The sequence below is a fragment of the Dielma fastidiosa genome (assembly GCF_003475485.1).
GTDB lineage: Bacteria > Bacillota_I > Bacilli_A > Erysipelotrichales > Erysipelotrichaceae > Dielma > Dielma fastidiosa.
On record NZ_QRQL01000006.1, the window covers coordinates 115,344 to 172,966 of the forward strand.

A 57,623-nucleotide genomic window follows, 5' to 3' on the forward strand; every position below is an offset into this window, starting at 1 on the left:
AGGAAAATGATGATCTGCAAAGTAAAATTGAAGAAATCAAACTGGTAGATAAGGCTAAATGTATTCTGATTGAACGTTTTCAGTATAGTGAACAAACAGCCCATCGCGCGATTGAAAAAAAGGCGATGGATCGCCGTATGAGCCGCAAAGAAATAGCCAGAATGATAATAAAGAATAGCGAGAGGAGAAAAGAATGAGAAAATATATATTTGTGACAGGCGGTGTCGTATCCGGTTTAGGTAAAGGTATAACCGGTGCGTCATTGGGACGTTTGCTTAAAGCGAGAGGGTATAAGGTAGCTTCGCAAAAGCTTGATCCTTATATTAATGTTGACCCGGGTACAATGAGTCCCTTTCAGCATGGTGAGGTGTATGTGACGGAGGACGGTGCGGAAACCGATCTTGATTTAGGTCATTATGAACGTTTTATCGATGAAAATCTGAATCATTATTCAAATCTGACGACGGGTAAGGTTTATTGGGAAGTATTGAATAAAGAGCGGCGCGGTGAATTTCTTGGTGAGACAGTACAGGTGATCCCGCATATTACCAATGAGATTAAGAGTTTTATTTATCAGGTCGGTGAACAAAGCGACTGCGATGTGGTTATTACAGAGATCGGCGGTACGGTGGGCGATATTGAAAGTCAGCCATTTTTAGAAGCGATTCGTCAGCTGTCAATTGAAGTTGGCCGGGAAAACTGCTGTTTCATTCATGTGACGCTGGTGCCTTATATCGCTGGCAGCAATGAGCTTAAATCAAAGCCGACACAGCATTCTGTCAAGGAACTGCAGTCGTATGGGATTCATCCCAATCTGATTGTCACTCGATCCGACGCGCCGCTGGATAATGATATTAAGCGAAAGATATCTGCATTCTGCAATGTGAAAAGCGACTGTGTCATTGATAATCAGACGATGCCGACCTTGTATGAAGTCCCTTTAATGCTGGAATCAGCAAATTTATCAGAAGTAGTCTGCCGTGAGCTGTCACTGCCAGCGAGAAGTATCGATTTAAAGGAGTGGCGGGCAATGGTCGAAACGATTCATGCCTGTGATAAAACCGTGCGGATTGCCTTAATCGGTAAATATGTAAAGCTGCATGACGCTTATCTGTCTGTAATGGAAGCCCTCAATCATGGCGGTTTTGAAAATGGCGCCAAGGTAGTGATTGACTGGGTAGATTCAGAAGGTATCCATGAAGGCAATGCCGCGGAAGTATTAAAGGATGTGGATGGTATTCTGATTCCCGGCGGTTTTGGCAGCCGCGGCATAGAAGGAAAAATTGCGGCAGCGCATTATGCGAGAGTGAACAATATCCCATATTTAGGCATCTGTTTGGGTATGCAGATCGCGACCATTGAATTTGCCCGCTATCAATTAGGCTTGAAGGATGCCAATTCATATGAATTTGACCCGGAAGCGAAGCATCATGTCATTCATTTTATGGCACATCAAAGCGATGATTTAGCCAAGGGCGGTACGATGCGGCTGGGCGCGTATCCGTGCCTGATCAAAGCTGATACGTTGATGATGGACTGCTACAAGCAGGAACAAATTTCAGAGCGGCACCGCCATCGTTATGAGTTTAATAATGATTATCGTTCTATGTTTGAAGCAGCTGGTATGGTACTCAGCGGTACTTCCTTGGATCAGCAGCTAGTTGAAGCAATTGAAATACCAGCCAATGATTTCTATATCGGAGTTCAGTTTCATCCTGAATTCAAATCAAGACCGAATCACGCCCACCCATTATTTAAAGGCTTCATTAAGCATGCGCTGAAACACCAGCAGAAATAAGAAAAGGATTCCCATTTTGGAAATCCTCAAGCTATGATTTTAAAATCTCTAAATCGGACTTCTCATAGGCATTATGACCGGGAAGTCCTTTTTTATAGCGCCAGCAGCGAATGGCATCTTCAAGCTTTAGCCCCTTGTTATCAGCGAAAAAAGCACGAATATATGTGTTATATTCAAATTGCCGATCAATTGTGGTTGTTGTTTTCTTCTTTGCTTCCAGTATCTGGGCATAGGCAATAACGGCGTCTTGATATGTTTTACCGGCATTGCTTTTCAGCCAATTCTGAAACTGAACATTAAAGCTGAAGCTTTTGTCGATGGCCTGTTTGAAGAAGGCGCGGTGCTGTTCTGAACAGACGATGTTTTCCTCAATCAATGTATCCATCGTCAATACAGATGGACTATTCTTTGACTTTGCGGGTTTGGTTCGAATCAGTTTCTCACCGGTTTCAAGATAATGTGCGATGCGTTCAGTTAATTCATTTTTGCTGCCAGTTGCCTGTAAGCCGCATTCACGGCAGAAGCTGACAAGTTCTTCTTTCAGATAATAATAATTTTTAAATTCAGCGGCTGTCAGTTTGACTGACAAAGTGGGACGTGTTGACATAAGAGACTCCTTTATATTTATATAATTTCTAAGCATGCGCCGCTTCCGACTTCTATAAGGCGCATACTTTTGCTGATTTCAGCTTTGGCATGAAATGAAACACAGTGGCACGGCGCAAGCAAATCAATTTGATTTGATTTTAAATAATCGATGGTTTGAGCCAGCCGTTCATCCACATCAAAGAGGTGAAAGCCGCCGATAACACCAAGGATACGAGATTCATTACTCAGCTGTTTTGCAGTTTCAATAATATTACAGATGCCGCTGTGGGAGCAGCCGGTAATGATGAAAATTCCTTTTGAACTTTGATAGACCAGCGCACTGTCATCAAGCAGTAAATCTGGCACTAGCTTATGATCATGCCATGTCATGCCAATCGGCATCCTTGGTTCAAAGCTGAAATGCTGAGGTATTTCACCTAGATAGGTGATTGATGCATTCAGCTTTATTGGGGTTTTACTCAAAATAAGGGAAGAGCTTGCCTTTAATTCCTGAACACTGAGCGGCGAACCGATATCTAATGAAGCCATGATTTTTTGATTAAAAGTATCCGGATGAGCGATGATTCGCTTATTCGCTAAGAGTTGCCTCTCTTTCAGCCATTGTAAGCCACGCGTATGGTCATTGTGACCATGTGACAGAACAATATCCATCGGCTGTGTTAAATCAATCTGAAGCGAAGCCGCGTTTCTCAGAAATACGTCCGAATAGCCAGTATCAAAGAGGAGTCTTTGATCACCCTCTTCAATATAAAAAGACAGAGCCGGTTCACCCAGATAATATTGATCGATCATTGTATTATTGTCACAGAGTATAGTTAATTTCATGGCAGACCTCGTTTTCATTATTCTAGCATACTTAAATTTATATGCAAGATATCAATTTGTAACAATTTGGCTTTCTGTAAGAAACTATTGCGCAATAAGAATTATGATGATACTTTATAAGAAATGGGGTGAGGTTATGAAAATCAGGATTCTTTTAGTTGAAGATGAGTTACTGCTAATTTACTAAACCGCATTAATTCATGCCATTAATATTGCAATACTAAATGATTTGCAAATAGATACTTAAGAGGATAATGCAATGAAAAAAATGTTTTTATGTTTTACCCTGTTACTCTGCACTATGTCCAACATGAACTATAGAGCAGCAGACAGCTATTCTGAGATAAATGATATTGCAGCTAATGTACAAGCTTCTCATGAAATTGAAGCATTTTTAAATGAACTCGGCATCGATTTGGATGCTTTCTATGATGAAAATATTAACTTAACAGTGGCAGAAGATTCTTATGGCGGCGCTTGGATTGATGAGAATAATGTTGCGCATGTTGCCTTTACAAGGATAATTCCTGAAGTGAATTTACTGACAAAGACTGAATTTGCGAAAGTTATGATTGAAAAGGCTGATTTTTCCTTCGCTGAATTGCTGCAATTGCAAAACTTAATATTTCAACTGGAGATAGACGCGGTTCATTCTATTGCAATTGATGAATCTGGTAATTGTTTGCTGGTAGGCATAGCCAATGATGAATCAAATGCAGAGATATTTGATGCGATTCAAACCGTTAATACAGAAAATGTTAAAATTAAGTTTGAAATTTCGAATGGTTATAAACGATATTAAGGATTAGCAGAGAGGTCATTTGCGGATTTTCGTAAGCTTCCGGTTGTATTTTAATAGTCATTGAAACACGGTTTAGCTGCCGTGTTTTTTCTTTTATATATAAATTGTATGCTGAAACGTGGATAAACTTAGTAATGTCCGATTACTTTAATTCATAATATGGCTCTTAAGTAAAACCGATAAAAAACCTCTTTAATTCTTAAGAAATTCTAAAATTTCTTTTCTTACGAAAATGAAATTTGCTCAGTGTTTAATGTCAGCCGCAAGTGTGCTATAATTAGACGAGTAAAGGAGCGGGTGCTATGAAAGTCTGTCTGTATTTTGAAGGAGAAAAGATGATTTCTACCTCTGGGATCGGCCGTGCCTTGAAGCATCAAAAAGCGGCTCTGGCTTCACAGGGGATTGAATATACCTTGGATCCAGATGATGATTATGACATCCTGCACATTAACACGGTAGGTCCCAGCAGTCTTGGCGTGATTGCTAAAGCTAGGAAAAGGGGATTAAAAGTCATTTATCATGCACATTCAACGGAAGAAGATTTCCGCAATTCGTTTGTATTGAGTAATCAGATTGCGCCGGTATTTAAAAAGCTGCTGATCACATGCTACTCAAAAGCGGATTATATTATTACGCCGACACCGTATTCAAAATCATTATTGGAAGGTTATGAAGGGATCAATGTACCCATTGTGGATATTTCAAATGGTATAGATCTTGACCGCTTTCACTATAATAAAGAGAAGGTGAAGGCTTTTCGTCGTTATTTCTCATTAAAAGATGAGGATAAGGTTGTTATATCAGTAGGCTTGTATTTTGAACGTAAGGGTCTGTTAGATTTTATGGAGGTAGCAAAACAGCTGCCGCAGTATAAATTTATCTGGTTTGGCTATACGCCGCTTTATACAGTGCCTAAGAAGATTCGTGAAGTTATTGAGGAAGATCATCCGCATAATGTGATTCTGCCGGGTTATGTTAAGGGTCCGGTTATTGAAGGCGCTTATGCGGGTGCTGACTGCTTCTTTTTCCCAAGTAAAGAAGAGACAGAGGGAATTGTTGTTTTAGAAGCCTTAGCAAGTTCCCAGCAAGTATTATTAAGAGATATTCCAGTATATGATCCATGGCTGCTTCACGGTGTTAACTGCTACAAAGGCAAAACGGTTGCCGATTTTGTAGATTTAACAGAAAAGATCGTTGAAGGAAAAGTGGACAATCTGACAGAAAATGGCCGGTTTACGGCTGAATCAAGAAGCATTGAATGTATCGGGGAGAAATTGCGAGAGGTTTACGAGAAAGTGTTGGCTCTGTGAGCGGGGTAGTCTATGAAACAAGTATCTAAAAAATATATATTGAATCTGCTGCTTATCCTTTTGCTGACAGGCTTTGCTTTATGGTTTGCATTAAAGGATGATTATGAGCAGGTGCTGGGAGTGTTAAAGAATATTTCCTGGTTCAGTATGATTATTATCATCATTGGCTCATTATTCTATAACGGCATGGTAGGCTGTATCCTGACATCCATTGCCCGTGAGCATAAGCATGATTATAAGCTGAAGGACGGAATCGTCGTTGGCTTTATCGGCAGCTTTTTCAGCGGCATTACACCCAGCGCGTCAGGCGGTCAATTTGGGCAGATCTACGCGTTTAAGAAACAGGGGATTCGGCCCAGTGAAGGCGCAAGTATTCTCTGGCTTGATTTTATTACTTATCAGACAGTTTTAATGTTGTATGCGGCTTTATTGATGATTCTTCGCTTTGGTTATTATTATGCCAATTATTCATTCTTATTTACCTTTATATTTATTGGCTTTTTATTGAATTTCTCGGTCATCGGCCTGCTTTGGACAATGGCTAAATTTCCTAAGCTATATATGAAGCTGAGCGGTACGGTTGTCAGGCTGCTGCATAAGATGCACATTGTAAAGGATGAGGAAAAGACATTGGCCAGTTGGAATGAACAGTTATCGTCTTTCAATATTGAAATAAACCGCAACCGCAATAACAAAAAGCTGATTTTGAAAGTTGCCGGTTATAACGTGATTCGATTAACGATTTATTTTTCACTGCCGTTTTTTATCGGTTTAGTATTAGGCGTACCGGCTAAGGATATGCCGATTATCGATGTGATTGCGTTATCATCCTTTGTGACAATGTCTAATTCATTCTTTCCGGTTCCCGGCGCCAGCGGCGGTACGGAAATGATGTTTGTGCAAATATTCTCTTTATTAATTTCAGCAAAATATGCATCAAGTATTATGATTATCTGGCGATTTGCCACCTATCATCTGATTCTACTGATTGGGGGCACATTGTTTATATTTATCAAACAGCATTCCGCGCACGGGATGCAGACAGAAGAATAGGAGGCGTCTTATATGCGGATAGGATTATTTAGTGACACATATCTGCCGGATATCAATGGGGTAGTATCATCCATTGTTACACTGCAGAAAGAGCTTGAAAAGAATGGACATGAAGTTTTCGTGATTGCCAACCATAAGGGGCTGCTGCATTCAAAACGTGAAGGGAACGTACTGCGGCTGCCGGGCTTTGAATTGAAATGGCTGTATGGCTATATTTTGTCAACACCCTATCATTTCTCAGCGAAGGATGATATTAAGGCGATGAATCTTGATTTAATTCATGTGCACACTGAATTCGGTATCGGTATCTTTGCACGTATTGTAGCAAAGGATCTCGGTATTCCCCTTGTTTGTACTTACCATACAATGTATGAAGATTATACTCATTACATTAATAAGTTTGATATTGAAGGCATTGACAAGGTAGGTAAAAAGGTGACTGCTTCCTTCTCTAAAATGGTTGTCGATACATGTGAAGCAGTTATCGCACCAAGTGAAAAGACACGGGAAGCATTAGTTAAATATGGTGTTACCACACCGATTCATATTATTCCAACCGGTCTTGATTTGGATAAGTTTAACCGGGAACGTATTCCGGCTGAGGATATTCAAAAGCTGCGCGCTCAGTATCATCTAAGTGCTGAGGATAAGGTCATGCTTTACGTTGGCAGAGTAGCTCATGAAAAGAGTATTGATGTTGTAATCCGCGGTTTTGTGAAGGCAGCGAAAAGTAATCCGCATTATAAGCTAATGATTGTAGGCGGCGGCCCTGATCTTGAGGAATTGAAAGATTTGGCTGCTTCATGCGGCATTGCTGATCAGGTGATTTTCACAGATAAGCAGGACCGTGATCTGGTGCCTGTCTTCTATGCAGCGATGGATGGCTTTGTATCCGCGTCATTAAGTGAAACACAGGGGATGACATTTATTGAAGCAGCAGCCAGCGGATTGCCGGTATTTGCCCGTCATGATGATGTATTGGATGATTTATTAGAGGATGGCAAGAGCGGTTATTTCTTTGAAGAAGATACATTTAGTGATAAGGTCATTGAATTCTTCGCGTTGGATAAGGAAACGGTGGAAATGATGAAGCATAATGCCCGCCGTCAAAGCGCGCAGTATGACTGTCATACTTTCTATACCGCTGTGCTTAATGTTTACGAGGAAGCCGTTAATTCCTATCATAAGACATTGGATGTAAAACGAATTAAAACAATGGATGATTGTGTGCTGATTACGCTGCTTGATAATAAAGAGGATGAAATCAAGGTGCTGGTCAGCGTAGAAGATTACTTTGCGTTTGAAATTAAAAAAGATGGAGTTATTCACCAAAGTGTGCTTGAAGAGCTGCAGCTTCGTGAGAAAGTATTAAAAGCATGGCGTTTATGTATCCGTAAAATATCAACCAAGGATCGTACCCGCAAAGAAATGTATGATATATTGGTAGAAGATGGTTCTTTGGATATTAAACAGATTAATGATATGATTGATAAGCTTGAAGATAAGGGCTATGTCAATGATACCTTGTATATGTTTAATCAGATTGAACACAAGCAGCGCTCGCTTGAAGGGAAAGGCAAGATTATTCGTGATCTTGTGAAAAGGGGACTGCCGTATGAAAGTGTTTCTGAAGCATTAGATACCCTTGGCGATGCGACAGAAAAAACAAAAGCCTTCCATTACGCGCAAAAGCTTCAGCTGTCAATCAAGGGACAGTCATTGAAAATGAAAAAACAGAAAATGAAGCAGCGGCTGATTGTTCAGGGATATAGTCCAACACTCGCTGACGAGGTAATCGCACAGATGGATTTTAATGAAGAGGCTGGCGAACAAGCTGCTTTGCTTGAAAAGGCAATCCAGAAAGCATTAAAGACATATTCAAAAAAATATGATGGTCAGGAATTGAAAAATGCGATTTTGCGCTCTTTAATCCGCAAAGGCTTTACATCGGAAGATGTACTGATTGCCATCAATGGAATGGAGATTTTTAAATGAAACATGTAAATGAATTTATCGATGGGGATCACGGTACTTATGTATTATTGATTTCACAGTTAAGCAAAGGTGTTACCGCTAAGGGTTCACCCTATCTTTCATTGACGCTTCAGGATAAGACAGGTGTCATTGAAGGAAAGCTATGGTCAGCCCGCCCGGATCAGCTGGCTAATTATAAGCCGGGAATGATTCTTGAATTTGAAGGCGAGGTTTTGTCACATAATAAACAGCTGCAAATGCGGGTGAATGATTGCCGTGTGCTGGACCGCAGTAAATTTGATATCCGTGATTTTGTGCGTGAGGGAGATATATCACGCGCTGAACTGAAGCGTCAGATTAGCGAAAAGATTGATAGTATTAAAAATCCTAAGCTGCATCTATTAATCAGCAAGGTGATGGAGCATTTTGAAAAGGATTTTTATGCTTATCCGGCGGCGGCTAAAAATCATCATGATTTTGTCGGCGGGCTGGCAACGCATGTATTAGGCATGCTGAGAGTCGCGGATGCGTTATGCGCGATTTATCCGATGCTTGATCGTGATTTGTTGGTCAGCGGGGTAATCGCTCATGATATTGGGAAATGCATCGAATTAAGCGGCCCGGTTATTACTGAATATACAATGCCTGGTAAGTTATTGGGACATATTTCAATTATGCAGACGATTGTGGATGAAACCGCAAAAGCAAATAATATTGAAGGTGAAGAAGTGATTTTGCTTCGGCATATGATCCTTTCTCATCATGGCGAGTATGAGTTTGGCTCACCTGTCCTGCCAATGATTCCAGAGGCAGAGATTCTTCATTATATCGACAATATTGATGCCCGAATGAATTCACTGACTAAGGCGCTGGACGGTGTTGCTGAGGGAGAATTTACACCGCGTATTTTTGCTCTTGAAAACCGTAGCTTCTATAAGGCTAAGAAAACGAAAGAATAATGCTGGGAATGGTTCAAACCATTCCTTTTTCAAATGTTAAATTCAACAGAAATAGAATAGCTCGCATTTTAAATAATCAAAGTGAGAGGTAATAAAATAACAGATAAGTATAATGAATAAGAGAGGTAAACTTGTGGATGGGATAGATAAATTAAATCAGGCTATCGATTATATTGAACAGCATCTAAATGAAGATATTGATTATCAGGTATTGGCTGATATTGCCGGTTGTTCAAGTTATTATTTTCAGAAATTATTTTTATATATGGCACAGCTTTCATTAAGTGAATATATTCGTTTCCGCCGATTATCAATGGCGGCGGTTGACCTTCAGAAAACAAAGTGCAAAGTCATCGATGCCGCATTAACTTATGGCTATGATTCACCCACAGCTTTTAATCGCGCGTTTAAAAGGTTTCACGGTGCCGCTCCTTCTTTGGTTAAACAGGGAAAAGCATCGTTTATCGCCTATCCGCCGATTCGTTTTTCAGTTTTAAAGCAGGGCGGTGATGAGCTGAGTGTGCGCATTGAAAAGAAACCAGCTATTCGCATACTTGGCATTGCCTGTCCGCTGGCTAAAAATTTGGAACAGAATTTTAAGGCAGTTCCTGATCAATGGCAGGCGGCTGTTGCCAATGGCAAACTGATTGAGTTAGTATTGATGAATAATGCCTATCCCAATGCGTTGCTAGGCGTCAGCATTCACCATGGCGAGCAATGGAAATATATGATAGCGTCAGCATCAACCATAAATAAGCATGATTATGAAGAATATTTTATTCAGGCCGGTTCATGGGCAGTGTTTTCTGGGCAGGGAGATAATCATTCATTACAAGCTTTACAACGGCGTGTTTTACTTGAATGGCTGCCGACTTCCGGTTATGAATGTGACGATGCGGCCGATGTTGAGGTTTATTTTAAGGCAGATCCGCATTCGGCAATCTATGAATACTGGCTGCCGATTAAATAGGAGAAAATTATGACAATTTCAAAAACTAAAATGGTAATTGATGCTCCACTGACATGTGTCTGGGAGGTTGTGACTTCGCTTGAAAATTACACTTGGCGCAGTGACATAAGCAAGCTTGAAGTGATCAATGATAAACAATTTGTGGAAATTTCGCAAGAAGGGATTTCTACCTATTTTACGATAACTGTTACAAAGCCATATCAGCAATGGGCGTTCGATATTGAGAATGACAATATGACAGGGCATTGGATCGGCAATTTTACAGACCATGAAACTTACACAGAGGTTGAATTTATTGAAACAGTTACAGCTAAAAAGATACTGATGAAACCTTTTATTAAGATGTATTTAAAAAAGCAGCAGGCCATATACTGTCAGGATTTAAAACAGGCTGTTAAGGATAGAAATTGAAGTTATTATCAGTGAGGAAAAAGCTTCATATATCCTAAAAAGGATTTACGCCTTGGAAAATGTTTGTGTTACATAGAGTTATATAAGGGAAGGTTCTCCATACCCTTATATTCAATCGCTTTAGAAGGATTCTAATTCATTTTCAACAGCTATTACTTAAAATTTGCACCTTAACACACTTTATGTTAAGATGCAAATTTTTATGTTTTGATGATTTAAATCAAAGATTATCCTTCCCGCAAGCTTCCTTAATTCAATCGTTTAGTTACTCTGTAAATCATTGCCAGGCTCTTATATTGAATTTTAATTATTTTAAAAGGGCACAGATTTCATCCATTGCCAGATAATCCTCAATCGTTTTGATCACACCGGGAAAATCAGCGGTATTTGATTGAGTGATAACAATGATGCCTTTTGCTTTTGCTTCATGAGCGCAGCGGATGCCGGTAATAGAGTCTTCAAAAACATAGCAGTCCTGAATATCGCAGCGGATGTTCGCGGCTGCTTTCTTAAACATGGCAATTTTATTTTCATAAGTGTTATCATCATAAACGATTTTCTGCGGGTCAAACCAGCGATCTAATCTAAAAACATCAATAAAGAAATTGATATTGGCAAGTATTGACGCGCTGGCAATATTCATCGGGATATTTAAGTCATGCAGCTTGTTTAAAAAGTCCTCCAAACCATCTACCAGATGATATTGAGTACCGGCTTGCAGAGCAATCTCACGATAGAGGGCTTCCTTTGCTTCAGATAACTTATTTGCTTCTTCAAATGTGACATCAGGTTTGAGATATTCGATGATTTTAACATTAGGTTTACCGTGCATCATCTGCATTTCTTCATCAGTAAATGGCTCTTTGCGCAATGCCTTAGAGAATTCTTTCCATGCCTGTTCATGATAAATGCCGTCAAAGACCATTGTTCCATTAAAATCAAAAATTACTGCTGGTTTCATGACTGTCCCTCTTTTCAGATAAAGCATACCTTTTATTATTATCAATTGCAATCCTTTTTATGACATGTGTACCCCTGTTGAATCATTGTGGTATATAATAGTTACAATAAAATTCTTAAACCTTTATTTCTATTAAAACTTCATGTGATGAATCAAAGCGGCAAATGGATGATAAATGCATTTACTGGCTCTGAATAAATGTTTAAACTAAAGCATGACGCATATTAACAATCTTTATGGCTTGCAAATGCCAAAGTGTGTCATTATAATTTAGACATTGGAGGCGTACTATGAAAATACGTGAAACGATTGAAAAGCAATTAGAAGAAGTTAAAGCAAATCGCCGGTCTCTGCATAAGATTCCTGAAATTGGATTAAATACAGTGAAGACGGCTGCATATCTGCGGGCAAAGGGGATTGAATACGGGGTGGACAGCATTGATGACACATTGATTGAGAATGGTCTTGTGATGCAGATCAAAGCTGCTGTGCCAACCGATAAAGGTATTGGGCTGCGTTCGGATATTGATGCTTTGCCAATGAGGGAAAAGACGGGTGTTTCTTTTCAGAGTGAGCATGAGGGCTGTATGCATGCATGCGGTCATGACGGCCATATGGCGGCAATGCTGGGAACCGTTCAATATTTGTGTGAGCATCGTGATCAGCTGACTCAGAATGTAACGATTGTCTTTCAGCCAGGAGAAGAAAGTCCAGGCGGCGCTAAGCCGATGATCGAGCATGGTCTATTTGATAAATATAAGATTGATTGTATGATTGGCATGCATGTAGTCGGTGATCTTCCGGAAGGGAAAATCGGCTGCCGGCCGGGTCCGATGATGGCCCGCAATGGTGAATTTCAGTTTACCGTTAGAGGCTATGCGGCCCATGGCGCAATGCCGCATGACGGCAAGGATGCAATCGTGGCTGCCTGTTCATTGGTTATGAATCTGCAGACGATTGTTTCAAGAAATGTAAATCCGTTAGACAGCGCCGTTATTACTGTCGGTAAGCTGAATGCCGGCGAGGTGCGTAATGTGATTGCCGATAAAGCTGAAATCATTGGTACGATGCGTTCTTTTTCTGATGCGAATTATGAAATGATGAAACAGCGGATGCATGCAGTTGCTGAGGCAATCGCGCAGATGTTTAATGTTGAGGTTGAGCTTGTGATTGATGATTTCTATGCGGTTGTTAATAATGATGAAAAGCTGACGGCGATGCTGGCAGAGGTTGTAGGCGAAGATTATGTAGAAATCGCACCGCGGATGATTGCCGAGGATTTCTCCTTCTATCAGCAGATCGTACCGGGTCTATTCTATTATACAAGTGTTGGTGATGCGGATCATCCTTACCAGATTCATGACAGCCGGTTTATGTATAGTGAGGAATATTTGCTGAATGCGATTGAAACGAATGTACGGCTGATGGAAAAGCTGGGTGTTTTATGCGGGTAGATTGTCATTGTCATATCCTTTATGGCGTGGATGATGCGTCGAAGCAGTGGCAGGACAGCTTGGCAATGCTTCAGATCGCGGTACAGGACGGCATCGATGTGATCCTTGCTACTTCCCATGTGCATCATAAATTTCCTGAGAATAACAAACAGCGCTTTGATTGCGCGTTAGCTCAGGTACAGCAGCTGGTAAAAGAGTATCAGCTGCCAATTCGTATCGTAAAGGGCGGTGAAATCTTTTTTTCACATCAATGCTCTGATATGATGAATGAAAACCGTCTCATCACTATGGGCAGCAGCCGCTGTCTGTTAACTGAGCTGCCGTGGATTGAAGATGAACAGGATCAGGATGCTGATGTAATTCTTACAGAATTGCTGAACCGCGGCTATATCCCGGTGATCGCGCATCCGGAACGTTATGCTATCGTGCATGAAAATTATGATCGATTGCGGAAATGGAAAGCAATGGGCTGTTATCTGCAGACGAATCGAACGAGTCTATTAGGTTTGGATCGAATGGCAATGGCGAATCAAACCGCTGAAAAAATGCTTGACGACGGTTTAATTGATTTGATTGCCTCGGATGCCCACCGTTCTTTTCCGCCGCGTATCCCAGTTTTATCAGATGTTCATGCGCTGATTGAACAAAAACAAGGGAAAGCAGCAGCCGATCGATTATGCGGTGAGACAGCTTATCAATTATTTCAATTAGATCAAGAATAAGCTTTGTTTAAATGAATTGGAAATTAATGGTAAAACTGATATAATCAGTTTATATTCGGAGGTAGTTTATGAAAAAAATAGCTGCATTGCTTTGCGCCTGTCTGATCCTAGGCGGCTGTTCTTCGCAAAATCCATATGAGAAGGAACTGGACCCTAAAAATCCAATTACCTTAACCTTATGGCATTATTATAATGGTATCCAGAAAACAGCGCTTGATAATATGATTGAAGAGTTTAATAATACAGTTGGTTCAGAGAAGGGAATTGTTGTCGAGGCAAATAATGTAGGCAGTATCCTTGAATTGACCGATAAAGTGAAAGAAGCGGCAGCCGGTAAAGTCGGCGCCTCTGAAATGCCGGAAATATTTACCGCATATGCAGATACCGCTTATGAATTAAATGCGGATGGCTATGTTGCTGACTTAAGTCAGTATCTAAGCGCGGATGAAATCAGCGAGTATGTAGATGGCTATGTGCAGGAAGGCATGTTTGATAACGAATTAAAGATTTTTCCGGCCGCGAAGGCTACGGAATGTCTGCAAATCAATAAAACGGACTGGGATCGTTTCGCAGATGCAGCTGATGTCAGTCTGGATGATTTAAAGACTGTTGAAGGATTAAATGAAGTAGCTGAAAAGTATTATGCATATACTGACGCGCTTACGCCTGATATAAACAATGACGGAAAGCCTTTCTTTGGCCGTGATGCGGTAGCTAATTATTTTATTATCGGCTGCAAGCAATTAGGGATGGAAATCTTTGAGGTGAAAGACGGACAAGTTACACTGAATTTTGATAAGGATGTAATCAGAAAAATCTGGGATAATTATTATGTTCCTTATGTAAAGGGCTATTATCTGGATAAGGGCCGTTTCCGCAGTGATGATGTGAAAACGGGCGATATTATTTCTTTCGTTGGTTCTACAAGCGGCATTCCTTATTTTCCTACACAGGTAATCAAGGATGACAATACAAGTTATGATATCGATGTGATCTTCCAGCCGGTACCGGTATTTGAAGGCGGCAGTAAGGTTGCTGTTCAGCAGGGGGCTGGAATGGTTGTGTCAAAAACCAGTGAAGTCAAGGAGTATGCATCTGTTCTTTTTCTGAAATGGTTTACTGAAACTGAACGAAATATTGATTTTACGATTAATTCAGCTTATCTGCCGGTGAAAAAGGAAGCCAATGATCTTGAAGTAATCCATACATTGATCAAAGAGAATGATATTGATATGGATGATTCAATTTTAGCCGGTCTTGATGTAGCGATTAATACGGTTAATGATTATGAATTATTTACAAGTAAAGCCTTTGATCATGGCACTGAAGCCCGCTCATTGCTGCAGGCCGCTTTGATTGATGATGCTAAAGCAGCCCGCCAGCAGGTGATTGAACTGATTAACTCAGGCTCATCCAGAGATGAAGCGCTAAATCAGCTGATTAATGACCAAATTTTTGATGAATGGTATAGCAGGCTTAAAACGGAGTTAGAAAAGCTGATATAGGAAGGGTGCAGATATGCGGTTGAGAAAGTCGTCAATTACTGACAGAACATTGTTGATGATGATAATAGTCGTACTGATTCAGTCAGTAATTTTTGCTGCGACCTTACTGAATGGTGATATTGTTGAGAAAACGAATCAGAATGCGTTTGATACAATGAATGAAAAGGTAACCAACCGCCGTACCTATTTAGAAAATGACATGATTCAGCGCTGGAGCAATCTTGAATCTAAGTCAGTAATGATGACTGATAAAATCATCGCTTATCTTGATGAGCAGCAGTTAACCATTGATGAATTAGCGAAAAATACTTCAGCCGCAGTGCCGCTGATTGATGCTGTGAGTGAGGATATTATCAGTATCCTGCGAACCAATCAAGTAACCGGCGCATTTTTAATATTGGGCAATGACAGCAGTGACAATGTCCAGACAAATGGTATCTATCTGCGGGATATGGATCCTATCGCTAACCCGAATGATAATTCAGACCTGCTTTGTCTGAGGGCTCCGGCCAGTATCACTGAAGGGTTAAATATCCCTTTAGATATTTATTGGAATCCTCAGTTTCAGTTTAATGAGGAGGATAAGAGTGATATCTTTTATTATCGCGTTTTATCAGTAGCGGCTCAAAATCTGCAGGCAGCGCATAAAGATCTGGGGTATTGGAGTTCGAGCGCCACGGACAGCAATGGTGTTGATGTCATACTGTATACACTGCCGCTCTTAGATCATGATGGCAACGTGCTCGGTATTCTTGGTGTTGATGTATCGCTTGATTATTTAAAGAGTCTGATGCCGTCCAAGGAATTAAACAGCAATGCTTCTTATCTGTTAGCTAAAATTACGAATCAAACTGCTCAATTGGAATATATCGCCGCCAGCGGGCCGCTGTATACGAATATTTTTCATAGTGAACCTACTGTCTCAATTCTTGATAAAACAAATTATATCAACGCGTTTGAATTTGAAACTGAGGAGAATAATCAGGTTTACGGCAATGTGCAATTGCTATCCTTATATAACACAAATTCACCATATGCTGATGATTCATGGGTTTTAGTCGGCTTGATGCGCGGTCAGGATCTGAAATTTTTTACTAATGAATTATATAAATCGTGTCTGCTTGCCAGTCTGCTTTCATTTGCGGTATTATTTGGTGTTATCTTGGTATTAAGCCGTTCATTTACTCATCCGATTCGAAAATTGGCTAAAGAGGTTAAGAATTTTAATCCAAATGAACCAGTGAAACTAAATCCAACGAATATCCTTGAAATCGATAACCTAAGCAGCGCGATTGAAGAGCTGAGCCGTGATGTGGCGGAAACCGCCTCTTCCTTTGGCAGAATTATTTCGATGACCAGCTATCCATTCAGCGCTTTTGAATATTATACCGATCAGGAACGCTTCTTCTGTACTGATCAGCTATTGGCTACGATCGGCATTAGAGATGCCCAGCTGCAGATTAAGAATAAAGAAGATTTGATCTATCTGCTTGAGCTTTTGGATAAGCAATATCCGTCTACTCGTGTTGACAATCAGATTCGTATTTATCGAATTGCTGATGATATTGATCACAAACAGCGCTGGATACGCATGCATATCATGAAAGAAGCCAATCATATTTATGGTGTTGTAGAAAATGTAACCAGTGAAATGCTGGAGCTGCATAAGGCTGAATATGAGCGTGATCATGATGTGCTGACCAGCTTATTAAACCGCCGCGCATATACTGAAAAAATGAATAAGTTATTTAAACAGCATGATCAGCTGAAAGTAGCGGCATTAGTCATGTCTGATTTAGATAATCTGAAATATATTAATGATACATTTGGTCATGACTGCGGTGATGATTATATCCGCTTGATGGCTAATGTGCTGAAATCTTCTTATCCGCCTCAGCATTCTATTATCTCAAGAATTTCCGGTGATGAGTTCTTTGTATTCTTATATGGCTATGATTCAAAAGAAGAAATACAGAAAATACTCGGTGAGTTTGAGAAGAATATGAATGAATGTGTCTGGAAATTACCGGATGGCAGTTTTAGTAAGCTGCGGGCAACCACAGGTGTCGCATGGTATCCGAATGATGCGATAGAGTTAACTTCATTGACGAAGTATGCGGATTTCGCAATGTATCGGATGAAGCATACTCAAAAGGGCAGTTTGTATTTCTTTGATCAGGAGGAATATGAAAATGACGCGTATCTGCTTCAGGCTAAGGAAGATTTGAATAAGCTGATTGATCAGGAAATGGTAGCTTATCAGTTCCAGCCAATCGTTGATGCTCATACAGGTGAGGTCTATGCGTATGAAGCGCTGATGCGTTCTAAATTAGCGGCCTTTATGAACCCTCTTGATATCTTGCGGATTGCCAGAGCGCAGTCGAAGCTTTATTTTATTGAACATCTGACTTTCTTTAAGGCGATGGAGGATTATGTAAGACAACCGGGTTATGAAAAGTATCGGCTGTTTATCAATACGATCGCAAATCAGGTTTTAACGGCAGAGGATATTGCGGAATTCAGCGCTAAATATTCAGATTATCTGCCTAATTTAGTGTTAGAAATCACAGAAGCGGAGAAGCTTGAGGATCGCCCGGCAAAAGAAAAGCGCCGTTTAGTCGATGAATGGCATGCGAAGATCGCGGTTGATGATTATGGAACCGGTTATAATGGTGAATCTGTCTTGCTGCAGGTTGAACCCGACTTTATTAAGATTGACCGTTCAATTGTGCATAATATCAGTTTTGATGAGAATCGGCAGATTCTGCTTCAGAATATTATTTCATACTGCAAAGAAAATCATATTCTGATTATCGCAGAAGGAATTGAGAATGAGTTGGAGATGAAGACGCTGATCAATGCCGGTGTTGATTACATGCAGGGCTTCTATCTGGCTCAGCCTGCTTATGAATTGCAGGATATCAGTGAACAGAAGAAGCGGTTGATTCGTGAATATTATGAAACAAAATAAACCTCTGACGAGGTTTATTTTTGTATATGTACATTGTTTTGCTTATATGATTTATATTTTAAATGATTATTTAATGAATAAATGACAAATTAATGCATACATTATTGGGATGAACATGGCTGGTAAAAAGTTTGCGGCTTTTATTTTGGTAACTTTCAGCATATTTAAACCAATTCCAATCAAAAAAAGGTTACCAACGGTCGATACGGCAGCGATGATGTCAGTGCTGAGCAGCGGCTGAAGCAGGGAGGCGCCAAGTGTGAGGGTTCCCTGATAAATGAAAACAAAGAGAGCGGAAAAGCCAACGCCGATACCCAGTGTCATGCTCATCATGCAGGCACTGATGCCGTCAATGATGCCTTTAGTGATCAGAATTGTATGATTTTGATTGATGCCTGCTTCAAGAGAACCGATGATTGCCATTGAACCGATGCAAAATAATAATGTAGCTTCAATCAAGCCCTGAGCGAATGGTTTATCTTTTGAATGAGTAAACAAGGTCTGCAGCTTTTCCGCAAGCCGTCTGAATTTACCATCGAGGTCAAAGAATTCACCCAGCGCTACCCCGATGATGATGGAGGCGAGAATCAGATAGATCTGATCCAGCTTACTGCTGCCGGCAAAACCCATGGCACAGACTAATAGGCCAAAGGCTTCAAAGATACGCTCACCGATTTTCTGTAATGTTTTTCGATTTAATAAACAGCCAATTAAAGTTCCTGCAAGAATCAGCAGACAGTTGACTGCGGCACCGGTTAATAATGACAGCATGGCACACCCCCTAAACTTATATTTTAATATACGCTTGCCCTTATTAACTGTCAAGGGAACCTTTTTGTGCGGGAATTATGAATTGTGTGTTTTTGTGGTAATCTCACAAGTCTATTGACTTTTTAAATTAGTTAACTATAATAATTGTTAACATAGTTAAATATGTTAGAGGTGGACAATGGAAGAGAATAAATTGCAGAAAGAATTATTTAAGTCAATCATGCGTGTGAATAAAGCGATGGGTAAACGCCATTCTGCTTTAGGTGATTTACCGCAGGGTACTTTTGTGCTGCTTCATACAATCCTTGAAAATGGCCATCAGCTGGAATTCATTACTGATGAAGAAATGATTGGAATGACAGTTTCTGATCTTAGTGAAATTTTGTTGGTTTCACGTCCAGCTATCAGCCGTATGATCAATGAGCTTGAAAGGAAGGGATTCATTCAGCGTGTCAGCACATGCAGCGACCGCCGTCTGGTTTATGTATGCATTGCGCCTTTAGGTAAGGAAGCTTTGCAGGCGGCATGGCATCGAGCTTATGAAGGCTTAAATGCATTGATTGAAAAAATGGGAGAACAAGATATTAAAGAATTGATTCGCATTTTAAATAAACTGCATACCGTGGTTTATGAATTAGCGAATGATGAAAGATTAGAAAGGAATTGATGCTTATGATGAAACTAAAAAAGTTTTATAAGCCATTTTTAGTCAGTATGCTGGCAGCTGTTGTATTGCTGTTTGGTCAGGCAATGTGTGATTTAAAATTACCGGATACAATGTCTGATATTATCAATGTCGGTATTCAGCAGAATGGTATTGAACACGCGTCACCAGATGTAATCAGTGAACAGGGCATGACGCTAATGACATTGTTCATGAGTGAGGATGAAAAGACCTCGGTGCTGGCTGCTTATGATTTTATTGAAAAAGGCAGTGATGAGACGATTGCCAAGTACTATGCGAATGCTGCCGATATGAATGTATATCAAATTAATGAACAAGGAAAAGATGATCGGAATGCGCTGGATGCAGTCTTTGGCAATAGCTCATGGACCTTTATTAATGTGATGAAGCAAGTATCGGCAGAGTCTGCCCAAAGTGGTGTGGCTAATGCTGGTACGGATTTCTCAGTTGCGGATTTAGATTTTAATCAGGTTTATGCGATGCTGCCAATGCTTCAGGCATTGCCTCAGGAAATGATTGATGAACAGCATGCCGCGGCGATGGCATTGCCGGAAACGACGAAAACGCAGACAAGCGCGGTATTTGTGAAGCTGTTTTATGAAGAATTAGGGGCTGACGCTCAGCAGATTCAATTTATGTATATATTGAAAAAAGGCGGCTTGATGCTGTTGGTAACATTGCTTGGTGCGATGGCTACGATTGCTGTAGGCTTATTAGCCAGCCGGATTGCTGCCGGTCTTGGCCGTGATTTGCGTAAGGCCATCTTTGAAAAGGTTGAAAGCTTCTCAAATGCTGAATTTGATAAATATTCAACTTCTTCTTTGATTACTCGTACTACGAATGATATCACTCAGGTACAGACCTTGATTGTAATGGGCATCCGTATGATATTCTATGCCCCAATCATGGGTATCGGCGGTATTGTCATGATTTCTTCAAAGAATCTATCAATGGTATGGATTTTAGCATTATCAGTTGCGGCTCTGCTGTGTCTGATTGGCTTTATCTTTGTGGTAGCAATGCCTAAGTTCAATATCATGCAGAAGCTGCTGGATAAGCTGAATCTCGTTTCTCGTGAGAATCTGACCGGTCAGCTTGTTATTCGTGCTTTTGGTTCTCAAGAGTTTGAAAAAGAACGCTTTGATAAAGCAAATAAGGATTTAACCAAGAACAGCTTATTTGTTCAGCGGGTTATGGCGATGATGATGCCATGTATGAATATCATCATGAACTTTACAACATTGCTGATTGTTTGGGTCGGCGCGCATCAGATTGCTGCCAGTAATATGCAGGTTGGTGATATGATGGCGTTTATGCAATATGGTATCCAGATTATCATGTCATTCTTAATGATCAGTATGATTTTCATTCTGATTCCAAGAGCGACAGTATCAGCAAATCGTATTTATGAAGTATTATCAACCCAGCCTTCAATTGTTGATCCTGAAACAGAAGCAGAATTTAAGCAGGATCAAATGGGTGTTGTTGAGTTTGATAACGTCAGCTTCCACTATGCAGGGGCTGAAAAGGATGTATTGGAGAATGTATCCTTTGTCGCTAAACCGGGACAGACAACCGCATTTATCGGTTCGACAGGTTCAGGAAAATCGACATTAATTAATCTGATTCCGCGTTTCTATGATGTAACTGACGGCTGTATTAAGGTCAATGGTACGGATATCCGTAATATTTCTCAGCATCGTCTGCATGAACAGGTAGGCTATGTACCGCAAAAGGGTGTTTTGCTCTCAGGTACGATTGATTCAAATCTGCGTTATGGACGCCCTGATGCAAGTGATGAGGAAATCAGAGAAGCGGCGGCGGTGGCGCAAGCTACTGATTTTATTGAAAAGAAGGAAGACGGCTTTAATGCATTGATCGCCCAAGGCGGTACAAATGTATCAGGCGGTCAGAAACAGCGTTTATCAATTGCCCGCGCTTTAGCGACAAAGGCACCGATTTTAATCTTTGATGATTCTTTTTCAGCTCTTGATTTTAAAACGGATGCTACATTGCGGGCAGCTTTACACGAGCACACAAGTGACGCGACAGTATTGATTGTGGCTCAGCGTGTATCAACCATCATGCATGCAGATCAGATTTTAGTTCTGGATCATGGTAAGGTAGTCGGCAAAGGTACGCATGAAGAATTGTTGAAGAATTGCCCGACATATTATGAAATCGCGTCTTCACAATTGTCAAAGGAGGAATTGTAATATGGCAAACTCCAGACCTGCAGGTGCAATGGGCGGCAGAGGGCCAATGGGCGGCGGTCATGGTCCGATGCGCGGTACTGTTGTGAAAGCAAAGGATTTTAAAGGTTCAATTAAAAAGCTATTACGCTATTTGAAGCCATATGCGCTTCAGCTGATTGTAGTTGTTATTTTCGCGATTGCTTCTACGGTATTTATGATTTTAGGGCCTAGTATTTTAGGTAATATCACTACATTGATTTATGAAGGCTTAATGAATATTATCGGCGGCACCGGTATGGGCATTGATTTTGATGCGATTCTTAAAATTATTTGTCTGCTGATTGGCTTGTATTTAGCGAGTGCATTGTTTACATTTATTCAAAGCTGGATTATGAGCGGTGTAATCATGAAGCTTGGTTACAGCTTACGAAAAGATATTGAAGATAAGATGCATAAGCTGCCATTAAATTATTATGACACACGAAATTATGGTGAAATTTTAAGTCATATCACCAATGATGTAGATACGCTGGTAAACAGTCTGAATCAGAGTATTACCCAGGTAATCACATCTGTGACAAATGTTGTCGGTATGCTGATTATGATGCTTTTAATCAGCTGGAAGATGTCGGTAATTGCTATTTTGGTACTGCCGCTTTCATTAATCTTGGTATTGTTTGTGGTTAAGCATACACAGAAGTATTTCCGCAGACAGCAGGAATATTTAGGTCATGTAAATGGACATATAGAAGAAATGTATGGCAGCCATTTGATCGTAAAGGCATTTAATGGTGAAGCAGACAGTGTCGCACAGTTCAATGATTTAAATAATCAGCTGTATGATGCTGGCTGGAAAGCTCAGTTTTCAAGCTCACTGATGATGCCAATCATGAATTTTATCAATAATATCGCTTATGTTATCGTTTGTATCATGGGTGGTTATTATGCCTCCATCGGTGTGATTACGGTTGGTAATATTCAATCATTCATTCAGTATATGAAGCAGTCTACTCAGCAGGTACAGCAGGTAGCTAATATCTCGAACGTACTCCAGCAGACAGCGGCGGCAGCTGAGCGTGTGTTTGAATATCTTGAAGAACCAGAAGAAGAGCCGGATACTGAATATCCGGTACCGGTGGATGATATTAAGGGTGAGGTTATTTTTGCTCATGTGCATTTTGGCTATAACCCTGATCAGATTATTATTAATGATTTTACAGCGAAGGTTGAACCAGGGCAGAAAGTCGCAATCGTAGGGCCTACAGGTGCCGGCAAGACGACCATGATTAAATTGCTGATGCGCTTTTATGATGTCACACAGGGAGCTATCTGTATTGATGGCTTAGACTTGAAGCAATTCAGAAGAAATGATCTGCGTTCATTATTCGGCATGGTGCTGCAGGATACATGGCTGTATAATGCATCAATCAAGGATAATATCCGTTATGGTAAGCAGAATGCCAGTGATGAGGAAGTCATTGAGGCGGCAAAAGCGGCACAGGTCGATCACTTTGTTCGTACTTTACCTGATGGCTATGATATGGTTTTAAATGAAGAAGCCAGTAATATTTCACAGGGACAGAAGCAGCTGCTGACCATAGCGCGTGCGATTCTCTGTGATCCAAAGATTTTGATTTTGGATGAAGCTACATCATCAGTTGATACGCGTACTGAAATTTTGATTCAGAAAGCGATGGATAATTTGATGAGAGGCAGAACAAGCTTTATTATTGCTCACCGTCTGTCAACCATTAAGGATGCAGACATGATTCTGTGCATGGATCATGGTGATATTGTGGAGAAAGGAACTCATGAGGAGCTGCTTGCTAAGGGTGGTTTCTATGCGAATCTGTATAATTCACAATTCTCTGATGGTGAGGAAGAGGAATAGATAAGAAAAGCCGGACATGACTGTATGTTCGGCTTTTAATCAAGGTATGTATGAATTTCTTGTGAATCAGTTTCTTCAAGAATAAGCTGTCGCAGCTGATCAATCAAAGCTTCTGATTTATGAGCATGATATTGATCATAGAGCGCAAGTGCTTCTTGACTTGGGTTAAGATAATAGAAGCGGAATACTTTATGAATCCGCCGTGATTTCTCACTTTTTGATATAGTGTTGAATAAACGCATAATAACCTCCTATTGTATAACAAGTCTGACAAGATTAATTAGAACTTATAAATATATTCTAACATAGGTACACTATACTTGTAAATGAAATGAGGATGGCCTATGGAAGATCATGGAAAAATTATCATTAAATTAGATGCTTTATTAAAAGCTTCTGGTTTGAGTAAGAATAAGTTGAGTCATCGTGCTGAAATGCAGCGTTCTCAGATTAATAATTATTGTCAAAATAGGATTACGCGCCTTGATATAGATGTGTTAGCCAGAATATGTAATACGCTTGGCTGCACTTTGAATGATTTGTTGGAGTATATTCCGCCTGAGAATGAAGAAGATAAATAAAAGATACCCGCTGGCAGGCGGGTATTTGTGTTAAATAGAGGCTATTTATCAAATGCAGGGTTATAAGCGTAGTAATTTGTGCAGTCGAGATCATTTCTGACAAATTCAAGAGCTTCACCAAAACGTTGATAGTGTACGATTTCACGCTGACGAAGGAATTCGATTGGTTTGCGTACATCTTCATCTTTAATTAAACGAAGCAGATTTTCATAAGTTGTACGTGCTTTTTGCTCGGCAGCCATGTCTTCATGCAAATCAGTGACAGGATCACCTTTGGATTGGAAATAATGACATACAAAGGCATCTCCAGCCGCAGAAACAGGGTAAACACCTGCTGTATGATCAACATAATAAGCTTCAAAGTCAGTGCCCTTAATGTCTTTCATTGATAAATTGCTGGTTAATTGTCTTACAATAGCGCTGATGATTTCCATGTGTGCTAGTTCGTACGCACATTGAGGGTAGACATATGCTTAAATTTTAAATGTTTTTAATGTATTCTTCCAAGCTGTTTAAATCAAGCTCATACACGTTGTGTTTACCTTCCTTTTTACAAGCAATAAATATGCTTTGCGATAGTTTTGCAATCAATGCATTCACCGTAGCAGTGCTGATCTCCATGGTTTCCGCAATGTCCCTGCGAGTGATGTGTCCTTCACCAAATAAAGCATCCTGTACTAAGATAAACAGCAGTGCTTGTTCTTTTTTGTTTAAACGTGAAGAATGCAGCAAATCATTATAGTATTTAAGTTTTATATTTAATGTATCCAACCGTTGGTAAATGTCTAAAGCCGCTTTATTAATTAAATTTAGAAACATAGCAACAAAAGGGGTGAGATCTCCTTTATCCTTTTGGTCATTGCATGTATCAAATGCATTGTAGTAATCATTTTTATTATCTTTAATAATATATGAAAGTCGTAAAGCTAATAAAATATTCAATTCTGATTTTAGGAAATAACTGCTTATAAAACGGCTTGTTCTGCCATTGCCGTCATAGAAGGGATGAACATAACCAAATAAATAATGAAAAATAGCTGTTGATATCAATGTAGGGATTTGATTATCATCGAATAATTCCAAACCTTTATTTAGCATTTCAATAATATTAGCTTCAGGAAGAATTCCTCTATGCTTTTCTTTCTGGGTGCTTGAATAAACGGATACAGCTTCTTTACGGAATATCTGTCCATCAGGTTTGTTTATGTGATCAATTTCTGCTAAGACGATGTCATCATAGAGGTTTCTGATTTCTTGACAATTTTTAATTGATAAATGTTCATCATTCATTAACTTTACATATTTTTTTGCTAAGCCTTCAAATCGAATTGCTTTATTGTTTGTCGGATTATTAGCGATGCTGATTGCTGATTCAACTTCTTTTTTTGTGCTTCTAATACCTTCAATTTCATTAGTAATCATGATTTCCTCGACTAATGCTTTATTAATGAAGTTATTGATTGCGATAGAAGGTAAGGAAGCACATTGGTTATCAATGAGTGCTGAGTGTTTGTAAATGCTGATGAGAACTTTAGTAGTTTCAGGGATATTCACAAAAAAGGCGGGATTATTATGAATTGAAAAAGGCAGCAAGATGGTAGCAGCACTTGTCAGTCTATGCTGATAATAATCATTATATTTCTCGGGTTTTTTATAATAAATAGCTGATAGTAGTTCATATTCCATAAATAATCTCTCCTTTTTATAGGTAACTACCTATATTATATCCAATAACTATAAAAATAACTATAATTTTTATAGTTATTAAAGAAAAAACTATTTATAAATAAAAATATTATGATTATTTGATTAGTTTAATCTTTAGGCAGTATGAGAGGATATATCTTAAGCGTGAAATTAGCTTCTGTCTGATTTTTTTTCATGCGTGTATCTTTACTATAAGATACGTGGTCAAGGATTTCTTTTAGCAGATTATTTCTGATAGCAGGATCATCAATAGCCCAGTAGATATCAATGAGTTTTTCTACTTTTGGTAAAGCAGCTGAGCGATGTTTAATCTCTTCCTTTTCTTTCTTTATTTCTGAAGCAAGTTGTTCCTGTTGGATTTGAAGTTGCTGTATCTTATCTGACAAGGTATTGAAACGCTCTGAAAATTTCTCAATCGAGTAGATGCCTTGTTCAAGTAAATCGTAGGTTTTATCCATTTGGGTGCAGGCAATTTTCAAATCATTATCAATAGCTGTAAGCTGTTTAATCTTTAATGAAAGGGTATTTGTTGGAGATACAGTAAGATTATCAGAGGTAACTTTCATATCTTTCACCCATTCTTTTAAGGCAGCTATCAGTGTTTGTTCAACAAGCTCTAAGGAAGCACCAATATTATCGCAATCTTTCTGCCGGCAGATAAGCATACTTGGTTTATTCACATAAGGCCGGCGTATCATTTTATGTCCGCATTTGGCGCAAACAATAATTGAAGCGAGAGGATTCTGTATATTTTGTGAACGATTGACAGGCGTAGTGTAATCTAATTTTTTATTCACTTGATGAAAAAGCTGCTCATCAATAATAGCCGGATGCAGTCCTTTTACTAACAGTGGATGATGATTGCGCGGCCGTGTTTTTTTTACGGAACCATTAATTGATTTTTTTACTTGAGCGCGTGTCTGCCATTTAGTCATGCCAATGTAGACGGGATTGATTAGAATATTGCGTATCGATGATTCTGACCAATGATTGTTCTTTCTTGGCTTGATACCAAGCTGATCAAGCCGCTGAGCAATCAAGGCAGGTCCAAGCTGTTCACCATTTTTACCTGCATACCACTCAAAAATCAATTTGACCGCTTCAGCTTCCTGTAAATCAGGCTGCAGGGTGAAGCCTTTATCATTTTCAAGTTTGATGCGCTTGTAGCCAAAGGGCGGTATACTGCCGACATATTTACCTTCATTAATTGAGGCATTGCGGCCGCGCTGAAGCCGGCGGTTAATCGTTTTATATTCTCGGCGGCTCATGAATAGACCAAACTCAAAGTATTCTTCATCAAATTCATTATTTGGATCATAGGTTTTCATGGGTGTGATAATTTTGGTATCAGAAAATTTGAAAGCTTGTGCAACTATACCTTGATCAATTGTATCACCACGCGCTAAACGTTCGACTTCCATGACTAAGACGCCTGACCAGATACCTTGTTCTACTTCGTGAAGGAGCTGCTGCATCATCGGTCTGGCAGCAAGGGTCTCACCGGAAACTACCTCGCGATAAATCGTTAAGACATTCAAATTATGCTGTTCAGCCAGTTTTAAGAGCGCTTGTTCATGTCTGGCTAGTGTTTCACCCTCGCCGCGTGCTTCAGCTTCTTGATCACTTCTAGACTTTCGAAGATATAGGCAATACTGTTCCACATCATCACTTCCTTATAGTATCTTATGAAATGTATTATCAGATGTTGATAATGCATTGAAGAGCTAATTGCTCCTGTCACAAGATGCATCAAAGCCCATACAATAAAGCAGGTGATAAAATGAAAGTTAAAGAATTTGATTTAGGGTCGATACATGTTGAATTTTATGATGATAATTGTGTGGATCACGATAAATCAGAGGCCATCTATAAAGGTTTTGCAAAATATTTATTTTATATAAATAAAGAGTGCCAGGCACTTAATACAAAAAAAGAGCAAGGTGATAATTATTAATGTTGATATTGTGAATTTGTAGAAATATTTTGTATATTGAAAGGAAATAGAGAATGAAAAATTTATTTGAAAAAGCAGACCCGGTCATTGTTAAGACTGGGTTTATTGGTTTTATGACGATTATAGCAGCGCAGCTAGGAATCCTGTTTCCTGTGCTTGTGCTGCTTTTATTATGCATGATCTTCAATGAGCTGATCAGTATTCTGGAAAACCTGATCGAGATGGAAATGACACTGCCGGGCTTCCTGAACGCATTGGTCGATAAGTTTAAGCATCTCATTGAGAACCAGGGATCAGCAGCTGTTGACGCTGTAAACGTTAAGGATAAAGAAAATGAATAAATCAAAACCGTGGAGTCATCCGCCGTAACCTAGAAATATCCTGATGATTCTCGTATACTTATAGTAACAAGGTGGGATATCATGAAAAAAATACTAACAAGTTTCTTATTGATGGCAATGATAGCAGGATGTGTTCAGCAAGGCCCGACGGAGGCAGAGAAGCCAGAAGAACCGCCGGTTGTTGAACAGTCTGAAAAGCCTGTGGAACAGGAGAAGCCGGAAGTAATTAAGTATGTTAAAAAAATTGATGAAAATAAGGATTGGGTGTATTTTGATGAGCCGCTGGTTTATAACTATGAACTTTCAGATTATGAAGCAATGGCAGTTACTTACTACAATGAAAACAACATGTTAAATATAGAAATGCCAATTATTAATATTGACTTATCTAACATCAAAACGTTAAATCAATCAATTACAAACCAATTGTACAAAGCATATGAGACAGTATCATACTATGATAATAAAAAGACAGTTGCAACATATGCAATGTCACGCACCAGATACTATATTGCTGATGATATACTTTCAGTAGAAACTAGAACAGTGCTCATTTATGGTGAGGAGGAAGTTCAAATTAATGTTTATAATATTGATTTGACTACTGGAGAAATTCTTAGTAATGCCGATTTATTATCAAGATATGATTTAGATTTTGCAAAAGTTGAAAAACAGCTTGTTCAAGCATTAAGTGACCAAAACATCTCTATTTGTGAACTTCACGAAGGATACAGTCAGGTTATTGATCGCCCTTGTTATTTTGATGATGCAATCAAGATTGATGAGAAATCATTGTTGATGCTGAATAATCAAAATCAGTTAGTATGCATTATGAAAAATTATTATTGTGAAGATAACACACAAGGTTATCCTTATGCTAAAACAGAAACTGAACTAATAATCAAGTCTTTATAGACTTGCGGAGGAGTGATATGAAACATTATACAAAATTAAAAGAAAGTCAAGGCAACGAAATTAGTTTGTTTCCATTAGAAGTTGCTAATATCAGTAGAGATCAGCATCCATCGCTAGTCTGTTTCCATCCAGATACTTTTACACCATTTTCGTAATAATACCATTCTGAACCGTCAGCAATCCACCCATTCCATCCACCTGCGTATTCTACATAACTATAATCAGGTGAGTTGCCTGGTTCTGTATCATTTATGTAAAAAACATTATTCAATTTAATTGATCCAGTCATATAATAATAGTCATCATTATTATATTGAGAGGATTGACCTGAAGTATTCAAGCACTCGCCAGAATTATTGAACGCATAATATTTACTATTATACAAAATTTGACAGTTTTTGGCCATTTTACCATCCGAAAGTACATAATAAATATTTTCGATCCAAGTGCTCGTAGCCATTTGACCTGCGTTTGAACCAGAAGGTAATACAACTACATATCCAATTAAATCTTAATCTAAAAATTGGCTTACTCTCTTAATTGAGGGTAAGCCGTTTTTATTTTAAGTATGATCCTTATAAATTTTTGCATTAAAGGGAATATTCTGAATTGTTTGATTCTTTTGTCTCAGTCAGGTACAGAAAATCACATGTTTCAGATTTATAAACATACAAAACATTGATTAAAAAGTGTCAATATCTTATAATAAATTTAACAATCAGGGGGAAATATGAAGAAACATTGGCATTATATAGATTTTTTGCGAGTTTTAGCTTGCTTTTTAGTTATTGCTAATCATACGGTGAAGGATTCATTTATCGGGTATAATATGGATTTCTCCGCAACATTAGGAATGGCTTATCTTACCTTAAGTAAAATTGCCGTACCTATTTTTTTAATGATCAGCGGTGCTTTATTATTTGAGCGGGAAGAAGATTATCTCAGTGTATGGAAAAAAAGAATTCTTCCGTTGGCGGCTGTCATTATTTTATTTAGTCTATTTGTTTATATTTTTATTGAAAAAAGAGAATTTTCTTTAATTTCATGGGTTGCTTCTATGATTCATGAACCAGCCTTTGTGGCATATTGGTATCTGTATACCTTGATGGGGATTTATGTCATGCTTCCCATCCTTCAAAAATTAGTGCATGCATTAAAAGAGACTGATTTTAAATATCTTCTTACGATATGGTTTGTGATTATGGCATGTCTGCCGTTTTTAGGCGCATGGCATTTATTCCCCTTTGTCTCACCCTATTTTGTGCTGCCGGTTTTAACCCCTGAGATTGGCTTTTTATTTTTAGGCTACTATTTAACACATATCCAAGAAAATCGAAAACCAATTCGTTTCTATGCTATTGTATTATGCGTTACAATGATTCTTTGTTACTTCTACAATATATTTGAAACAAAACACTTTGAATCTTTTACTTTACTTCTCGACAGAGCGTGTGTTTGGTCCAGCGTTATACTTGCCATCTGTGTTTTTCAAATTGTCTATCAATTATACGAAACAAAAACGTTATCCATTAAATTTAATCAGATTATGTACTATATAGGTGAAACTACCTTTGGCATTTATTTAATTCATGGTATAACCTTATGGCTATGTATCCCCATTCAAACTTACTTATTAAACATCGGAAACCGTTTACTTGGGGTGGTGCTTTACAGCTTTGTAATTTTTGCTTTTAGTTTCATCTTAGTTCGCTTATTAGCTATTATACCTTTATTTAAACGGCTTTTTCATGTTCGCGGTTCTCTAAGGTTATTTGAAAATGAGTAACTTTAAATGATTATATAGATTATCCTATTGATTAACGCAGGCTCACTCCTTAATTAAGGGTGAGTCTTACTTTTTTATAATGAACGTAAACAGACAGTCTGTGTATTAAGCTTATATTACTTCCACCATCCATGCGCGTATTCTTCAGTACCAATGTCAGTCAGCAACGCTGCTACATTAGGATACGGCATTGCATACCGCTGATTCAGATAACGCAAAGATGCACCTAATTCACCATCAGGTCCGCCAAGCTGCGAAATAATCATTTTTGCTAATTTAGGATCCGTATGCTTTATTTCAACCGGATACTGTAATCGTTTTTCATATCTCCACATATTACTCTTGTCCTTCCCATGGCCAAGGGCTCTGTGCCCATTCCCACTCATACTGATTTTCATTACCCTTATTGCTGATTGGTGCGCAATGTCTTTCATATAATGCCATACACTTATCTAATTCACATTTAATGCGATGATAATATCTCAGCGCACGGCAGTCACATGGATGCATATCCAGATACAGAGTTACTTCCTGTAAGGCAAAATCTAAATGCTGAATCCGCTTTTTCAATTCACGGCAGCGGCGGCATTGTTCTTCAGAAGGCTTGCATCCGCAATCAGGACGATGTGGTCTGCGTACTTCATCATACCATGTTGAGTCGCTGTCAGCAGCATCAACATCACAGTTATATTCGTTATCACAGCTAGTTTGGCAGCCATTATTGCATCCGCAATTGTTGTTGCAGCCATTATTACAGCCACAGCTGCATCCGCAATTGTTATTGCACCCGCAGTCATTGCCGCAAGGATCACAGCAGTTATCAGCGCATCCGCAGCCACAGTTTGAATCACAGCATTGGTTATTGCAAGGATCACAGTCGCAGCAAGGATCACAGCATTGATTATTGCAAGGATCACAATCACATCCGCAGTTTGTGTCACAGCAATTATTACAGCCATCATCACATCCGCAGCCATAATCATCATTATGATAATCGCTGCAGCCATTATTATAATCACAGCATCCGTTGTTATAGTCGGCGCCGTCACATCCGCAGCCCATCATACGATCATCCATTGTGAAATCAAACAAACGATCTTCTTTACAATTTCTATTTGCCATTGCAGCCGCAGCCTCCAATCTTATAACCTTTAAACGGTTTATCCAAATCATTGAATAAAGTACCTCTCTGTAAAGCTACTTCGGACTTATAAATACGGCGCCAAGGTTGTTTTCTGACATAAGCCATTGCCATCGGACGTCCATCGCATACTCTACCTCGATAATTGTTCATAGTATTCATCCTTTCTGAGTCTAACCTCACTCTAACATATGGAACTCTAAGTATTGCGAATGGGGAGATACCTATATTTATCAATTTTAAGTATTTTATTTAGATGAATTTTTGCTATAATTGTAACAAAAGTGAAGACTTGGAGTGAGTGCATGGAAAAGCGGAATGAATTTATATCAGGATTAAAAGATGGACTGCCTATCTGTCTGGGTTATATCTCAGTCTCCTTTGCCTTTGGGATGCTGGCGCGTCAGAGCGGGATGCCAATTTGGACAGCGGTGCTGATGTCGATGAGCAATGTTACCAGTGCCGGACAGTTTGCCGGATTAACCTTAATCTTAAATCAGGGAACCTACCTTGAATTAGCTATGACAACGCTGATCATTAATCTTCGTTATTCATTAATGTCCTTGTCACTTTCCCAAAAAATCGGTGAGCATATCACTACCGGGAAACGAGCTGCCATTTCCTTTGGCGTTACCGATGAAATATTTGCAGTCAGCATGCAGCGCCGTGAAAAGCTGACACCTGCTTATTTTGCCGGCGTTATTCTAATTCCTTATCTTGGCTGGGCGGCGGGAACCTTTCTGGGTGCCTATGCCAGCAACATGATGAGTCCCGCATTATCCAGCGCCTTGGGCATCGCTATCTACGGCATGTTTTTAGCAATTATTATACCGCCCTGTGAAAGCATGAAATCGATTCGTTATGTCTTGATTATTGCTGTTGCCTTAAGCTTAGCCTTCCGCTTCCTGCCTTTCTTGAATCAGATTACCAGCGGCTGGGTGATTATCATCGTAACTATAACCGCATCGGCATTGGCAGCACTTCGTTATCCGATCAGTCAGGAGGAAGCTCATGAATAGAATTTTGATCAGTATTGCCATCATGGCAGTTACAACTTATCTGATCCGCATGCTGCCGATGGTCTTATGCCGGAAAAAGATTGAAAATCAATTCATTCAATCCTTCTTGTATTATGTGCCCTATGCTGTTTTAGCGGCAATGACATTCCCGGATATTTTCACCTCTACCCGCTCCTTAGCATCGGCAAGTGCCGGCTGTCTGGCGGCATTGTGGCTTGCGTATAAAAAGCGCGGTCTGCTGATCGTTGCGATTGGTGCAGTCATAACGGTATATCTTGCTGAATGGCTGATAGGAATTTAAAGAAACAAGCGCATTTCTTTAAAATATTGTATAATACTATAAAGGGGAGATTTATATGCAGCGTTTCAAAATGAATGATGAAATTAATTTTGATGAAGTAGTTGATTTATATAAAATGGCAGGCTGGCAGGAATACTGCAAAAATCTTGAAAATCTGCGTTTTAGCTTTAATAATTCACAGGTCAAGCTGGCCGTTTATCAGGATCATCACTGTGTGGGCTTTCTGCGGGCGTTAACGGATTATACGTCGATCTTTTTGATTCAGGATCTCTTGGTTCATCCGCTGTATCAAAACCGCGGCATCGGTTCTCAGCTGTTAGCCAAGATCGATGAAATGTATCCGCGGATTCGTCAGAAACAGCTGCTTTGTGATGCGGTAATGGAACTGAAAAAATTCTATGAAAAGAATGGCTATGTGGAAGTGGGCAGTTATAATATGTGCAGTTACATAAAGCTTAAATAAATAAAGCTGAATGGAACCAATGATTGGAGGCAGATCATTATGGGGTCATTTATTGAATTTAAGGATGTAAAGAAAATTTATAAGATGGGTGAGGTTGAAATCCCTGCCCTTGCCGGTGTTGATTTTCAGATTGAAAAAGGTGAATTTGTCGTTATTGCCGGTGCCAGCGGGGCGGGTAAATCAACGATTTTGAATATTTTAGGCGGTATGGATTCACCTACAAGCGGTGAAATCATCGTTGATGGCGCGAAAATCAGTGATTTTAACGCGAAAGAATTAACAACCTATCGACGCTATGATATCGGTTTTGTATTCCAATTTTATAATTTGGTACAAAATCTGACGGTTGTTGAGAATGTGGAATTAGCTACAGAAATCTGCCATGATCCGCTGGATGTATTAGAAACGGTAACTAATGTTGGTTTGTATGACCGCCGTGACAATTTTCCGGCTCAGCTTTCCGGCGGTGAACAGCAGCGAGTTGCCATTGCCCGTGCTTTAGCGAAGAATCCAAAGCTTTTGCTTTGTGATGAGCCTACCGGCGCGCTTGATTATAATACCGGCAAAGCTATTTTAAAGCTGCTTCAGGATACGTGCAGGCAGCAGAATATGACCGTTATTGTTATTACTCATAACTTGGCTCTCGCGCCGATGGGAGATAAAGTAATACGAGTAAAGAGCGGCCGTATCGCATCCATTACGGAAAATGAAACGCCGACACCGGTAGAAAGCATAGAGTGGTAAACAATGAGAATGCTGATTAAGGATACGCTGAGGGAAATTCGCAAGAGCCTTGGCCGTTTCTTTTCAATCTTTGCCATAGTTGCCATCGGTGTTGCTTTTTTTGCTGGTGTAAAAGCCAGCGCGCCGATCATGAAGAGTACCGCCGACAGTTATTTTGATGACTATAATTTGATGGATATCCGTCTTTTGTCTACCTTGGGTTTTACTGAAGATGATGTCAAGGAAATACGCGCAATTCCCGGAGTAAAGGGACTTTTTGCCACGCATACATTAGATGTATTAGTTAAACAGAATACTCAGGAATATGTGATGAAGGTGTTGACGCTGCCGGATAATCTTGATCCCAATAATCCGGATTATATGAATCAGGCTGTATTGATTGAAGGCAGACTTCCTGAAAATGAAAATGAATGTGTGATTGAGGCAGGTAAGATTTCGCATTTTGATGCGGATATCGGTACGGTGCTGACTTTAAACAGCGGTAATGATGATGAACTGTCAGATAGTTTGAAGACTACGGAATTTACGGTTGTAGGTAAAGTAAATAATCCTTATTATCTCTCTTATCAAAAAGGCAGCTCCAATATCGGCAGCGGTACGATTTCAGGTTATTTGATGATACCGGAAAGTGCTTTTGATCAGGATATTTATACGGATATTTACTTAACGATTGATAATGTTAAGGAATTAAATTCTTATGATGATAATTATTTTGATGTGATTGATCCTATTACTGATCAGTTGGAAGCATTAGGCAAAATTCGTTCTAAGATCCGCAGCGAGGATGTAAAAAACAGTGCTTATCATGCCTATGTGGATGGCTGGAATGCTTTTTATACTTCTAAGAATGAGGCGGATCAGCAGTTAGCTGAGGCACAGAAGACCTTAGACCGCAGCTTTGTGGATCTGATGCAGGGCGGGGCGGATCTTGATCAGCAGAAACGTGATTTTGATCTTCAGATTGCACAGGCAAAGCGGCAGCTTCGAGATGGCCGGATGCAGATTGCGAATGCCTGGAGCAGCTATGATCAGCAGGTGCTGGCTTTTGAAAAACAGAAAAGTGAGGCACTGGCTCAAATTCAGGACGCGCTGAATCAGGTTGATGAGGCCAAGGCTAAGCGTCAGGAATTAGTAGGAAATCAGGAACAGCTAAAACTCGCTTTAAGCAATCCGGCTATGTCAGAGGTTGAAAAACAGATGGCGATGGCACAGTTAGAGCAGGTGGAAGCGGGAATCGCGAAAATCGATGAATCATTAGCTGATTTAGAAATTCCAGTTGATGAAGTAATGAGTCAGCTCAATGTTGGGGAGCAGCAGCTGATGGCCGGCAAGGCTGAGATTCAGCAGAATGAAGCGGCCTTGGATCAAACGGAAAAGGATTTGAATAAACAGATTGATGACGCGAATCAGCAGTTTAGGGATGCTCAGCAAACCCTTGATGATGGCTGGGCAGCTTATGATAAGGGTGTCGATGAGCTGGCGAAAAACCGCCGCATCACGGATGAACAGCTGTTGGATGCGATGGAAGAATTGGAAAATGCGGAAGCGGATATCCTTGAAATTGAAGACTGTGAGTGGTATGTATTGGATCGTGAATCGCATTATTCTTATATGGACTATGGCTCAGCAGCCGATCGCATGGGCGCGATTGCCGAGGTTTTCCCGTTATTCTTCTTCTTAGTCGCTGCGTTAATCTGTCTGACAACGATGACTCGTATGGTTGATGAGCAGCGGGGAACAATTGGTACGTTAAAGGCGCTTGGTTACAGCAAAGTGAAAATCGCGGTTAAATATCTCTGTTATGCTTTCTTATCCAGCTTTGGCGGCAGCGTTGTTGGTGTATTGATTGGTTTTGCGGTTTTCCCTACGGTTATTTATACAGCGTGGAACATCATGTATGAATTGCCGCCGGTGCAGCTACAGTTTATCCCATCCTTTGCCTTGCAGGCATCTTTAGCGGCGATTTTAATCACCTTGGGAGCGACGATTGCAGCCGTGTATAAAGAATTAATGGAAACACCAGCTTTACTGATGCGGCCTAAAGCACCAAAAAACGGCAAGCGGGTTTTCCTTGAACGTATCCCTTTAATCTGGAAGCATCTTTCTTTCTCTAAGAAGGTTACAGTGCGTAATTTAATTCGGTATAAGAAGCGTTTCTTTATGACGGTGATTGGCATCTCAGGCTGTACGGCATTATTAGTGGCCGGCTTTGGTATTCAGGATTCAATCGGTGATATCGTTCCGAAACAGTTTGAAGAAATTCAGAATTATCAAGTTAATATTGAATTTGAAAAGAATTTAAATGTGGTTGAAAAGGAAGACATTATGAAAACCGTTGAACAATTCAGCCATGTGAGTGATACGATGGAAATCGCCCAATACAATGGTACTATAGATGTCAAAGGTAAGGAGCAAAGCGTTACGATCATTGTTCCTACCGATGTTGATAAGTTTAAGGAGTTTGTCAGCCTGCGTACAAGACGGAGCCATACCCCCGTTGAAATTACGGATGACGGAGCTGTTATCAGTGAAAAGCTGGCCAATGACTTAGGCGTAGGTATCGGCGATTTAATTGAATGCGAAAACAGTGATGATCTAGTCAAGAAAATTAAAGTTGTCGGCATTGTAGAGAATTATGTTGGTCATTATCTTTATATGTCTGAGGCAGGTTATAAAGCAACCTATGGCTTTACCAGCAAGGCTACGAATCTGTTTGTGAAAACGGACAGTACAGAAAGTCAGGTTGAAGAAAATCTCGGCAATCATATCACTAAAATAGATGGGGTATCGAGTGTCGTATTCTATTCCGGTACGGCTGATTCTTTTGCGGATACGATTAAGAGTCTTGGCTTTGTCGTTGTCGTGCTGGTCATTTCAGCGGCATTATTGGCCTTCGTTGTGCTTTACAATTTAACAAATGTAAATATCTCTGAGCGGATTCGCGAAATCGCGACGATTAAAGTTCTGGGCTTCTATGACAATGAAGTATCCTCCTATGTATTCCGTGAAAATCTGATTTTGAGTTTTATCGGCGCATTAGCCGGTTTAGCGCTGGGCACCTTGCTGCATCGCTTGATCATGAGTATTGCGGAACTGGATTCAGTCATGTTTGGCCGAACGATTCTGCTTCAATCCTATGTCCTTTCAGTAATTATTACGATGTTCTTCTCATGGCTGGTAGCGAAAGTCATGCATCATAAACTGAAAACAATTCCGATGGTAGAATCATTAAAATCAGTTGAATAATTGAAAGACGGGCAGCCGTCTTTCATTTCTTTAGGCATCAAAATGTTAACTTCATGCTAACTGTGATACACTTTGCTTAAACAAGGAGGAAAGGCAATGAATTATTTATTTGGCGGCTATCCAAGTGTTCCAACCACAGGTATTGTGGCAGCGGGTTTAGATCATGGCCGTTTCAGTAAACCGCAGACGCTGATTAAGGCTGATTACACAACGTATTTTGATTCATATAATCATGTGCTGGCTACTATTCAAAAGACAGCGGGAAAGGGCGGCATAGGTCTTTATGATCATAATGGCAAGCTGATCCAGGAAATTCAGGAGTCAGAAAAACCAGCATGTTATCTGTGTTTCTCACATGATGGCAGACATTTGGTAACTACCAATTATCATGAGGGAACAGCCCATATTTATGCTTATGACGGACAATTAACATTAGTAAAACGACTGGTATTTGGCGATGGGGCAAAGATGCACTGCGCTTGGTTTGATAAGGCTGATCAGCGCTTGATTTTATCGGCGCTTGGTTTGGATCAGATGATTGTGCTGGATCAGGAATTGAATGAGCTGAAAAGAATTGATTTCCCTAAGGGCAGCGGTGTAAGACATCTTGTATCAGATGCACAGGATCATTATTTATATGCGGTCAGTGAATTAAGCAATGAAATCTTTGTGATTGATTTGAGTGATTTAAGTATTGTCCAGCAGCTTTCCATGCTGATGGATGAAACACAGTCATCAGCAGGTGCTGCCATCAGATTGTCAAAGGATGGCCGTCATCTCTATGCGTCCACCCGCGGCCAGGATTTGATCGTACACTTTCATGTGATGAAAAATGGTCAGCTGGAGCTGAATGAAATCTATCACTGCAATCATCAAACACCGCGCGATTTTCTGCTGAGTGAGGATGAAAAATATATGCTGATCGCTTATCAGGACAGTGACTGCATCGACAGTGTAGCGCTGAATGCTGACATGGCCTTGCGGGAAACGGTGGATACGCTGAAGCTGCCTAAAATCGTATGTATTAAAGCGTTCCCTCAATAGGATGTAAATGGTATTAAAAAAGCTGAGCAATCAAGATAATTCTTGACGCTCAGTTTTTATTTGCTTTGAATCTTATTAATATTTTTTAATTCTATGGCAATAGTGCCGTCTGGGTTATTGATGATCTCTACTAAATCTTTTTGACTCAGACATTCAATGGGAATAATTACTTCAATGCCGCTGTCAGTTTTAAAACGCTGAACCTTCATCTGCTTGGTCTGTTTCACATTTTCAACCTGAATCTTTGGCTTGATGCCCTGTTCTAAGACTTCCTGTTTAAAATCATCCTGAATCATCCGCCGTTCAGGGAATAATTCAACAGCCATTTCCTGAATATCAATTTCTACATTGCTGTCCAGCGATTCCTTAATCAGCTGTTTCATTTTAGGCAGAATTGCCACTTCATCTAATTCATATTTATCAATCATAGTTTCACATTTCTTCTGCAGCACCTTGCTTGATTCCTGATAAGACGGCACTGCGTCACAATCCAATACTAAGCGGGTATAAAAATATACTTTTTCAGCATCTATTTCACTCTTGTTTTCAACGACTTGAATCGTCATATCCGAATATTCAATCAGCACCACCGCGTCTCTTTTCATGATATTAGTTGAAAATAATGTTTTATGACGAATGATTTCATTGACGATGCGATCCGCTTCCTGTCTGACATTGTGGGTAATGCCTTCGTTATAGCTATTATCCAAAAGGGCTAAAAAACGCCGGCCATCGATTAATACATTGGCACAGATAAAGTCGCAGGGCTGAAACAATCCGTATTTCATTTTTTTCTCAAAGATAATTTCGCCGATCAGTCTGGATAATTCCACAAAGCTGCACTGTCCGCCCAGGTAATCATCGATTCCTTGTTTAATTGAACTGTTTGCCTTGAAATAACCATGCTGGATATTGTTGCTGGTAAAGGCCTTCTGAATTTTATTTTGCAGGAGCTTTTCAATCTCCGGTTCCATTTCCGGTATCGTTTCTTCCGCGAATACACAAAGATTCTTTTCTGTATCCAGTACATGCAGGATACATTCATTCATTTCAATCATTGGCTGTCCCTCTTTCATGCAAGTACGCATATTATATCATTTACATGCTGTCAATGTCAGTAAATAATCAATTTTGATGGCTGTTAATTATTTGACAAATCGTTAAATTGACTTCAAATATAGTGTATAATATGCGATAATCTATATAGTGAATGCAATCGTTCATCGGAGGCAGCTTATGCGGGAGAAGTCTTCTAAAATATATATTAATGTCATAGCAGCTTTGATTATCATCATTTTTTTTGCTGCTTTTTTTACTTATCAGCTGCATGAAAACGCTCAGGAAAGTATCTTCAATACAATGACGGAAATTTCCCATCAAAGTGTAAAAGTGGTTCAAAAAGAGGTTGAAAAGAATCAGCATGTCATGGCAAACATCGCGGCCTCTCTTTATGCGGATAATGAAAAAGATCCAATGCAAATAATTGCCCAATTAAGGGTGCTGGATGATCTTAATGGTTTTAAGCGCATGGGCGTCATATTAGATAATCATGAGGGCTATGCCAGTGATGACAGTCAATTTCTTTTAAATGATGAGCAGCTGCAGCGTTTTGAAAAGGCTCAGCACGGCATCATCTCTATTTCCGATAATCTGCTTGATTTGGTTGATCAGCAGCCGGTTACCCTGTATACCGCTCCGATAGAATATAAGGACGGAACGCAGTATGTGTTGTTTGGCACCTATGCTGCCCAAACCTATCAGCCGCTGCTCTCAGTTACCACGTTTGACGGACAGGGCTTCAGTGTGATCATGAAGCAGGATGGCAGTCAAATTATTGGCTCGGCGAATCAAGAGGGAACTTGTGAGCAGAATTTTTATGATGAGATTTTATCCTTGTCTAAGGATAATCAGTCAACGGTGGATGAATTAAAGCAGGCAATCAGTGCTGGTCAGAGCGGCTTTACAAGCTATGCGTGTAAAAAGGATATCCGTTATATCTATTATGAACCTTTAGCGGTTAATGACTGGTATTTATTGAGTATTATACCTAACGTCGTGATTACGAAAAGTATTGGCAAGACTGTCACTTTAGCTTATTCTATGCTTGCCCTTTGTCTGATTGTATTAGCCTATTCATTGCTGAGGGTTATTTTTATTGACCGCCGGCACCGCCGGATGCTTGAGCGGATCGCATGGGTTGATACGGTGACTGATTTTGATTCCTTTGAGAAATTTAAAATGGATGCGTCCAAGAAGCTGGACAATGATCCTTCGTTATACGCGATGATTGCGTTGAATATAAATAAATTTCAATATATCAATGATTTATTTGGTTATGAAGAGGGGAATCGGGTACTGAAGAAAGTAGCGCAATGTCTCGTTCAGCGCCTGGGCAGGAATGAATATTTTGCCCGTATTCAGGCCGATCATTTTATCGTTTTACTGACGTATTCGGATACTGCGCAGCTTTCTTTGCGGATTCTCGATATCATGAACAGTATACAGGATGTTGTAAGCAGTACAGAAGGTGAGATGCAGTATCAGATTCAGATGAATGCCGGGGTTTATCTTATTACAGATCATCATGAACAGATCAATACAATGATTGACTGCGCGGCGCTGGCTTTGCGAAAAGATTTTCAGAAGAAATATGAAGCCTGTGCTTTTTATGATGACGCGCTGCGGGAGCAGATATTTAAAAATAAGGAAATTGAGGACATGTTTTTGCCGGCGTTAAAGAATCAGCAATTCAGTGTCGTTTATCAGCCGAAATATAATGTACAGACACAGCGCTATGAGGGCAGTGAAGCGTTGGTACGCTGGTATTATAAGGAAGACTGTATGATTTCACCGGCATATTTTGTGCCTATTCTTGAGCGCAATGGTTCAATTATTGAGCTGGATGAATATGTTTTAACACAAGTATGCATTCAGTTAAGAAGCTGGCTGGATGCCGGCTATGAATTGACACCGGTATCAGTCAATGCTTCTCAGCTGCATCTTTATCGTGTCGATTTCTTTACGTCCTATATGGAAATCATTGACCGTTATCAGATTCCGCATGAATTAATTGAAATTGAAATGACGGAAACCGCGCTTTATGAAAATGAAGCAAAGGCTTCTGAAATTTTGAATCAATTCAGGCATGCGGGGATTAAAATCCTTTTGGATGATTTTGGTTCTGGTTATTCATCGATTACATTGCTTAGAAATATGCCGATCGATGAATTGAAAATTGATAAAAAGATGCTGAATGATTTGCTTGTCAGTGATAAGGCAAGACAGATTTTAGCGGGTGTTATAGTTTTAGCAAAGACCATTGAGCTGAAAGTAACGGTTGAAGGTGTCGAGGCATATGATGAATATGAAGCTGTCAGCCTGATGGGCATTGATAAGATTCAAGGCTTCTACTGCGCGCGGCCGATGAAGGCGGATGAATATGAAAAGCGCTATTTAATTAAAGCGTAAGCCTGATTAAGGATTGCTGTTTTATTCATGGCAGGCAGATGTCCCTGAATTCCAATTTCAAAATCTAAGGCCTGCAGAAATTTTATCATCGCTTGAAGCTTGCTTTGGTCGACATTCATCTGGTGATAGTAATCTTCGCAGATGGCGTCACCGATAAACAGCACCTTGGCTTGGGACACATAAATAAATACACTGTCATCGCTGTGGGGTGAGGGAACGTGAAACAGCTGGACATGGCTATTGCCCTGGTCTAGTGTCATACTGGATGAAAAGGATATATCAGCCATTTTTAGCTTTATCTCATTCAGGTCGTTATATTCAATCTTTAAATGATCATCGACAAAGGGGATTTCTTCTTGGGAAATCAGTCTTTCCTGCATCGCTTCAGGATTCCACTGCCATTTCATCATGCGTTCAAGTTCACGGTTAGTCAGCGTATGAGCAATCGTAAGACCTTGGACGGCATGCATACCAAAAGTATGATCCCAATGCCAATGGGTAAGAATCGTGAAGGCAGGGAGCGGCAGCTGACGTTCTTTTAAGAGGGCATAGGCTTCCTTTACATGTTGAGCGCTGGTTCCGGCGTCTGCCATTACTGAAAAGTTTGAACCCTTTATATAACCTAATGATGGACGATCTCTTTTCGTCTCATAGGTTGTTGAATAAATGTACTCTGAATGTTGAATAAGTTCCATGGCAGACTCCTTAGTTTATGATTGGTACCATTCTATCATAGAATCAATGCTTTCGCTCAATCATTTAGTAATTAAAATAATCATATCTATTTAATGAGGCAGGTGACTGCCTTTTATGATGCAAATAAAAATTTAATTAGGTGCCTTGACAATATCAAAGAATTGGTGTAATCTATATTCGTAAGGTACCTAATTATATAGGCGATGAAAGGAGATATGAATGAATAAAGAAAATTTAGAGAGATGTACACAATGTCCCAATGAGTGTTTAAGGGATGAATTAAAATGCGGACGAGGCAGAAAGTTTTTTAATGAGACAAGTCAGGATGAGGGTAAGAAACACCATGATCATCACGGCCAGAAAGATCTGACGCATTTATTAATGCGCTGCGGTTATATTCTAGAACGCAAAACCAATCGGCGCGGACAAAGCAGGATCTTAAAGCTGCTGGCAGAGAATGAACTGCTGAGCCAAAAGGAGCTGCAGCAGAAGCTTGAAATTGAAGCCGGATCATTAAGCGAAACGATTGCCAAGCTGGAAGCAAGGGGATTGATCCTTCGTGAAAAGGATGAGCAGGATAAGCGGCGTATGCTGGTAAGGCTCAGTGAACAGGGTCAGCTTGCCGCCAGTCAGGAAACTATTGAAGATCCTGATGCTATCTATGATGTTTTAAGTGATGAGGAGAAAGCTGAGCTTCAGGCTATTTTAATCAAGCTGACAGATAAATGGAGTTTTGATTATCATGGAACTAAGGATCATCACCGGCATCATAAATCAAAAGAGAGAAGCGGTTTAAATGAAAGAAAAGAATAAGCTGTTTGCTTATTTTAAGCCTTATTGGGGGCTGGCATTGCTTGCCCCTTTGTTGATGATCGGCGAAGTGATTATGGACTTGATTCAGCCGCAGCTGATGAGTCAGATTATTGATCAGGGGGTTCTTGGTTTAGCTAATAACCATATTCCTGATTTCAATATTATTTTAAACACCGGCTTTAAAATGATTTTATATGTAATCATCGGCGGCTTTCTCGGTGTTATGTGCGCGGTAACAGCAAATCTATGTGCGCAGAATTTCTGTAATGATCTGCGTAAGGATGCTTTTAAAAGCATTATGTCATTATCCTTAGAACAAAGTGAACAATTTACCTGCGGTTCATTAATCACCAGAGTTACTAATGATATTACCCAGATTCAAAATCTAGCCAATACGTTGATGCGCGGTCTGAGCCGGACCTTAGTGATGTTTATCGGCGGTATTGTCTGTATGTTTTTATTGGATGTAAAGTTTGGTTTAGTGATTACAGCGGCGCTGCCCTTAGTATTTGTTATCGTAATCGTGGTAATCAAAAAGGTAGGTCCGCTGTTTTCAATCCTGCAGAAAAAGCTGGATCGGGTGAATAACATCATACAGGAAAGTATTGCTGGTCTGCGGGTAGTAAAGGCATATGTGCGTGAAGATTATGAAAAAGAGCGCTTCGCGGCTGCGAATAATGACATGGTTGGCACACAATTAAACGTATTGTTGATTTTCTCGATTCTGAGCCCGCTGATGAATATTATTTTAAACTGTGTAGTCGTTGCGGTAATTAAGGTTGGCGGCCTGGAGGTACAGGCAGGACTTGCATCACCCGGTAATATTGTGGCTGCGATTACCTATGTATCACAGATTTTAAATGGCATTCTGCGTTTAGTGATGATTTTTCAGACAATGACCAGAGGTGTAGCTTCAATTCATCGTGTGGAAGAAGTTTTGACATGCGAGCCAATCATCACGGACGGACAGGCACAATGCGATCTGAATGCAGGCAGCATAGAATTCAAGCATGTATCCTTCGCATATCCCAATAGCCGGGAAATGGTGCTTCATGATCTGAATCTATGTATCCAACCGGGAGAAACCTTGGGTATTCTGGGAGCTACCGGCAGCGGTAAATCAAGCTTAGTCAACCTAATACCGCGTTTTTATGATGTGAATGAGGGCGAGGTTTTGGTTGATGGCATAAATGTGAAAGATTATCCGCTGGATAAGCTTCGCGGCAAAGTCGCCATTGCCCTTCAGAAAAGTGAATTGTTTACAACTTCAATTAAAGAAAATATCGCATGGGGGAATCCTGAGGCCAGCGATGAAGAAATTATTCAGGCTGCGTCAGCTGCGCAGGCATTTGAATTTATAGAAAATACACCGGATGGGTTTGAGACTATGGTCACTGAGCAGGGAATGAGCTTATCCGGCGGTCAGAAGCAGCGTCTTGCCATCAGCCGCGCTATTTTGAAAAATGCACCTATTTTAATCCTTGATGATGCTACCAGTGCGCTTGATTTAAAAACCGAGGCTAATCTGTATCAGGCTTTAAATAAACATTATAACCGAATGACTAAAATCATCATTGCTCAGCGGATTACTTCTGTACAGGGAGCTGACCGTATTGCGTTGATTGAAAATGGAACACTGGCAGCCTGTGATACTCATGAGAAATTGTTAAAGGAGAATCAGCTTTATCAGGATATTTATAACTCTCAGCTGAAGGGAGGCGCATTTTGTGAATAAAGCAGAAACCAAGACCGGATTTGAGAAATTACAAAAACCGTCACGGATGCGAACGGTACTCGAGGTTGAGAAGCCAAAAGAATCAAAACAGACTTTTAAACGTTTGCTGCAATATTTTGTTGATGAGCGAAAATTATTAATCGGTTTATTGCTGGCTGTAACGATGGGGGTATTATGTAATGTATATGCGCCTAAGCTGCAAAGTCAAGCCATTGATTCGATTACTCAGGGAGCTTTTGGTGTGCTTACTCAGCGTCTTGGACTGATGCTGGCTATTTATCTGATTTATGGTTTGACATCTTTATTTCAGAGCCGGCTGAGCGCACATTTGAGTCAGCGTGTAGTTAAAACGATGCGTAAAGATTTATTTGATAAAATTATTGATTTGCCGATTAAATATGTTGATCAGCACGCGCATGGCGATCTTATGAGCCGCATGACCAATGATGTAGAAAATATTTCTGATACCATATCGCAATCACTGAGTTCATTAGTTGCGGGGATTCTGACAATCATCGGTACGGTTGTGATGATGTTCAGCTTAAGCTGGCAGCTGACATTGCTTTCCTGTACAACGGTGTTATTAACAGTTCTGGTTACCAAAAAGCTGGCTGGCTGGATGCGCCGTTTTTATCGTCAAAAACAAATTCTGCTGGGGCGTCTCAACGCGCAGATTGAGGAGCATGTCATCGGCTATCAGACAGTCGTGGCTTATAATCGTCAGCCTCAGATTGTTGAAGACTTTTCCTTAACGGCCGATGCCCTAACTAAAACCAGTATTCGTTCGGATATTTTAAGCGGGTTAATGGGGCCGGCGATGAATGTTATCAATAATATCGGTTTTGTGATAATCGCAGTTTGCGGCGGCTATTTCGCAATTCATGGCATGATATCGATCGGTGTTATTTCCGCATTTATTGTTTATGCCCGGCAATTTGGCAGACCCATCAATGAACTGGCTCAAATCTACGGTCAGATTGAGACAGCGCTGGCGGGAGCTGAACGGGTGTTTGCAATTCTGGATGAAACAAGTGAGTCAAGCGAAGGAAGCTGTCAAGTACCATTATCTGAAGGCAGAATCCAATTTGAAAATGTTGATTTTTCCTATATACCAGAAAAACAAGTGCTTTATGATTTTAGCTTGGAAATTCGCTCAGGCCATAAGGTTGCTCTTGTTGGTGCTACCGGCAGCGGTAAAACAACAGTAGTAAATCTTTTAATGCGTTTTTATGATATTGACAGCGGCCGGATTTTGATTGACGGCACAGATATCAGGGATATTGAAAGAGATACACTGCGCAAAGACATTGCCATCGTGCTGCAGGATACAGTATTATTCACTGATACGATCCGCAATAACCTTAAGTATTCGAACCCAAGCGCTGATGATGAGCAAATGCGTAAAGCAGCCCGGCTGAGCTATTGCGGCAAACTGATCAGTCAGCTGCCAAGGGGATATGATACACTGCTGAGCGGTTCAGGCAATAATCTATCCCAAGGTCAGCGGCAGCTGCTGGCAATCGGCAGGGCATTTTTGGCAGATCCCAAAATACTGATTCTTGATGAGGCAACCTCTAGTGTGGATACTCGAACTGAGAAGCATATTCAAGATGCGATGATTAATTTAATGAAGGATCGGACAAGTTTAATCATTGCGCATCGGCTGTCAACGATTCAGGATGCAGATTGCATCGTAGTAATGGATCAGGGCCGCATCGCTGAACAAGGCAGTCATGATGAGCTGCTGGCAAAGAAGGGAAAGTATTATGAGCTTTATAATACCCAGTTTGAGGGTAAGGCAATCTGATTAAATTTCTGTTTTCGGCAGAAATTTTTTCTATTTAACAGCAGAAAATATCATGAAGTCTCTGTATTCCTTTGGTAAAATAGAAATATCGAGGAAAGTGGAGGATTAAACAATGGAACCGATAGAAACACGCACCTATAATTTACGCGGCAGCCATTATGCGATTGGCTATCAATTAGGCAAGCAGGCAGCCAGTAATGAATACTTAAAAGCAAAATATGTAGTAAAGGCAGCCGTTGATCAAAAGCAAATTCGTGAGACAAATGCTTTGCTTGAACGCTGGTGTCCGGGTCTTACTGAAGAGATACAGGGCTTTGCCGACGCATTAAATGTTCACTTAGAAGCATTGGTTTTCTATACTATGACTTGTTATGTGCCAAACTGCAGTCATATAGCACTGCTTTCAAATAAGACGGATATGAAGCAGCCGCTTTTAGCACGTAATTATGAATTTTCAAATGAATTAGAAGATTTTTGTCTTATGCGGACTGAAGCCGAAGGCAAGTATACACATATTGGTACATCTATGTTACAATTTGGTCGAGATGATGGCTTCAATGAGCATGGTCTTGCGGTGACAATCAGTTCATGCGGTATGCCGGTTGTGAATTTAGCGCATATGCGAAAGCCTCAGTTTAACGGTTTACAGTATTGGGTAGTTGTCCGGGCGCTGTTAGAAAACTGCAAAAATGTAGAAGAAGCATTAGCTTATATCAAAGAGATGCCAATTGTCTTTAATATGAATATGATCTTACTCGATAAAACAGATCATGCGGCGCTTGTGCAAACCATGGATGGGAAAATTGCTTATCGTCAAATTGATGCTGACAGTCATGAAGAAATGCTGCATGCGACCAATCATACGGTTTTGCCTCAATTCATGCACATAGAAAATCAGGCGTTTCCACACAGCATCACTCGATATCACTTTATTGAAAATGAGTTAAAGGATAAACGGCATATAACCAAAGCTCAATTAAAAGACATGCTGTTAACCAAATATCCCCAAGGCTTATGTTTTCATAATTATGCAGAAAATTTCGGCACAACCAAAAGTATGATTCTTGCTCCGCGGGAAGGAACGATTGAAATTTGCTGGGGAGGCCAAGCAAAGAATTGCTGGCAGATTTATGATATTGCAAAGCCTATGGCAACAACACTCACAGAGATGCAAATTGAAATTGATCCGTTGCCTTAGGGACTGATTGAAATTCGTTAGAGAGGAAACATCATGGATTATCAGAAAGCACTGGAACAAGCCATTCTTTATATTGAAAAGCATCTGCAAGAGGACATCAAAGTAGAAGATGTTGCCCGCTTTGCAGGCTATTCATATTTTCATTTGAATCGGCAGTTTAATGCAATACTTGGGGAAGGTGTGGGCAGCTATATAAAAAAGCGCCGCTTAGCCAATGCAGCCTATCAGCTTTTGGTTACCGATGATAAAATCATTGATATTGCGGTTAACAATAACTTTGAATCAGCTGAAGCATTCAGCCGCGCATTTAAAACAGCATATAAAATCAGTCCGCTTTACTACCGTAAAAACCGAATCCAGACTTTTGTCTCTAACAAGCAATGTATAAATCATCATTTTATGAATCATTTGCTTAATCATGTAACTGTTCATCCTCAAATTGTGGAAATACCGGAAATTAAAGTTTTAGGATACCGTGAAGAAATAGAATTAAAGCCAAATCATATTAAAAAGCTTTGGGAAAAGTTTGCTGATTTAAATAAACAGCTTTCCTGCGGCTCTGATCATTCACGAAGATTTGGTATCTATGAGTCATATCAGGAGGATATTCATTTCATTGCCAATGAAGCGATGCGATGCTGGGAAGTGGTCGGCATAGAAGTTGAACATTTTGCTGATGTGAAGGCTCCTTTTGTCAGCAAAGTGCTGTCAGGCGGGAAATATGCGGTATTTACACATCATGGCAGCTTAGAAACCCTTTCTGAGACGATTGACTATATTTGGGGGACATGGCTGCTCAACACAAGGGAGGAACTGGATGTCAGGGAAACCTTTGAGCTTCAGGATGAACGATTTTTAGGTTACACGCATCCTGATTCAAAGATGGACATTTATATTCCAATTAAATAGATAAAGGAAAGAAACACAATGAATTATCGAATTCAGCATTTGGATGAATTTTTAATTATCGGACAGGAAATTGAATTAACGAACTCACAAAAGGAAAATCTTCAAATCAGCACCTCTTTTTGGCGAAAGTTTAATATGAATTTAAAAACATACTGCTTATCACAAAGCGGACATTGGGTTAAATATGCCCTCATGACAAGAAGGCAGAATCAATTATATTATTTTTGTGCCATTCCCCAAACCATGGATATTCCTGATGGCTTTACCTCTAAATGTATAAAAGCTCATCAATATATGGTTGTAGAACATGTCGGCCCGATGCATCAAATTTATCAGACATATCAAAAGATCTACACTCAATTGCTCCCGCAAAGTCAGTATCAGCCGGTAAATAGTGAATTTATCCATTTTGAGAAATATGATCATCGGTTTCATTGGAATAGCGATCATTCAGTGATTGAAATATGGATTCCAGTTACCATTAAATAGAAGCCAATGTACACAGTATAAAAAACACATCAACATGATTGATGTGCTGCAGATTTTAAATATGGCACCCCCGACCAGAATCGAACTGATAACTAAATCTTAGGAGTAGACCCGATACGACATCGGGAAGTGGCATCTAATGCTTAAAAATGCTTGGAAATACAAGGTTTTTCAGCATTTCAAATCCCATCTGATACTACGCTGTGATAGCTAATTCAGAGGGATTTTACACCGTCCGATTGGCTCGAAATTAGCAAGTCTTTCGATTTTTGGTGGACGTTGCAAGTGCAAGTAAATGTCACTATGTAACTTCTCGTGATGCGAAATGATAGGAAATCCTATTCATTCTCGTGTGAGGGTGCGGGTGTCCTTAGACACAGATTTCAGTCTGTTTTATATATCATTTCAAAATGAATTTTTCAACCAGAATTATTAAGAATTTCAAAGGTTTTTCAGACTCAATGATTCTATGTAATTTAGACCCGCCGAAGCAGGTCTTTTTTTATTTCAGCATAATCTCTCTATCCTCAGCGCCGAGCATATAAGCACCCTTGGCAAAAGCATCCCTTGCAAGAAGCTCTGCTACATCAACCCTATCGAACAGCATCCATATTTCTTTCTCTTTCGGAGTCAGTTCATGGCTATGGTCAAACAAATGCTCAAGTCCCAATCCTTCAAGCAATGCCGACTTTGCTGCTTTGTATTCCTCAGCTCTGCCAACATATTCGTCGTTCCTTTCCTTGGAAAATGCCTCGATATTGTCAGCTCTCAGATGCTCGTAATACTCGTCCATAAAGATTCTATCCATACTCGTTGACCTCCATAACAAAAAAATAAGGGCAGACCCTTTTACAGCTATTGTAGCTATGTAAAAGGATCTGCCCTTGCAGTTACTATAATGTTTTTGCCAGCGACTTCAGGAGTGCTGCCATTTCCGGATTTTGCAGAAGCTTCAGAAGAAGTTCTTTATCATCAGCGGAGCTTTCCGTTGCGGCTGGTTGAACCGGCTCAGGCGTTGCCTGTCTGCCTGAGTAGAACGCAGCTTCCATTCTTTCAGCGTTCAGTCTGCGGTCATCGTCGATGATATGGGAGTAAACATCCGCTACCATCTTGACCTGTGCATGACCGGAATCGCCTTGAACGGATTTCATATCGCCGCCGTTCAGCTTCAGCTTGTAAGTGATACTGGAATGTCGGAGACTATGGAAAACCACTTTCGGCAGTCCCTTCTCCTCAATCAGCTTATTGAAAGCACGGTTGATAACCTGCCCCTCAATCGGCTTGCCATTGGAAGAACAGAAAACCAGATTGAAGTCTACGAACTCGTCACCGAAAAGGTCTTTCAGTTCTTCGATGTCAGCCTTTCGCTGTACCAACATTTCCGCTACGGTTTTCGGTAAGAACACCTTGCGGACACTTGTTTTGGTCTTAGGAGTTTTGAGAACCAATGCGGTATGCGTACTGGCGAAGGTCGGTGGGAACTTGAACATGATGTCCTTACCGTCCAGATCTGCCATCGCTTCACGATTTACTCTCTGCAACTCCTTTTCAACGAAGATGCTTGCCTGACCAAGTTCAATACTGGTGGGGGAAATGTCAATACAGTCCCAGGTAAGCCCCAGAAGCTCGCCCATTCGCAGGGAACAGGAGAAGGCAAGGTTAATAGCCAGACGAAGAATATCATCGTCACAGGCTTCCAGAGCCTTCTGGAGCACTTCTGCTGTCCAGATATCCCTGGTCTTGTGTTCTTCTTTCGGCAGCGTAGCGTGCTCCACAGGGTTTCTGGTCATCAATTCCCACTTGACCGCTTGATTGAAAGCATTTCGCAATGTCTTGTGAACCTCTCGGACAGTATGCGGAGTCAGATATTCTGTACGGGCTTTTACATACTTAGAAGAAACCGCTTTGACAGAAAGCAAATCTCGGTAATACTTGTCCATGATTCTCGGCGTGACATCCTCCAGCTTCATATCACCGATGAGGGGACGAATATAGTTTGCAATCAGGCTCTTTCTGCTTTCATAGGTAGACATCGCCCAGGTGTTCACACCATAGATTGACATATACTCATCCAAAAGATCATTGACGGTTTTAGCAGAAGGGGGAATAAAGGTTCCGGACTCCTGCTCATATTCAACCTGCAACTTCCTTTTCTTTGCTTCGGCATTCGTTTCAAAGGTTTCCCACTTCTGACGCTTGTTGCCGTTCTCATCGGTGTATGTATAAACCACAGAATACTTCTTTTTTCTCTTAACGATAGATGCCATGTAATCAGCTCCTTTCCTGTCTATCTTCCGCTAACTGGTAGCGGGTCTGATTGTGATACCATTTTTCAAAGCTCTCTTTGGTAGCTCGCTTATACCTGCCAACCTTGATAAGCTCAAAATCTTCATTGGCAACGATATAGTAAATGGTCTGACGATGTACCCCAAGCATTCTTGCCATTTCCGGCAGACCGTAGGTGGATGCCATAATATCTGCATCCAGTTCCTGATCCTCTACCGTGCGGTAATCGGTTTGAGAAGCATACCATCTTTCAAAGCTCTCCTTTGTCACTCTGCGCTTGCCCAGGACATCGACCACATCAAAATGCCCTTTGGCAACCAGTTCGTAAGCAGTCGCTTCTTTCAGCCCAAGGCGCTGTCCAAGCTCCTCCATTGAATATGTAGTTTTCTTCAATTCCTCGCCGGGAGGGGTTCCATCGACCTTCTGGTATTTGAACTGATTGGCATACCATTCTTCAAAGCTGTCGATCATCACCCTCATGGTGTTGCCGACAAGAATGGTTTTGAAGTAATTCTTCTTAATGAGCCAGTATGACTCCGTTTTACCAAGACCGAGCATCCTGCCCATTTCCAGAACAGACATACTCGTGCGTTTTCTCATTTCCGCCATCGTACAACCTCCTATGTAAAAAATGTAGCCATGTGTTTCTTGTCATGGCTACATTTTATCGAACTCTCAATATGTTTTGAAGTTTGTCGCCGGGTTGTACGACGCCCTTGACAAATCTTACGTTTGATGATCCAACCACTCATCAAAACTCTTTTTGGAGATTCTGATACTGCCACCGATGCGGACGCTATGGAAAACTTTCTTTTTCACAAGGTTGTATGCGCTGGTTCTGCTGATGCCCAGAATATCCTGAATCTCATCAACCGTATAGGTTCTCTTATCAAACTGAACTGCGTTAGCAGCCATCGCTTCTTCGGTGCGCTGATTCATGGCAGCGATTCTTTCTTCAAACATTTATGTTCACTCCTTCGCTCTCTTTGCTTTATGTTTTGGGGAACGCTTTTTCAGCTGTTCCATTGCCAGGCTGACAGATAAGGCTTTCTCAATCGCTACCATTTCACGGGGCGTTACCTTACCTAAGTAATTATCAATCCTGCTTTTATCAATGGTACGAATCTGTTCCAGCTGAACAACGGACGCTTCTTTGAATGCAGGATTGTCGTAAATAACAAAGTGCGTCGGCATATTCGCTTTCTTATGGATTCTGGTGGTGACCGTTGCCACAATCAATGTGGGAGCGTGTTTATTACCGGTATCGTTCTGAATGACGATAACCGGACGGATGCCGCCTTGTTCCGACCCAACTACCGGGTCCAGCTTGGCGCAATAAATATCACCACGGCAATATACCCAATTTTCTTTCATCATGTGCCATGACCTCCTTTCGTTGGCTATGTAATAACTGACTGCCAGAAAGGAATCAGGCAGTCAGTCCAAAAGTCTATGTGTCCCATATTTGCCACGCACCCCTGGGAAAGAGGGCTTACGCCCTCAGGGAATCACCGAACGACTGATTGCGAATCAGTTCCATAGGAATCTAACCTCTGCCGGGTTCTCCGCCAGCTCCGTAGAGAAGTATCTTTAATCCTGTTGCTTTCATGGCCGTATTGGGAGCAACCCAATATTTACAAGCCAGTATTGATCGCTGGCATCGGGAGAGAGACAAGCGCTTAATTTATAGAAGAAAGTCGTTCTGTTTCTCTATCCGATACGTCTCGGCGTACCGCTGATGTGGCTGATGCTCTCGCACCGGCAACAGGAACGTATTCGATGACTGTGTATTCAGTTTTCAAGGATCAAGCAGCCGATTTTCTTTGGCTGTATCTAAATTGTACCTGTTCCTCATGCAAGTTTTTATTGCCTCGTAGGTATAGTTTTGAGGTTATTCACGACCTAAAAATATGTAATCAAGGGTTGTCTCAAAGCGCACAACCAGTTCGATTGCCAAATCAATAGAGATACCTCTGTTGCCGGTTTCAATTCGTGCAATGGTGTTTGCGGCAACACCTAACTGCTCCGCAAGCTGTTCCTGTGTAAGCCCATGTTCCTTTCTCAAGGCTTTAATTCTTTTTCCGCTTTCAACCAAGTCGTAATACATTTTCGTTCCTCCGTGTTTTTGAATTTGTGAAGTTGCAAAATCAAAAACAGCGGGAGGAGATCGTGCCCGATTCTCAATACCCTTTGCCATCTGCCTGTCCTCCTTGCAGGCATAAAAAAAGAGCCGGAGTAAATTACTCCAAGCTCTCGTTCATGCCTTTGTGTTAATTATGGGGGAAAATAGGCAGGTATAAAAAAAGCCCCGTACCCATTACAGGCACGAGGCGTAACTCTCTCTATTCAATTTTATGCCGCTATCTCCCAGCATAGCCATTTTAACACTGGACAAGTCGGACTTTCAGTAGGGGAACCGTCGTATTTTCATCGGATTTTAGTCGGACTAAAATCCTGTCTTAGCATTCACAATAACACAATGCTTCTTCCTCCCGGGCACTTTCCAGGAAATCTTTCAATTTAGGAATGGCTGTTCCCCAAAGTGACAGACCAAATAACAGTATCGCTTCTTTCTTTCGGTCATAGTAGGTGCTGCGTTCCATATTCAAAACCTCCAGCATTTCTGATTCCCTGTACTTGAAGCGGTTGAGATATGCCTTTGAGATAATCTCACAGTACAGAGCGCCTTTATCTGGATATTCTCTGATTTTCAACATAGCCATATCTACCAGTTCAATGATCCACTTTGTCTCAAATAAGCTGCGAATGCGTTCTTCAAATCGTTCTCTCGCTTCATCCGGAGCAAAGTTCTCCAGATAAATCAATGCACCATCTAAGCTGTCACCGTAAGTACAAATAAGGGTATCACATACATCATTCGCACGATCAATGGTAGACCAGCACACCTCTCGATATATGGATAAAATCAGCTTTGCTCTTTCATACAGAACCTTCTCGTCAATGTTCTGCATCCGGCAAAGCATTCGAATACTGCTTAATACCTGTGTATTATATCTGCTCATTCAGAATCTCCTTTCAGCCTAATCCATAAAATAAGAATTCCTTTCTAACTCCTGTCACTTGGCTAAAGGGAAACAAATACCATGGGACAAGAATGACTATAACTTCCGATATTTGATTAAAATAACAGAAGTGAAATCGGAAGTTCTTGACTTTATAAAAGTTCCGATATATAATTAAGTGGAATTAAAACTTCTGTTATGATTCTTATTATAGCATTTTCCAGAAGTTTGTCAACAAATAATCGGAAGTTACGAATAAATATTTTTTGAAAGGAAGGATACTACCATGACATTTGGAGAAAAAATTAAAGAAGCTCGTTTGGCTATGAACCTATCTCAAACGGAGCTTGCCCAGATGACCGGCATTTCCGAAAGATCCCTTTACACCTATGAGCAGCTCGGAACACTCCCCAGAAAAAGCAACATCAGAAAACTTGCTGAAGCACTGCATATCTCTGTGTCCTATCTTTTGGACGAATCTGAAACGGATAGCCAGAGCCATATAGATCAGGATATGTTTATTTTAGAGGCAAAGGAAAACTTCGGTTCAAAAGGAGCAAAAGAAGCTCAGGAAGTGTTGGGTCGTGTAAATTCTCTGTTTGCCGGTGGAGAATTGGACGAGGACGCAAAAGATGTATTCTTCCAGGCGATTATGTCAGTTTATATGGACTCTAAGAAAACAGCACGGGAAAAGTACACTCCGAAGAAATACAGAAAGCATAAAGATAAAGAGTAAAATCCTCAAGCACAGAATATGTTTTCTGTGTGCGATTCGGAGGTGAAGCAAATGAAAACGGCAGAGCATATCATTGAAACTGTCGATAAGCTTGTGCGAAAATATCACACCAGAGACCCTTACGAGCTATGTCAGCTGTTAGGTATCAAAATCCACTATTACGATTTACAGAAGAAATTGAAGGGCTTCTTCTATTACCAGTCCAGACAAAAGAATATCGTGATAGATCACAATGTGAACGGTATCCTGGAGCGTATATTAGTCGCACATGAATTAGGACACGCTGTCCTGCATACAAAAATCGCTATGATGCACGGCTTTCAAGAAATGGAAGTTTTTGATGATAGATCAATCGAAGAAAATGAAGCAAACTTCTTTGCGGCGGAGCTTCTGTTAGAAGATGGGAAAGTCCTGGAATGCCTTTCGGAACACACATTTTTTGAAACGGCTAAAATGCTCTATGTACCGGCAGCATTATTAGACTACAAATTCAGCCTGCTCCACGAAAAAGGAGAGCTGGTAAATTCGATGTATATTCGTAAAGCAGATTTCCTGAAAGAAGATCTTCATGCCTACGATAACGACATTGGTTATGGCGATATATGAATATCTATTTTTATATCTTTACAGAAAAAGTCCACCAGTACGATGCGTAGTGCATCATGACTGGTGGACTTTTTGCTTCTTAAAGAATCAGTATATTGTGCTGCAAAAAAGAACCCCATAGCAGTTCACTCTGTACCGTCAATGGGCTTCTTTTTCATTATATCAATCAAGCTCCGCTTTTTTTATCATCTCTTGCTGGTCAATCAAGACATCAATCAACTTTCCTACGGTTATCAATGTTGTTACATTACACTTTTTCAGTTTTGCAGCAATCTCATTATCAATGATGCTGTCGCATTTTGCATATGGGGTATCCAGTAAAAAATAGTCAAAGTTCTTTTCCAAGACGAATGCCAGTTTTAGAAGCATTGCCAAAGAAACTTTCGTCTGTCCAACTTCAACATGGCTCATATGATTGTTCGAGCAACCAACCAACGCACCCAAATCAGCCTGACTATAACCCTTTTCCAGTCGGGCAGCTCTAATGCGCTGACCAATCTTAACGTAATCAATTTCCGGTTGCGTTTCAATCACCTCCATGCTGTGTATGATTCTGCTATACATTATAAAATGTACCAAAAATCTCAACAACCAACATCGGGTGCAAGTTGCATTTATAAATGCAATATGATAAAATTTTATAGGCAGATTGCATTAAATGATAGAATGAAAAGAACCCCAAGACGACAATATGAGCTATCTTGAGGTTCTTTAAAATAAAAAATTCGTAGAGTACATTACTCCACGAA

At 40.3% G+C, this 57,623-nt stretch carries 57 protein-coding genes and 1 pseudogene (1 of these 58 only partly in view); 36 read left to right on the top strand and 22 right to left on the bottom strand.

Annotated features, from left to right (window positions below; all coding sequences use genetic code 11):
* Positions 1–197 carry the 3' end of an ANTAR domain-containing response regulator gene (locus tag DWZ33_RS12760; protein WP_118455082.1) on the top strand. Its footprint begins 379 nt before the window's first position, so only the last 197 of its 576 coding nucleotides appear in the window; its start codon lies beyond the left edge, outside the window; the stop codon is at positions 195–197.
* The gene (locus tag DWZ33_RS12765) at positions 194–1,798 is read left to right on the top strand and encodes a CTP synthase (protein ID WP_118455083.1); all 1,605 of its coding nucleotides are present in this window, start codon (positions 194–196) and stop codon (positions 1,796–1,798) included. Before DWZ33_RS12760 ends, DWZ33_RS12765 begins: the two co-directional genes overlap by 4 nt.
* Before the next feature lie 31 nt (positions 1,799–1,829).
* Here the strand turns inward: DWZ33_RS12765 and DWZ33_RS12770 are convergent, their stop codons facing one another.
* Both DWZ33_RS12770 and DWZ33_RS12775 read right to left on the bottom strand, forming a co-directional pair.
* On the bottom strand, positions 1,830–2,405 hold the full coding sequence (locus DWZ33_RS12770; RefSeq protein ID WP_118455084.1) for a DUF6434 domain-containing protein: 576 nt from the start codon (positions 2,403–2,405) through the stop codon (positions 1,830–1,832).
* A 17-nt stretch (positions 2,406–2,422) separates the two neighbouring features.
* Positions 2,423–3,232, bottom strand: a complete 810-nt coding sequence (locus DWZ33_RS12775; RefSeq protein ID WP_118455085.1) for an MBL fold metallo-hydrolase — start codon at positions 3,230–3,232, stop codon at positions 2,423–2,425.
* Positions 3,233–3,491: 259 nt separating this feature from the next.
* Between DWZ33_RS12775 and DWZ33_RS12780 the strand changes: the two genes are divergently transcribed.
* The 7 genes from DWZ33_RS12780 (at position 3,492) to DWZ33_RS12810 (ending at position 10,711) form a co-directional block, all read left to right on the top strand.
* A complete protein-coding gene (locus DWZ33_RS12780; protein ID WP_118455086.1) occupies positions 3,492–4,034 on the top strand; it encodes a hypothetical protein in 543 nt (180 codons plus the stop codon).
* A gap of 302 nt (positions 4,035–4,336) precedes the next feature.
* Entirely contained in the window at positions 4,337–5,344 is a 1,008-nt protein-coding gene (locus tag DWZ33_RS12785; RefSeq protein ID WP_022936593.1) for an LTA glycolipid anchor biosynthesis glycosyltransferase, IagA/BgsA family, read from the top strand.
* A gap of 12 nt (positions 5,345–5,356) precedes the next feature.
* Complete coding sequence (locus DWZ33_RS12790) at positions 5,357–6,397, top strand: lysylphosphatidylglycerol synthase transmembrane domain-containing protein (protein ID WP_022936594.1); 1,041 nt, start codon at positions 5,357–5,359, stop codon at positions 6,395–6,397.
* Positions 6,398–6,409: 12 nt separating this feature from the next.
* The gene (locus DWZ33_RS12795; RefSeq protein ID WP_118455087.1) at positions 6,410–8,392 is read left to right on the top strand and encodes a glycosyltransferase; all 1,983 of its coding nucleotides are present in this window, start codon (positions 6,410–6,412) and stop codon (positions 8,390–8,392) included.
* Positions 8,389–9,330: an HD domain-containing protein gene (locus DWZ33_RS12800; protein WP_022936596.1), complete on the top strand. Its 942-nt coding sequence runs from the start codon at positions 8,389–8,391 to the stop codon at positions 9,328–9,330. The genes DWZ33_RS12795 and DWZ33_RS12800 overlap by 4 nt, the downstream gene beginning before the upstream one ends.
* 133 nt (positions 9,331–9,463) lie before the next feature.
* On the top strand, positions 9,464–10,300 hold the full coding sequence (locus tag DWZ33_RS12805) for an AraC family transcriptional regulator (RefSeq protein ID WP_118455088.1): 837 nt from the start codon (positions 9,464–9,466) through the stop codon (positions 10,298–10,300).
* 9 nt (positions 10,301–10,309) lie between these two features.
* Positions 10,310–10,711 carry an SRPBCC family protein gene (locus tag DWZ33_RS12810; RefSeq protein WP_118455089.1) on the top strand — a complete coding sequence of 134 codons (402 nt, stop codon included), beginning with the start codon at positions 10,310–10,312 and terminating at the stop codon, positions 10,709–10,711.
* A gap of 307 nt (positions 10,712–11,018) precedes the next feature.
* On the opposite strand, the gene DWZ33_RS12815 is transcribed toward DWZ33_RS12810, so the two are convergent.
* Positions 11,019–11,672 (bottom strand): HAD family hydrolase, encoded by a 654-nt coding sequence (locus DWZ33_RS12815; protein ID WP_022936599.1) that lies wholly within the window; start codon positions 11,670–11,672, stop codon positions 11,019–11,021.
* Positions 11,673–11,962: 290 nt separating this feature from the next.
* Between DWZ33_RS12815 and DWZ33_RS12820 the strand changes: the two genes are divergently transcribed.
* The 4 genes from DWZ33_RS12820 to DWZ33_RS12835 all read left to right on the top strand — a co-directional run bounded on the left by DWZ33_RS12820 (position 11,963) and on the right by DWZ33_RS12835 (position 18,324).
* Positions 11,963–13,126, top strand: a complete 1,164-nt coding sequence (locus DWZ33_RS12820) for a M20 metallopeptidase family protein (protein ID WP_118455090.1) — start codon at positions 11,963–11,965, stop codon at positions 13,124–13,126.
* Positions 13,117–13,848: a tyrosine-protein phosphatase gene (locus DWZ33_RS12825; RefSeq protein ID WP_118455091.1), complete on the top strand. Its 732-nt coding sequence runs from the start codon at positions 13,117–13,119 to the stop codon at positions 13,846–13,848. The genes DWZ33_RS12820 and DWZ33_RS12825 overlap by 10 nt, the downstream gene beginning before the upstream one ends.
* Before the next feature lie 68 nt (positions 13,849–13,916).
* The gene (locus DWZ33_RS12830; RefSeq protein ID WP_118455092.1) at positions 13,917–15,353 is read left to right on the top strand and encodes an extracellular solute-binding protein; all 1,437 of its coding nucleotides are present in this window, start codon (positions 13,917–13,919) and stop codon (positions 15,351–15,353) included.
* Positions 15,354–15,366: 13 nt separating this feature from the next.
* The gene (locus DWZ33_RS12835; RefSeq protein WP_118455093.1) at positions 15,367–18,324 is read left to right on the top strand and encodes an EAL domain-containing protein; all 2,958 of its coding nucleotides are present in this window, start codon (positions 15,367–15,369) and stop codon (positions 18,322–18,324) included.
* A gap of 66 nt (positions 18,325–18,390) precedes the next feature.
* Here the strand turns inward: DWZ33_RS12835 and DWZ33_RS12840 are convergent, their stop codons facing one another.
* Positions 18,391–19,095: a DUF554 domain-containing protein gene (locus DWZ33_RS12840; protein WP_118455094.1), complete on the bottom strand. Its 705-nt coding sequence runs from the start codon at positions 19,093–19,095 to the stop codon at positions 18,391–18,393.
* A 178-nt stretch (positions 19,096–19,273) separates the two neighbouring features.
* Between DWZ33_RS12840 and DWZ33_RS12845 the strand changes: the two genes are divergently transcribed.
* Genes DWZ33_RS12845 through DWZ33_RS12855 form a run of 3 tightly spaced genes read left to right on the top strand, consistent with a single transcriptional unit; the run spans position 19,274 to position 23,866 of the window.
* A complete protein-coding gene (locus tag DWZ33_RS12845) occupies positions 19,274–19,762 on the top strand; it encodes a MarR family winged helix-turn-helix transcriptional regulator (protein WP_022936605.1) in 489 nt (162 codons plus the stop codon).
* A gap of 5 nt (positions 19,763–19,767) precedes the next feature.
* Positions 19,768–21,996, top strand: a complete 2,229-nt coding sequence (locus DWZ33_RS12850) for an ABC transporter ATP-binding protein (RefSeq protein WP_118455115.1) — start codon at positions 19,768–19,770, stop codon at positions 21,994–21,996.
* A 1-nt stretch (position 21,997) separates the two neighbouring features.
* Positions 21,998–23,866, top strand: coding sequence for an ABC transporter ATP-binding protein (locus DWZ33_RS12855; RefSeq protein WP_118455095.1), 1,869 nt, complete (start codon positions 21,998–22,000; stop codon positions 23,864–23,866).
* Positions 23,867–23,901: 35 nt separating this feature from the next.
* On the opposite strand, the gene DWZ33_RS12860 is transcribed toward DWZ33_RS12855, so the two are convergent.
* Entirely contained in the window at positions 23,902–24,108 is a 207-nt protein-coding gene (locus DWZ33_RS12860; protein WP_022936608.1) for a hypothetical protein, read from the bottom strand.
* 102 nt (positions 24,109–24,210) lie between these two features.
* Between DWZ33_RS12860 and DWZ33_RS12865 the strand changes: the two genes are divergently transcribed.
* A complete protein-coding gene (locus DWZ33_RS12865) occupies positions 24,211–24,447 on the top strand; it encodes a helix-turn-helix domain-containing protein (protein ID WP_022936609.1) in 237 nt (78 codons plus the stop codon).
* Positions 24,448–24,488: 41 nt separating this feature from the next.
* Here DWZ33_RS12865 and DWZ33_RS12870 read toward each other — a convergent pair.
* The 3 genes and pseudogenes from DWZ33_RS12870 to DWZ33_RS12880 all read right to left on the bottom strand — a co-directional run.
* Positions 24,489–24,887 (bottom strand): annotated as a pseudogene (locus DWZ33_RS12870) (manganese catalase family protein); the annotation flags it as partial.
* Positions 24,888–24,927: 40 nt separating this feature from the next.
* Positions 24,928–26,133 carry a Fic family protein gene (locus DWZ33_RS12875; RefSeq protein WP_118455096.1) on the bottom strand — a complete coding sequence of 402 codons (1,206 nt, stop codon included), beginning with the start codon at positions 26,131–26,133 and terminating at the stop codon, positions 24,928–24,930.
* A gap of 128 nt (positions 26,134–26,261) precedes the next feature.
* Positions 26,262–27,815, bottom strand: a complete 1,554-nt coding sequence (locus DWZ33_RS12880; RefSeq protein WP_118455097.1) for a recombinase family protein — start codon at positions 27,813–27,815, stop codon at positions 26,262–26,264.
* Positions 27,816–27,934: 119 nt separating this feature from the next.
* On the opposite strand from DWZ33_RS12880, the gene DWZ33_RS18005 reads away from it, so the two are divergent.
* The 3 genes from DWZ33_RS18005 to DWZ33_RS12890 all read left to right on the top strand — a co-directional run bounded on the left by DWZ33_RS18005 (position 27,935) and on the right by DWZ33_RS12890 (position 29,364).
* A complete protein-coding gene (locus DWZ33_RS18005; protein WP_182425700.1) occupies positions 27,935–28,108 on the top strand; it encodes a hypothetical protein in 174 nt (57 codons plus the stop codon).
* Between the two features lie 53 nt (positions 28,109–28,161).
* Positions 28,162–28,449 carry a phage holin family protein gene (locus tag DWZ33_RS12885; RefSeq protein ID WP_118455098.1) on the top strand — a complete coding sequence of 96 codons (288 nt, stop codon included), beginning with the start codon at positions 28,162–28,164 and terminating at the stop codon, positions 28,447–28,449.
* Between the two features lie 81 nt (positions 28,450–28,530).
* The gene (locus tag DWZ33_RS12890) at positions 28,531–29,364 is read left to right on the top strand and encodes an LptM family lipoprotein (RefSeq protein ID WP_118455099.1); all 834 of its coding nucleotides are present in this window, start codon (positions 28,531–28,533) and stop codon (positions 29,362–29,364) included.
* A gap of 100 nt (positions 29,365–29,464) precedes the next feature.
* Here the strand turns inward: DWZ33_RS12890 and DWZ33_RS12895 are convergent, their stop codons facing one another.
* The gene (locus tag DWZ33_RS12895) at positions 29,465–29,824 is read right to left on the bottom strand and encodes a hypothetical protein (RefSeq protein WP_118455100.1); all 360 of its coding nucleotides are present in this window, start codon (positions 29,822–29,824) and stop codon (positions 29,465–29,467) included.
* Between the two features lie 270 nt (positions 29,825–30,094).
* On the opposite strand from DWZ33_RS12895, the gene DWZ33_RS12900 reads away from it, so the two are divergent.
* Positions 30,095–31,150: an acyltransferase gene (locus tag DWZ33_RS12900; protein ID WP_118455101.1), complete on the top strand. Its 1,056-nt coding sequence runs from the start codon at positions 30,095–30,097 to the stop codon at positions 31,148–31,150.
* Positions 31,151–31,266: 116 nt separating this feature from the next.
* Here DWZ33_RS12900 and DWZ33_RS12905 read toward each other — a convergent pair whose 3' ends face one another.
* From DWZ33_RS12905 to DWZ33_RS12915, 3 genes are read right to left on the bottom strand one after another with little or no spacing between them, the layout of a single operon-like run.
* On the bottom strand, positions 31,267–31,485 hold the full coding sequence (locus DWZ33_RS12905; protein WP_022936618.1) for a manganese catalase family protein: 219 nt from the start codon (positions 31,483–31,485) through the stop codon (positions 31,267–31,269).
* A gap of 1 nt (position 31,486) precedes the next feature.
* Positions 31,487–32,272 carry a spore coat protein CotJB gene (locus DWZ33_RS18435; RefSeq protein WP_118455102.1) on the bottom strand — a complete coding sequence of 262 codons (786 nt, stop codon included), beginning with the start codon at positions 32,270–32,272 and terminating at the stop codon, positions 31,487–31,489.
* The gene (locus tag DWZ33_RS12915) at positions 32,262–32,444 is read right to left on the bottom strand and encodes a spore coat associated protein CotJA (protein ID WP_022936620.1); all 183 of its coding nucleotides are present in this window, start codon (positions 32,442–32,444) and stop codon (positions 32,262–32,264) included. The genes DWZ33_RS18435 and DWZ33_RS12915 overlap by 11 nt, the downstream gene beginning before the upstream one ends.
* Before the next feature lie 152 nt (positions 32,445–32,596).
* Between DWZ33_RS12915 and DWZ33_RS12920 the strand changes: the two genes are divergently transcribed.
* The 6 genes from DWZ33_RS12920 to DWZ33_RS12945 all read left to right on the top strand — a co-directional run bounded on the left by DWZ33_RS12920 (position 32,597) and on the right by DWZ33_RS12945 (position 39,108).
* Complete coding sequence (locus tag DWZ33_RS12920; protein ID WP_118455103.1) at positions 32,597–33,310, top strand: AzlC family ABC transporter permease; 714 nt, start codon at positions 32,597–32,599, stop codon at positions 33,308–33,310.
* Positions 33,303–33,611 (top strand): AzlD domain-containing protein, encoded by a 309-nt coding sequence (locus DWZ33_RS12925; RefSeq protein WP_022936622.1) that lies wholly within the window; start codon positions 33,303–33,305, stop codon positions 33,609–33,611. Before DWZ33_RS12920 ends, DWZ33_RS12925 begins: the two co-directional genes overlap by 8 nt.
* Positions 33,612–33,666: 55 nt before the next feature.
* Positions 33,667–34,074, top strand: a complete 408-nt coding sequence (locus DWZ33_RS12930; RefSeq protein WP_022936623.1) for a GNAT family N-acetyltransferase — start codon at positions 33,667–33,669, stop codon at positions 34,072–34,074.
* Positions 34,075–34,113: 39 nt separating this feature from the next.
* Positions 34,114–34,818 (top strand): ABC transporter ATP-binding protein, encoded by a 705-nt coding sequence (locus tag DWZ33_RS12935; protein ID WP_118455104.1) that lies wholly within the window; start codon positions 34,114–34,116, stop codon positions 34,816–34,818.
* A 3-nt stretch (positions 34,819–34,821) separates the two neighbouring features.
* The gene (locus DWZ33_RS12940; RefSeq protein WP_118455105.1) at positions 34,822–38,064 is read left to right on the top strand and encodes an ABC transporter permease; all 3,243 of its coding nucleotides are present in this window, start codon (positions 34,822–34,824) and stop codon (positions 38,062–38,064) included.
* A gap of 96 nt (positions 38,065–38,160) precedes the next feature.
* Entirely contained in the window at positions 38,161–39,108 is a 948-nt protein-coding gene (locus DWZ33_RS12945) for a beta-propeller fold lactonase family protein (RefSeq protein WP_118455106.1), read from the top strand.
* Positions 39,109–39,164: 56 nt separating this feature from the next.
* On the opposite strand, the gene DWZ33_RS12950 is transcribed toward DWZ33_RS12945, so the two are convergent.
* Positions 39,165–40,166 (bottom strand): nucleoid-associated protein, encoded by a 1,002-nt coding sequence (locus DWZ33_RS12950; RefSeq protein ID WP_022936627.1) that lies wholly within the window; start codon positions 40,164–40,166, stop codon positions 39,165–39,167.
* 178 nt (positions 40,167–40,344) lie between these two features.
* Between DWZ33_RS12950 and DWZ33_RS12955 the strand changes: the two genes are divergently transcribed.
* Complete coding sequence (locus tag DWZ33_RS12955) at positions 40,345–42,576, top strand: EAL domain-containing protein (protein ID WP_022936628.1); 2,232 nt, start codon at positions 40,345–40,347, stop codon at positions 42,574–42,576.
* Here the strand turns inward: DWZ33_RS12955 and DWZ33_RS12960 are convergent.
* Positions 42,558–43,271 (bottom strand): MBL fold metallo-hydrolase, encoded by a 714-nt coding sequence (locus DWZ33_RS12960; RefSeq protein ID WP_118455107.1) that lies wholly within the window; start codon positions 43,269–43,271, stop codon positions 42,558–42,560. The genes DWZ33_RS12955 and DWZ33_RS12960 overlap by 19 nt on opposite strands.
* 220 nt (positions 43,272–43,491) lie before the next feature.
* On the opposite strand from DWZ33_RS12960, the gene DWZ33_RS12965 reads away from it, so the two are divergent.
* The 6 genes from DWZ33_RS12965 to DWZ33_RS12990 all read left to right on the top strand — a co-directional run bounded on the left by DWZ33_RS12965 (position 43,492) and on the right by DWZ33_RS12990 (position 50,223).
* On the top strand, positions 43,492–44,085 hold the full coding sequence (locus DWZ33_RS12965) for a MarR family winged helix-turn-helix transcriptional regulator (protein WP_022936631.1): 594 nt from the start codon (positions 43,492–43,494) through the stop codon (positions 44,083–44,085).
* Positions 44,069–45,820, top strand: coding sequence for an ABC transporter ATP-binding protein (locus tag DWZ33_RS12970; RefSeq protein WP_182425702.1), 1,752 nt, complete (start codon positions 44,069–44,071; stop codon positions 45,818–45,820). The genes DWZ33_RS12965 and DWZ33_RS12970 overlap by 17 nt, the downstream gene beginning before the upstream one ends.
* Positions 45,813–47,627 carry an ABC transporter ATP-binding protein gene (locus DWZ33_RS12975; protein WP_220452440.1) on the top strand — a complete coding sequence of 605 codons (1,815 nt, stop codon included), beginning with the start codon at positions 45,813–45,815 and terminating at the stop codon, positions 47,625–47,627. Before DWZ33_RS12970 ends, DWZ33_RS12975 begins: the two co-directional genes overlap by 8 nt.
* A 112-nt stretch (positions 47,628–47,739) precedes the next feature.
* Positions 47,740–48,825: a C45 family autoproteolytic acyltransferase/hydrolase gene (locus DWZ33_RS12980; protein WP_022936634.1), complete on the top strand. Its 1,086-nt coding sequence runs from the start codon at positions 47,740–47,742 to the stop codon at positions 48,823–48,825.
* A 33-nt stretch (positions 48,826–48,858) separates the two neighbouring features.
* Positions 48,859–49,734: an AraC family transcriptional regulator gene (locus tag DWZ33_RS12985; protein WP_118455108.1), complete on the top strand. Its 876-nt coding sequence runs from the start codon at positions 48,859–48,861 to the stop codon at positions 49,732–49,734.
* Positions 49,735–49,752: 18 nt separating this feature from the next.
* Positions 49,753–50,223: a GyrI-like domain-containing protein gene (locus DWZ33_RS12990; protein WP_118455109.1), complete on the top strand. Its 471-nt coding sequence runs from the start codon at positions 49,753–49,755 to the stop codon at positions 50,221–50,223.
* Between the two features lie 502 nt (positions 50,224–50,725).
* Here the strand turns inward: DWZ33_RS12990 and DWZ33_RS12995 are convergent.
* The 7 genes from DWZ33_RS12995 to DWZ33_RS13025 all read right to left on the bottom strand — a co-directional run bounded on the left by DWZ33_RS12995 (position 50,726) and on the right by DWZ33_RS13025 (position 55,532).
* Positions 50,726–51,031: a hypothetical protein gene (locus DWZ33_RS12995; protein ID WP_002304425.1), complete on the bottom strand. Its 306-nt coding sequence runs from the start codon at positions 51,029–51,031 to the stop codon at positions 50,726–50,728.
* Positions 51,032–51,116: 85 nt separating this feature from the next.
* A complete protein-coding gene (locus tag DWZ33_RS13000; RefSeq protein ID WP_002304423.1) occupies positions 51,117–52,490 on the bottom strand; it encodes a site-specific integrase in 1,374 nt (457 codons plus the stop codon).
* A gap of 4 nt (positions 52,491–52,494) precedes the next feature.
* Entirely contained in the window at positions 52,495–53,118 is a 624-nt protein-coding gene (locus tag DWZ33_RS13005; protein ID WP_002304420.1) for a helix-turn-helix domain-containing protein, read from the bottom strand.
* Between the two features lie 117 nt (positions 53,119–53,235).
* Positions 53,236–53,472 carry a helix-turn-helix domain-containing protein gene (locus DWZ33_RS13010; RefSeq protein ID WP_118455110.1) on the bottom strand — a complete coding sequence of 79 codons (237 nt, stop codon included), beginning with the start codon at positions 53,470–53,472 and terminating at the stop codon, positions 53,236–53,238.
* Between the two features lie 6 nt (positions 53,473–53,478).
* Positions 53,479–53,883 carry a type II toxin-antitoxin system PemK/MazF family toxin gene (locus tag DWZ33_RS13015; protein WP_002304415.1) on the bottom strand — a complete coding sequence of 135 codons (405 nt, stop codon included), beginning with the start codon at positions 53,881–53,883 and terminating at the stop codon, positions 53,479–53,481.
* Positions 53,884–54,400: 517 nt separating this feature from the next.
* Positions 54,401–54,706 carry a helix-turn-helix transcriptional regulator gene (locus DWZ33_RS13020; protein WP_002304413.1) on the bottom strand — a complete coding sequence of 102 codons (306 nt, stop codon included), beginning with the start codon at positions 54,704–54,706 and terminating at the stop codon, positions 54,401–54,403.
* A 262-nt stretch (positions 54,707–54,968) separates the two neighbouring features.
* Positions 54,969–55,532 (bottom strand): hypothetical protein, encoded by a 564-nt coding sequence (locus DWZ33_RS13025; RefSeq protein WP_002304412.1) that lies wholly within the window; start codon positions 55,530–55,532, stop codon positions 54,969–54,971.
* 286 nt (positions 55,533–55,818) lie between these two features.
* Here DWZ33_RS13025 and DWZ33_RS13030 point away from each other — a divergent pair, with 286 nt between their 5' ends.
* Complete coding sequence (locus tag DWZ33_RS13030) at positions 55,819–56,268, top strand: helix-turn-helix domain-containing protein (protein ID WP_002304411.1); 450 nt, start codon at positions 55,819–55,821, stop codon at positions 56,266–56,268.
* Positions 56,269–56,319: 51 nt separating this feature from the next.
* A complete protein-coding gene (locus DWZ33_RS13035) occupies positions 56,320–56,874 on the top strand; it encodes an ImmA/IrrE family metallo-endopeptidase (RefSeq protein ID WP_002304410.1) in 555 nt (184 codons plus the stop codon).
* Between the two features lie 162 nt (positions 56,875–57,036).
* Here DWZ33_RS13035 and DWZ33_RS13040 read toward each other — a convergent pair whose 3' ends face one another.
* Complete coding sequence (locus DWZ33_RS13040) at positions 57,037–57,414, bottom strand: helix-turn-helix domain-containing protein (RefSeq protein WP_002578940.1); 378 nt, start codon at positions 57,412–57,414, stop codon at positions 57,037–57,039.
* Between the last annotated feature and the right edge of the window lie 209 nt (positions 57,415–57,623).

Bases quoted from the DNA above. Each gene is read 5' to 3' on its own strand.
- DWZ33_RS12765 (WP_118455083.1), top strand. From the start codon at position 194: ATGAGAAAATATATATTTGTGACAGGCGGTGTCGTATCCGGTTTAGGT.
- DWZ33_RS12770 (WP_118455084.1), bottom strand. From the start codon at position 2,405: ATGTCAACACGTCCCACTTTGTCAGTCAAACTGACAGCCGCTGAATTT.
- DWZ33_RS12775 (WP_118455085.1), bottom strand. From the start codon at position 3,232: ATGAAATTAACTATACTCTGTGACAATAATACAATGATCGATCAATAT.
- DWZ33_RS12780 (WP_118455086.1), top strand. From the start codon at position 3,492: ATGAAAAAAATGTTTTTATGTTTTACCCTGTTACTCTGCACTATGTCC.
- DWZ33_RS12785 (WP_022936593.1), top strand. From the start codon at position 4,337: ATGAAAGTCTGTCTGTATTTTGAAGGAGAAAAGATGATTTCTACCTCT.
- DWZ33_RS12790 (WP_022936594.1), top strand. From the start codon at position 5,357: ATGAAACAAGTATCTAAAAAATATATATTGAATCTGCTGCTTATCCTT.
- DWZ33_RS12795 (WP_118455087.1), top strand. From the start codon at position 6,410: ATGCGGATAGGATTATTTAGTGACACATATCTGCCGGATATCAATGGG.
- DWZ33_RS12800 (WP_022936596.1), top strand. From the start codon at position 8,389: ATGAAACATGTAAATGAATTTATCGATGGGGATCACGGTACTTATGTA.
- DWZ33_RS12810 (WP_118455089.1), top strand. From the start codon at position 10,310: ATGACAATTTCAAAAACTAAAATGGTAATTGATGCTCCACTGACATGT.
- DWZ33_RS12815 (WP_022936599.1), bottom strand. From the start codon at position 11,672: ATGAAACCAGCAGTAATTTTTGATTTTAATGGAACAATGGTCTTTGAC.
- DWZ33_RS12820 (WP_118455090.1), top strand. From the start codon at position 11,963: ATGAAAATACGTGAAACGATTGAAAAGCAATTAGAAGAAGTTAAAGCA.
- DWZ33_RS12825 (WP_118455091.1), top strand. From the start codon at position 13,117: ATGCGGGTAGATTGTCATTGTCATATCCTTTATGGCGTGGATGATGCG.
- DWZ33_RS12830 (WP_118455092.1), top strand. From the start codon at position 13,917: ATGAAAAAAATAGCTGCATTGCTTTGCGCCTGTCTGATCCTAGGCGGC.
- DWZ33_RS12835 (WP_118455093.1), top strand. From the start codon at position 15,367: ATGCGGTTGAGAAAGTCGTCAATTACTGACAGAACATTGTTGATGATG.
- DWZ33_RS12840 (WP_118455094.1), bottom strand. From the start codon at position 19,095: ATGCTGTCATTATTAACCGGTGCCGCAGTCAACTGTCTGCTGATTCTT.
- DWZ33_RS12845 (WP_022936605.1), top strand. From the start codon at position 19,274: ATGGAAGAGAATAAATTGCAGAAAGAATTATTTAAGTCAATCATGCGT.
- DWZ33_RS12850 (WP_118455115.1), top strand. From the start codon at position 19,768: ATGATGAAACTAAAAAAGTTTTATAAGCCATTTTTAGTCAGTATGCTG.
- DWZ33_RS12855 (WP_118455095.1), top strand. From the start codon at position 21,998: ATGGCAAACTCCAGACCTGCAGGTGCAATGGGCGGCAGAGGGCCAATG.
- DWZ33_RS12860 (WP_022936608.1), bottom strand. From the start codon at position 24,108: ATGCGTTTATTCAACACTATATCAAAAAGTGAGAAATCACGGCGGATT.
- DWZ33_RS12865 (WP_022936609.1), top strand. From the start codon at position 24,211: ATGGAAGATCATGGAAAAATTATCATTAAATTAGATGCTTTATTAAAA.
- DWZ33_RS12875 (WP_118455096.1), bottom strand. From the start codon at position 26,133: ATGGAATATGAACTACTATCAGCTATTTATTATAAAAAACCCGAGAAA.
- DWZ33_RS18005 (WP_182425700.1), top strand. From the start codon at position 27,935: ATGAAAGTTAAAGAATTTGATTTAGGGTCGATACATGTTGAATTTTAT.
- DWZ33_RS12885 (WP_118455098.1), top strand. From the start codon at position 28,162: ATGAAAAATTTATTTGAAAAAGCAGACCCGGTCATTGTTAAGACTGGG.
- DWZ33_RS12890 (WP_118455099.1), top strand. From the start codon at position 28,531: ATGAAAAAAATACTAACAAGTTTCTTATTGATGGCAATGATAGCAGGA.
- DWZ33_RS12895 (WP_118455100.1), bottom strand. From the start codon at position 29,824: ATGGCTACGAGCACTTGGATCGAAAATATTTATTATGTACTTTCGGAT.
- DWZ33_RS12900 (WP_118455101.1), top strand. From the start codon at position 30,095: ATGAAGAAACATTGGCATTATATAGATTTTTTGCGAGTTTTAGCTTGC.
- DWZ33_RS12905 (WP_022936618.1), bottom strand. From the start codon at position 31,485: ATGTGGAGATATGAAAAACGATTACAGTATCCGGTTGAAATAAAGCAT.
- DWZ33_RS18435 (WP_118455102.1), bottom strand. From the start codon at position 32,272: ATGGCAAATAGAAATTGTAAAGAAGATCGTTTGTTTGATTTCACAATG.
- DWZ33_RS12915 (WP_022936620.1), bottom strand. From the start codon at position 32,444: ATGAACAATTATCGAGGTAGAGTATGCGATGGACGTCCGATGGCAATG.
- DWZ33_RS12920 (WP_118455103.1), top strand. From the start codon at position 32,597: ATGGAAAAGCGGAATGAATTTATATCAGGATTAAAAGATGGACTGCCT.
- DWZ33_RS12925 (WP_022936622.1), top strand. From the start codon at position 33,303: ATGAATAGAATTTTGATCAGTATTGCCATCATGGCAGTTACAACTTAT.
- DWZ33_RS12930 (WP_022936623.1), top strand. From the start codon at position 33,667: ATGCAGCGTTTCAAAATGAATGATGAAATTAATTTTGATGAAGTAGTT.
- DWZ33_RS12935 (WP_118455104.1), top strand. From the start codon at position 34,114: ATGGGGTCATTTATTGAATTTAAGGATGTAAAGAAAATTTATAAGATG.
- DWZ33_RS12940 (WP_118455105.1), top strand. From the start codon at position 34,822: ATGAGAATGCTGATTAAGGATACGCTGAGGGAAATTCGCAAGAGCCTT.
- DWZ33_RS12945 (WP_118455106.1), top strand. From the start codon at position 38,161: ATGAATTATTTATTTGGCGGCTATCCAAGTGTTCCAACCACAGGTATT.
- DWZ33_RS12950 (WP_022936627.1), bottom strand. From the start codon at position 40,166: ATGATTGAAATGAATGAATGTATCCTGCATGTACTGGATACAGAAAAG.
- DWZ33_RS12955 (WP_022936628.1), top strand. From the start codon at position 40,345: ATGCGGGAGAAGTCTTCTAAAATATATATTAATGTCATAGCAGCTTTG.
- DWZ33_RS12960 (WP_118455107.1), bottom strand. From the start codon at position 43,271: ATGGAACTTATTCAACATTCAGAGTACATTTATTCAACAACCTATGAG.
- DWZ33_RS12965 (WP_022936631.1), top strand. From the start codon at position 43,492: ATGAATAAAGAAAATTTAGAGAGATGTACACAATGTCCCAATGAGTGT.
- DWZ33_RS12970 (WP_182425702.1), top strand. From the start codon at position 44,069: ATGAAAGAAAAGAATAAGCTGTTTGCTTATTTTAAGCCTTATTGGGGG.
- DWZ33_RS12980 (WP_022936634.1), top strand. From the start codon at position 47,740: ATGGAACCGATAGAAACACGCACCTATAATTTACGCGGCAGCCATTAT.
- DWZ33_RS12985 (WP_118455108.1), top strand. From the start codon at position 48,859: ATGGATTATCAGAAAGCACTGGAACAAGCCATTCTTTATATTGAAAAG.
- DWZ33_RS12990 (WP_118455109.1), top strand. From the start codon at position 49,753: ATGAATTATCGAATTCAGCATTTGGATGAATTTTTAATTATCGGACAG.
- DWZ33_RS12995 (WP_002304425.1), bottom strand. From the start codon at position 51,031: ATGGATAGAATCTTTATGGACGAGTATTACGAGCATCTGAGAGCTGAC.
- DWZ33_RS13000 (WP_002304423.1), bottom strand. From the start codon at position 52,490: ATGGCATCTATCGTTAAGAGAAAAAAGAAGTATTCTGTGGTTTATACA.
- DWZ33_RS13005 (WP_002304420.1), bottom strand. From the start codon at position 53,118: ATGGCGGAAATGAGAAAACGCACGAGTATGTCTGTTCTGGAAATGGGC.
- DWZ33_RS13010 (WP_118455110.1), bottom strand. From the start codon at position 53,472: ATGTTTGAAGAAAGAATCGCTGCCATGAATCAGCGCACCGAAGAAGCG.
- DWZ33_RS13015 (WP_002304415.1), bottom strand. From the start codon at position 53,883: ATGAAAGAAAATTGGGTATATTGCCGTGGTGATATTTATTGCGCCAAG.
- DWZ33_RS13020 (WP_002304413.1), bottom strand. From the start codon at position 54,706: ATGGCAAAGGGTATTGAGAATCGGGCACGATCTCCTCCCGCTGTTTTT.
- DWZ33_RS13025 (WP_002304412.1), bottom strand. From the start codon at position 55,532: ATGAGCAGATATAATACACAGGTATTAAGCAGTATTCGAATGCTTTGC.
- DWZ33_RS13030 (WP_002304411.1), top strand. From the start codon at position 55,819: ATGACATTTGGAGAAAAAATTAAAGAAGCTCGTTTGGCTATGAACCTA.
- DWZ33_RS13035 (WP_002304410.1), top strand. From the start codon at position 56,320: ATGAAAACGGCAGAGCATATCATTGAAACTGTCGATAAGCTTGTGCGA.
- DWZ33_RS13040 (WP_002578940.1), bottom strand. From the start codon at position 57,414: ATGGAGGTGATTGAAACGCAACCGGAAATTGATTACGTTAAGATTGGT.